The following is a 54795-nucleotide window of genomic DNA, read 5'->3' as shown; positions in this document are numbered from 1 at the left end:
CCACGATCGCGGTCACCTCGCGCTCCAGCAGCACCCGGGCGGCGCGGCGGGCGTCCTCGGCGGAGTTCACCGCGGCGGCCCGCAGCCCGGTGAGCGGCAGGCCGCGCCGCTCCAGCGCCCGGCGCCAGCCGGCGGCCCGGTCCTCGCCGGCGTCGCTGTCCTGCGGCCAGCCGAGCAGGCCGATCAGGCGGTGCCCGGCGGCCGCCAGGTGCTCGGTGGCGGCTTCGGTGCCCGCCGCGCCGTCCACGTCCACCCAGTCGCCGAAGCCCTCCTTGCCCCAGGAGCGCCCGAAGGCGACGAACGGCACGCCGCTGTCGTGCAGCCAGCGGTGCCGGGGGTCGGCGGTGCGGGTGCGGTCCAGCACGAACGCGTCCACGGCCTGCTCGCGCAGGAGTTGGTCGTAGCGCTGGATCTCCTGCTCGGCACTGGCGGCGGGGAAGACCAGCAGCCGGTGGCCCACCGCGTCGGCCGCCTCGGTCAACGCGTGCAGGAAGCGGTCGTGCACCGCGTTGGAACGGCCCGCGATGCTGGGCTCCAGCGCGTAGCCGAGGGTACGCGACTCACGGCGGCGCAGCGAGCGGGCGGCCGCGTGCGGCCGGTAGCCCAGCTCGTCGATCGCGGCCCTGACCCGGGCGAGGGTCTCGGGGCGCAACAGCTCAGGGCTGTTGATCGCGTTCGAGACGGTCTGCCGGCCGACCTGCGCGTGGGCCGCGACCTCGGCCATCGTCGCGGGACGGGACCGGGGCTGGGGAGCGGTCCGTGCTTGGGCGGCCGACGGGGACTGGGAATCCCCGTACGAGGGAACGTCTTTGTCCATCTCCTGCGCCATCCGATGTTTCGGGTACGGTGTCGGTCGGATCAATTGGATCGTTCCAACTCTCCGATCGACGCTGACTGTACACGCCGCTCCCGGGAAATCAAGAAGGTCGAAGGTCCTCAGAAGATGACGCACGACAGCTCTCGCCCCAACCCGCCGGCCACTGACCATGCCACCGGCCAATCCCCGGCCACCGCAGGGCCACAGACGGAGGGTCAGCCCTTCGTGCACGACGCCCGGCTCATCCTGTGGGCACCCTCGTTCGTGGCCTCGCGGGCGGACGGCGATCTCGCGGCGGCCGTCGACGGCTTCTACCACGGCGACCGGCGCTACCTGCGCTCGCTGCACCTCACGGTCGACGGGGTGCGGCTCGCGGCGACCAACGCGGTGACCGAGGCCGCCGACCGCGCGGTCTTCGAGGCGGTGCTGCGCCAGGTCGGGCAGAGCACGGCCGACCCCGCCGTCACGCTGCGCCGGGAGCGCTCGGTGGCGCCGGCCCGCTTCACCGAGCTGATCGAGGTCACCAACCACGGCTCCCAGCACGTGGCGTGCACCCTGCGGGTCACGGCGCGGGCGGACTTCGCCGCGATGGACGCGGTCAAGGCGGGAGCGGTGCTCGCGGCGGTCCCGGCGGCCTGCGAGGGACCGGGGCTGGTCTGGACGGCAGGCGGCGACCGGCTCACCCTGACCGCGAGCGACGCCGCCACCGACGCCGCCACCGATCCGGCCATCCTTGCGGAGGGCACCGAGGGCACCCTGCTCTTCCCCCTCTCGCTGGCCCCCGGCCAGACCTGGCGCCGGGCCCTCACCGCCCGCGCCGAGAGCGGCACACCCACCCCCTTCGACCCCGTCGCGGCCACCGACCGTCCCTGGGACACGCTCGAAGTCCGCTGCGCCGACGCGGACTTCACCCGCCTGCTGACCCAGTCCGAGCAGGACCTGAGCCGTCTGCTGCTGGCCGACCCCCAGGCCCCCGGCGACCTGTTCGCGGCGGCCGGCGCACCCTGGTTCCTCACCCTGTTCGGCCGCGACTCACTGTGGACGGCGCGGATGCTGCTCCCGCTCGGCACCGGCCTCGCGGCCGGCACCCTGCGCACCCTGGCCCGCCGCCAGGGCCGGGCCACCGTCGCCGCCACCGAGGAGCAGCCCGGCAAGATCCTGCACGAAGTCCGCGCCGAGCAGCAGGAGTTGGCGGGCGGCACCCGACTGCCCCCGCGCTACTTCGGCACCATCGACGCCACCCCGCTGTGGATCTCGCTGCTGCACGACGCCTGGCGCTGGGGCCTGCCGGACGCCGAGGTCGCCGCACTGCTGCCGCACCTCGAAGCGGCCCTCAACTGGCTGACGGAGTACGGCGATCCGGATGGCGACGGCCTGCTGGAGTACATCGACGGCACCGGCACGGGCCTGGCCAACCAGGGCTGGAAGGACTCCGGCGACTCGATCCGGTTCCGCGACGGCTCCCAGGCCAAGGCCCCGATCGCGCTCTGCGAGGTGCAGGCCTACGCCCACCAGGCGGCGATCGCCGGCGCCGACCTGCTGGACGCCTTCGGCCGCCCGGGCGCCGCCCGCTACCGCGACTGGGCCGCCCGCCTCCGGGAGGCGTTCCGCCGCCGCTTCTGGGTGGCCGACGAGCAGGGCCGCTACCCCGCCATCGCGCTCGACGCCGACAAACGCCCGGTGGACTCGGTCACTTCGGGGATGGGCCACCTGCTGGGCACCGGCCTGCTCGACGCCGCCGAGAGCCGCCTGGTCGCCGACCGACTGCTCGGCCCGGGCCTGGCGGACGGCTACGGGCTGCGCACCTACGCCACCGAGAACGGCGGCTACAACCCGCTCGGCTACCACGTCGGCAGCATCTGGCCGCACGACACCGCCATCGCCGTGCACGGCCTGGCCCGGGCCGGATTCCCGGACCACGCCCGCCGACTGGCCGAACATCTGATCGCCGCCGCGCCCGCCTTCGAGGCCCGGCTGCCCGAACTCTTCGCCGGCACCCCCCGCCACACCTCCCGCCGCCCCGCCCCCTACCCCGCCTCCTGCCGCCCCCAGGCCTGGTCGGCAGCCGCCGCCGTCGCCCTGCTCCAGGCCCTGCTCGGCCTGGAGGCAGACGTCCCCGCCGGTCACCTCACCATCCGCCCCGCTGCCAACACCGCACTGCTCCCCCTCACCGTCACAGGCCTCCAGATCGCCGGCTCCCCCCTCACCGTCCAGGTCACCGCCGACGGCACGGTCCACGCCCACACCCCGGCCCCCGTGACCCTGGACCTGCCTCACCCGGAGCCGCATCACGGTGACGCCGACCGCTAGGGGCCGGCCACCCCGCTGCGGAGTTCCTGGGCCAGTTGCTCGCTGATCCGCTCGTGGGCCTGACTCATCGACCCGAGCAGCGCGTCCAGCAGAGTGCCGGACGCGCCCCGGGCCGCCGCCTCGTCGAGGCGCACACCGAGAGCCCGCAGCTCGGCACGCGCCTGCTCCTGGACAGAGGGCGGCCTGGTCAAGGACACAGGTGAAGCGTCGCGCATGCCTGCTCCTCCGCGCGTTGTGGTGTCTTCGGATCCGCCGGCACGTAGCGGACGCTGCCGGCGGTCCACTCCGTGAGAGCCCGACGGAAGCGGTCCAGGCCGAGCGCGAAGCGGCTTGTCGCGGCGTCGAGGTCGTCCTCCCGAACGGCCGTGTACAGCCACCAGAACCGGCACTCCTCAGCGCCCAACAGCACCCGGACCTGCTCCTGGGCCTCGCTTCCGGAGAGCCCTTGACCGGCCGCCAGCGCCCTTGTCGCGGTGAAGGTGTCCGCCTTGTCCGCGGCGAGGTCATTGGTCAGGAATCCGACCGTGGAGAAACTGCGGAGGAGTGACTGCACCAGGGCGTCGTTCCAGTCGGGGGTGATGCACTGCTCGGCCAGCTCGCACCACATCGCGGCGAGCAGCATCGCACCATCCGCAGGCCGGAGCGTCAGGTACTCGCGCAGCGTCGGGGTCCGCGCCGGCTGCGCGAAATCGGTCAGCTTGGCGCAGGCCGCGTGCACCCAGCCCTCCAAGTGGGCGACGTAGCGTTGCCACCAGCCGGTCGGCATCAGCTCCCGGGTGTCCCGGACCAGGTCGGCCAGCGCGTGCACGGTTGGACGGTCGACCGGCGAGGGTCGTGCGCTCCCCCCGGCCACCAGCAGGAGCGACAGGGCGAACTCACCTACCGTCTGGGGTGGTTGACCGACCATCTCGCTGTCGAACACGTCATCCACGACCCAGGTCCACACCGCCCACCGCGTGGCCAGGTCCAGCTCCGCACCACTCGCGGTCGGCCACGCGGCGAGGCAGAGGTCCACATACCCGTGCGCCAGGTAGCCGGCGGGGTCCGGGTGCAGGCGGTACTGGGTGAGGAAGGTCGCGGCACTGACGTAGAGGTCGGTGTGCCTGCGGTCGGTGATGGTCACTGGCAGACCTCCCCGGCATGGTCGAGGCACGTGACCACGGCCCAGGTCAGCCCGGCCACCGTGCGATGGCCGGCCGAGGCCGGCGGCCCCTCCGCACCACCACAGACGATGCACGCCCGCTCGTGCAACTGGTCATAGGTCAGGGGTTCGTCTGCGCACGACAGCCCAGCGGCGGGCTGCGGCGGCGCCGCAAGTTCTGCCATGCCGACGACGGTAGGGAGTAACCAAGAAGCCACTCAACGAAGTTTCACGAAATTTCGCGCAACCACTCAGCCGAGTGAGTCCACCGCCGCCAAGATGTGCGCCCGCGCAGCCTCACCGTGAACAGCCATCGAGGAGAGTTCGGCGAACGCTCGCCCGTAGTCGGCGACTTCACGAGGCTGAGTCACATTGATCTCAGCGGTCAACGTCTCGACGACGAGGTGCTGATCGTCGTACAGATAGAACGCTTCCAACGGCCACATGGTCCGTTCAGCGCCGAACGGGATGATCCCGAGCGAGACGGAGGCCAACGGCATCACGGTGAGCAGGTGCCCTAATTGACCAGCCATAGTGGCCGCATCGCCGATGCGGTGCCGAAGCACTGTCTCCTCCATGACGACAGCGAACCGGTGACCGCCTTCGTACAAGAAGCGGCACCGGGCGAGCCGGGCGGCTACCGCGGCGGACACATCATCAGGTGTTCGCTGAAATCGGGTGATCGTCTTCAGGAGGGCAGTCGCGTAGGCCGGGGTCTGGAAGAAGCCCGGCACCACGTTTGAGACGTATACTCGACTCAACTCCGCCCGCTCGTGCAGGGCGTAGAAGTTCTCCTGGACCTTCTTCATGCCGTTGCGCTGGAGCTGTCGCCACTCCAGATACATCGACTCGACCGTGCGAGCCGTCGCGATCAGGTCGTCTGCCTGGTCGCCGGCGCCGCATGCCGAACACCACGCGCGAATGTCGGCGTCCGAGGGCAGCGTTTTGGCATTGATCAGTCGGCTTGTCTTCGCCGGCGCCCATCCACATCGGACAGCCAACTCGTTGCCCCGCAGCCCTGCATCCATCATGAGATCGCGAAGACGGGCCGCTACGGCCGCCCTGGCGGCTTGAACACTGGACGAGGGAGAGATAGGCATCGGGCGCGTGGCTGTCCGATGGCGGGCGGCGGCCGGTCAGACCCGGTACTGGTCGTGAGGGGTGGCACGCGCCCACACGGCTTCGAAGGCGTCTGCCACCATCTTCACCGTTGCCGGATCCTCGTGGAACTCATGACCAGCCCAATCCCCGTCGCCAGTGAACCAGTGGAACATCACCAGCCGATCATCGATCAGCCACAGGTCGTTCCCGGGAAGCGCGAGGTCGGAGGCGAGGCGGCGGGGCAACCAGCGGACCTCTTCGCCTGCCGCCAAGTTCACGACGGTTCCCGCATGCTCGAAGCGGATGTAGTCGGTAACCGGCTCCGAGACAACGCGGGCCCGACGCATCACCACACCACGCCCAACGGTCTCTCGAACGAGCGAGACCCAGCCGCCCCAGTCCGCCATGGCGGGGTCGGCATCGGGGTGTATTCCGGTGCGCCGAAAGTGTGCGAAGTCCTCGGCTTCCTCGCCCACACCGTAGATATCGCGCATCTCCAGATGCACCGCTGTGCGATTCGCGGCCCTCAGCAGCTCACTGAAGTCCGGTACGTCCTGCGACACTGTCGCATGCCTCCCTCAACGCCGGCACCATGCGTGCCGGCACTCGGATGACCGTCTCGTGCTCGGGGATGCCGATGTCGTGGCCGGTGACCCATTCCGTGGTGCTGATCTTGGCAGTTGTGGCCTCATCGGTCCGCCAGCCCTGGATCACGATCTCGTGCCTCTCGGCGTCCACCCATACCGTGGGCGACCCTCCGCCCTGGGTCTCAGGGTCAATTCCGACGAACTGTAGGTCCATGGCAATCTCCCGCGTCAAGACGGTTTCGCGGACTTGTATGACCCTCACTCAGATGAGCGAGATGGTCAAGGCGCACGCACCCATCGGCACCTTCGCGTAATCATGACGCGACAGAGCGTCCACAGTCCAGCGGTTCGAACCTACGCGCGATCAACTTCCCTGGCCTTCGAAAACGGCAACGCCTCCGCCCAACGCTCCACTACCTCTCCCACCCGGCCCAGCGACGCGCCCACCAACGGGTGACCGGCGCGCCTGCGTGGCCTGGGCGTTGCTAGAACGGGACGGCCATGTCCGGCGCCGAGGGGGAGGATCCCGATGACCCTGAGCACGCTGCTGCCGATCACGAGCAGAATCAGCCGCACCTCATGACCGCCCTCGCCACCGCCGTGCTGCGGCTGAACGCCAAGCCGATCGACTACGCGCTGCTCGCCGCCTACTTCGTCGTGGTGCTCGGCATCGGCGCGCTGGCTCGCCGGTCGGTCTCCTCCAGCCTCGACTTCTTCCTCTCCGGGCGTTCGCTGCCCGCCTGGGTGACGGGGCTGGCGTTCATCTCCGCCAACCTGGGCGCAGTCGAGATCTTCGGAATGACCGCCAACGGCGCGCAGTTCGGCATCCCCACCGTGCACTACTACTGGATCGGCGCGGTGCCGGCCATGGTGGCGCTCGGCCTGGTGATGATGCCGTTCTACTACGGCTCGCGGGTGCGCAGCGTGCCCGAGTTCCTGCTGCGCCGGTTCGGGCCCTTCGCCCACCTGGTGAACGGGCTCAGCTTCGCGATCGCGCAGGTGCTGATCGCCGGGGTCAACCTCTACGCGCTGGCCACCGTGGTCAACCTGCTGCTGGGCTGGCCGATCTGGGTGTCGATCATCATCGCCGCGGTGATCGTGCTGGCCTACACCACGCTGGGCGGGCTGTCCGCCGCGGTCTACAACGAGGTGATGCAGTTCTTCGTGATCGTGGCCATGCTGGTGCCGCTCACCCTGGTCGGGCTGCACAAGGCCGGCGGCTGGCACGGGCTGACCGACCGGATCAAGGCGGCGAACAGCGACTCCGCCGCCCAGTTGCACGCCTGGCCGGGCAGCAACCTGACCGGGATCTCCAACGCCACGCTCTCCGTGATCGGCATCGTCTTCGGTCTCGGCTTCGTGCTCTCCTTCGGCTACTGGACCACCAACTTCGCCGAGGTGCAGCGAGCGCTGGCCGCGCGCGACATGTCCGCCGCCCGTCGCACCCCGCTGATCGGCGCCTACCCGAAGGCGCTGATCGCCCTGGTGATCGTGATCCCCGGCATGCTGGCGGCGGTGCTCTCCCCCGAGCTGGCGCGGTACAAGGCGAGCGGCGGCACGCTGGACAACGGGGTCACCTACAACAACGCGATCGAGCTGCTGATCCGCGACCTGCTGCCGTCCGGGATGCTGGGCGTGGCGATCACCGGGCTGCTGGCCGCGTTCATGGCCGGCATGGCGGCGAACGTCAGCTCGTTCAACACGGTCTTCACGTACGACCTCTGGCAGGCGTACGTAGTGAAGGACCGGCCGGACGCGTACTACCTGCGGGTGGGGCGCACCGTGACCGTGCTGGGCTGCGCCATCGCGATCGGCACGGCCTTCATCGCCCGTGGCTACAACAACATCATGGACTACCTCCAGACGCTCTTCTCCTTCTTCAACGCCCCGCTCTTCGCCACCTTCGTGCTCGGCATGTTCTGGAAGCGGACCACTCCGATGGCCGGCGGGGTCGGCCTGATCGTGGGCACCGCCTCGGCGCTGACGATCGACCAGCTGAACCGGCACCATGTGCTGCACATGTCCGGTCAGGGGCCGAGCTTCGTGGCGGCGAGCGCCGCCTTCGTCATGGACCTCCTGGTGAGCGTGGCCGTCTCGCTGGTCACCGCACCCAGACCGGACAGTGAACTGGTCGGACTGGTCTGGGCGTTGACGCCGCGCGACGGGCTCAAGGACCGGACCGCGCGGGAGGACGCGGGCTGGTACCGCAACCCGGCCGTCCTCGGGGTCGGCGCACTGCTCCTCGCCACCGCGCTCAACATCATCTTCTGGTGACACCCGCGCTTCCACCGAGCTTCCACCAAGGGGCAGCACACGATGACCTCGCCCGACGGCCTCCCTCCGAAGGCCCCCAGCAGCGGTGGCACCGGCAAGGCCGGCCTGCTCGACCTGCGCTGGATCCTCGCGATGCTCTTCACCTGCTACGGCACGGTCCTGACCATCCTGGGCGCCGCGTTCACCTCCGCCGCGGACCGGGAGCCGGCGGGCGGGTGGAACGTCAATCTCTGGGTGGGCATCGGCATGCTGGTGCTGGCCGCGGCTTTCGCCGGCTGGGCCCGGTGGCGCCCGATCCGGCTGCCGGAACCTGCGCCGGAGCCCGGTCACGGATCAGGCCCGGAGTCCGGTCGCGGATCGGGACCGGAGCCCGGTCACGGATCAGGCCCGGACCACAGGGCAAACTGATTCGTTCAGCGAACTATCAGCCAGGTCCCAGCGATCATCCAGGATCGACCGGCCCCGAACCACCGAAACCGCTGCAGCGACCGCGCCGCCTGCCGTACGCTGGCCGCGTGGGAATGGCCGCGAGCGAGCACGTGAATGAGCGACTGGGAGTCGTCACCGCACTGGTGCGTTCCTCCTTCCTGGTGAACGCGGCGTACGCCGAGTCGAGCCGGGTCCATGGGCTGACACCGCAGCAGGGGCAGTTGCTCTGCGTGCTGATGGCGCAGCCGTACGGCATGAGCGAGCTGGGCTCGGTGCTCGGGCTGGCGAAGTCGAGCCTCACCGGCCTGGTGGACCGCACCGCCCAACGCGGCCTGGTCGAGCGGGTGCCCGACCCGCGCGACGGTCGCGCCGTCTGGGTCGTGCTCACCCCGGCGGGCAGCAGGCTCGCCGAGGAGTTCTACGCCGAGACCTGCCGCCGGGTCGACCAGCTGCCGACCGGCCTCGGCGAGGACGATCGGGGCCTGCTCGCCGAACTGCTCACCCGCGTCCTGCAGGACAACCGGGTACCGGTGGTCTTCATGGATCTGGACGAGAGCCGGACCGCCTCCACTCCCGCCACTCCCCCGCGGCAGAAATCGGCTCGTTCTTTGCAAAAACTATAATCGTCACAAGTGCATCGATAGTGCCGGAGAAGATGGCATCGACGCCGCCGGAAAGCCTGTACTACGGTACAAGAATGATCAGGATCATCGAGGAACTCGACCGCTCCGGCGCCCGACTCGCCACCAGCCTGGCCGCCCTGACCGACGATCAGGTGCGCTCATCGTCCGCTCTGCCGGGCTGGAGCCGGGGCCACGTGATCAGCCACCTGGCCCGCAGCATCGACGCCTACCGCTGGCTGCTGGCGCTGGCCCGCACCGGAGTCGAGCCCGGCCCGCGGCCCGGCAGCGCCGAACTCGCCCACGCCACCGAGGCGGGTGCCGGGCGCCCGGCCGTCGAGCTGGCCACGGAGCTGCGCGAGCAGCTCGCGCGGCTGACCGCCGACGCCGCCGCAATGCCGACCGACCGCTGGCAGGTGCTGGTCAGCGCGCTGGCCGGCTGGCGGCACCCGGCCTGGTACACCCTCAACCGCTGCTGGCGGGAGCTCGAAACCCACCACGTCGACCTGGACCTCGGCTACCGGCCCGCCGACTGGCCCGCCGCCTACGTCACCTGGGCGCTGGACGACACCGCCACCGCCCTCACCGCGTGCTCCTTCCCGCTCGCCCGGATCGAGGCCCCGGACCTGCCCCGCTCCTGGACCCTGACCCCGGCCGGCCCCACCGTGACCGGCCCGGGCCACGCCGTTCTCGCCTGGCTCAGCGGCCGCGCCACCCCTGACGCCGCAGCGCTCGGCGTCGACGGCGCCCCACTGCCCGCCCCGCCCGCCTGGCCGCTGCCCGCGGTCACCTGGAGCTGAGCCCGGCCCGTTGCGTGGGCGCCCGGCTCAGCCGAAGGTGAAGCGCAGCGAGCGCACCCGGTGGTCGAAGTTGGAGGGGATCAGCACCGGCTCCCCGACCGAGCGCACGTCCGGCAGCCGGGTGAACAGCTCCCGGTACAGCGCCTTCATCTCCTGCCGGGCCAGATGCGCGCCGAGGCAGTAGTGCGGCCCGCCGCCCCCGAAGGCGAGATGCGGGTTGGGGTCGCGGGTGATGTCGAAGGCGTCGGGGTCGGTGAAGACCGCCTCGTCGCGCCCGGCCGAACCATAGAAGAGCACCACCTTCTCGCCCCGGGCCAGCCTGGTGCCGTTCAGCAGCTGATCGCTCGCCACGGTCCGGCGGAACTGGATGATCGGCGTGGCGTGCCGCAGGATCTCGTCCACCGCGCCGTCCAGGTGCCGCTCCGGGTCGGCCAGCAGCAGGGCCCGCTGCTCGGGGTGGGTGCTGAGCAGGTGCAGTCCGTGGGCGAGCGCGTTGCGGGTGGTCTCCACGCCGGCGACCAGCAACAGCGAGAAGAACGCGCCCAGTTCACGGCCCGTCAGGCCACGGCCGTCCAGGTCGGCGCCGACCAGGGCGGAGATCAGGTCCTCGGTGGGGCGCCGACGCCGCTCCCGGCCCACCTCGGCCACCACCCGCTGCAACCGGGCCAGCGCCCGCAGCCCCTGCCCCGGGATCCGGATCCGGGCCCGCAGCGGCCGGCGCACCCCGGTGTGCTCGGTGGCCTGGTCGATCTGACGCAGGATCAGTGGCCAGCGCTCCGGCGGGATCCCCATCATGCGGCAGATGACCTGGAACGGGAGCTGGGCGGCGACGGCCGGGACGAAGTCCGTGGGCCGCTCGGCGATCACCTCGTCGACGATCCGGGTGGCGATCGCGCCGATCTCCTCCTCGACCCGGCCGAGCAGGCGCGGCGTGAAGGCGCGCGCGACGATCCGGCGCATCTGTGCGTGCTGCGGGTCGTCCAGGTTGACCATCGAGTCGCCGAAGAGCAGGCGCACCCACCGGGCCGGCTCCGGCGTGGTGACGCCGGGCGCGCTGCGGAACGCCTCCGGCCGACGGCTGGCCGCGACCACGTCGGCGTGCCGCACCAGCGCGTGGAAGCCGCGCTCGCGGCGCAGCAGGCCGCTCGGGCGCTCGACGAAGTAGCGCGGCGCGTCGAGCGAGCGCAGGTGGCGGAAGGCGGCGGCCCGCTGCTCGGCGGGCAGCCGCCAGAAGGCCGGGTCCGCGAGGTCGAAGGCCGCGTCCTCCACCGGCGGCAGTGCCTCCGTGCGCAGTTGGTCCGACACTCGACCGCTCCTCAGCCCGTTCCACCGATCTGACGCAGCGTCAAACTCCGTGGGGCGCGGCCGGGCAACTGCCGCGCCCCCGGACTCACCCGTTCGAGTGGCGGCCCGGGCCGGGTGGTCCGAGGGGCGCAGCGGCTGTCAGCCGGTGGCCAGCGCTTGCAGACGGCTGTAGGCGCCGTTGAAGGTGTCCTGGTCGCCGGGGAAGGTACCGGAGTCCGCGTACTGCCAGAAGTCGTTGTACTGCTGCGCGAAGTACGGATGGGTGTAGCCGGTGCCCTCGGTGGCCTTGACGTACGCGACGCCGGCGCCGTTGCCGGCGGCCGTGGACCAGTCGACGTTGCCCTGGTAACTGGCGACGTCCAGTCCGCCGGTCCGGGTGACCAGCGGCCGCGCGCCGCCGGTGCCCACGCCCTCGTGGGCGGCGATGGTGGAGCCGGCGTGGTCCTGGTCCGGATGGCTGGGCTGGAAGCCGCGCCCGGGCCGGAGGTCACTCCCGCAGCCCCAGCGCCGACCGCTCCCGCGGTTCCAGGGCCTGCTCACTCCCGCAGGCGGCGCGCGACCTCGCCCAGCGCCTCGGCGACCGCCACCAGCTGCTCCCGGTCCAGCACGTCGATCAGCGCCGCCCGCACCGCGGCCACGTGCCCGGGCGCCGCCGCCCGCAGCGCCTCCTGGCCCGTCTCCGTCAGATAGGCGACCACCCCGCGCACGTCACTCGCACAGGACCGCCGCCCGACCAGCCCCGCCTTCTCCAGCTGGGCGACCTGGTAGGTCAGCCCGCTCTTGGAGGTGATCAGCCGCTCGGCCAGCTCGGTCATCCGCAGCGCCCCCTCGGGCATCGCGGAGAGGTGGACCAGGATCTCGTACTGGGTGTGCGACAGCCCGGCCTCGTCCTTCAGCTGCTGTTCCAGCCGGCGCGCCACCAGGTTGCTCGCCGCGAGGAAGCCTCGCCACGCCGCCATCTCCTGCTCGTCCAGCCACCGGGTCTCTGCCATGGGGATCAGCCTAGCGCTGTTGTTCAAATTTGAAGAACGGTGTACTGTCGACCTCGCTTCAAATTTGAACAACTCTCCCGGGATTCCCGCGGAACAACCGGAGACCCCATGACCAGCGCCATCCCGCCCATCCCGCCGCAGCTGCCGCCCGCCCGGGTGCGAACCAGGGTGCGGGTGCCGCTGCACTTCGGCGACGGTTTCCAGGTCGACGCCGAGGTGGCGACCTTCCACGAGCTGGCCGACGGCCAGGAGCACCTCGCGCTCGCTCTCGGTACCCCGGGCGTCGGCGGCACTCCGCTGGTCCGGCTGCACTCCGAGTGCCTGACCGGTGACGTCTTCGGCTCGGCACGCTGCGACTGCGGCCCGCAGCTGCGCGAGTCGGTCGAGCGGATCGCCGAACACGGCGGCTACCTGCTCTATCTGCGCCAGGAGGGCCGCGGCATCGGGCTCTACAACAAGCTCGACGCCTACGCCCTGCAGCAGAACGGCGGACTCGACACCTACGCCGCCAACGCCGCCCTCGGCCTGCCGGAGGACGCCCGCGACTACACCGCCGCCGCCCAGATGCTGCACACCCTGCGGGCGCCGAGGATCGAACTGTTGAGCAACAACCCCGCCAAGGCCGCCCAGCTCGCCGCCCTCGGGATCACCATCGCCCGCCGGGTGCCGACCGGCGTCCACACCTCCCCCAGCAACCTGCGGTACCTGCGCACCAAGGCGCAGGGCACCCCGCTGACCCTCGGCCACGGCATCCTCCTCCAGCCGCAGGGCAGTTGAGCCCCACCCTCCGCCGACCCGACAGCCCCACCCCTCGAAAGGCAGGAACCACCATGCCCGTCCGCCGTCTCAACCACGCGGTGCTCTACATCCGCGACGTGGCCCGCTCCGTCGCCTTCTACACCGAGGTGCTCGGCTTCAAGGTGGACGTCGAGATCCCCGGACGCGCCGCCTTCCTCAGCGCCCGGGAGACCCTGAACGACCACGACCTCGGTCTGTTCGCCATCGGCGCCGAGGCGCCCGGCCCGCAGCCGGGCCGGGTCGGGCTCTACCACCTGGCCTGGGAGGTCGGCACGCTCGGCGAGCTGGCCGAGGTCGGGCAGCTGCTGCGCGAGCGCGGCGCCCTGGTCGGCGCCACCGACCACCTGGTCTCCAAGTCCTTCTACGCCAAGGACCCCGATGGCAACGAGTTCGAGGTGATGTGGCGGGTGCCGCGCGCGGACTGGCCGACCGGCGACGAGAACGGCATGCGGGCGCTCGACCTGCAGGCCGCCATCGACCGCTGGGGCACCGAGCTGGCCACCGGCGCGGCCGCCGGCTCGGCCACCTGAGCCGCACACCCGTCGGCCCCGGCGCGGCGGGGCCGGTAGCGGGACCGGTGGCGGGACCGGCTCACCCCGGCGGCCCCGGCCCCCGCTGGCAGCCGGGGCACCAGAACGCCACCCGCTCGTTCGGGGCCGTCCCCTGCGTCGCGCCGCGCAGCGGCGTGCCGCAGCGGCGGCAGGGCCGGCCCGCCCGGCGGTAGACCCAGTGGCTGCGGTCGGGCCGCGTCTCGCCGGTCGTCGGGTGCCCCGGGCGCAGCCGGTTGGCCCAGAGCAGCCGGTGGGCCAGCGCGACCAGCCGCTCGGGCGCGGGCAGCTCGCCGAACGGGGTCCACGGCGTGACGTGGGCCAGGAAACACAGCTCATTGGCGTAGACATTGCCGATCCCGGCCAGGTTGCGCTGGTCGAGCAGCGCCTCACCGGTGGGCCGCCCGGGCGCGGCCGACAGCCGCCGCAGCGCCTCCTCGGCCCCGCCGGCCGCCCAGTCGGGGCCCAGCAGATCGGGGCCGAGGTGGCCGACCGCCTGCGCCTCGTCGGCCGTCCGCAGCAGGTGCACCACCGGCAGCCGGTAGCCGACGGCGGTGTGCGCGGCGGTGCCGAGGACGACCCGGATCTGGTGGCCGGGCCCGCCCGTCCACCGCTCCCCCGCCCGGTAGACCTGCCAGCGGCCGTCCATCCGCAGATGGGTGTGGAGGGTGAGGCCGCCCTCCAGCCGGGCCAGCAGGTGCTTGCCGCGCGGCGCCACCTCCAGCACCTGAAGCCCCGCCAACTCGGCGGTGGCGTGCGCGGGGACCCGCAGCTCGGCGGTGGTCAGCCGCTGCCCGGCCAACGCCTGGTGCAACTGGGCGGCGGTACGGAAGATGGTGTCACCCTCGGGCATGCCTCCAGCATCCCCCATGCCGCGCCTCCCTCCCCCGCACCACCCTGCGTGACTAGGCTCGTCCGCACGTGGGTAGACGTGCCCGCGTCAACGCATCGGCGGGCGGCCGTGCCCGTGCGCCGGCGCGTCCGCAGATCCAGCCTGAGATCCCAGCCAAGGAGGCCACCGATGGCGATCGCGACCGTGAACCCGGCCAGCGGACAGACCCTGCGGACCTTCGAGCCCTACCCGGCCGCCGCCATCGAGCAGCGCCTGGCACGGGCCGAAGAGACCTTCGCCGAGTACCGGTTGACCGACTTCGCGCACCGGGCGCGGCTGATGCACCGCGCCGCCGAGCTGCTCGACGCGGATCAGGAGACCATCGCCGAGCTGATGACCACCGAGATGGGCAAGCCGCTGGCCGCCGCCCGCGCCGAGGCCGCCAAGTGCGCGAAGGCGATGCGCTGGTACGCCGACCGGGCACCCGGGCTGCTGGCCGACGAGCACCCGGCGCCCGAGGACGTGACGGACGCCGGCGCCGCCCGCGCCTGGGTGCGCTACCGCCCGCTCGGGGTGGTGCTGGCCGTGATGCCCTGGAACTTCCCACTCTGGCAGGTGATCCGGTTCGCCGCCCCCGCGCTGATGGCGGGCAACGTCGGCCTGCTCAAGCACGCCTCCAACGTCCCGCAGACCGCGCTCTACCTGGAGGACCTGTTCCGCGGCGCCGGTTTCCCCGAGGGCTGCTTCCAGACGCTGCTGATCGACTCGCGCGCGGTCGAAGGCGTGCTGCGCGACCCCCGGGTGGCCGCGGCCACGCTGACCGGCAGCGAGGGCGCCGGGCGCTCGGTGGCCTCGGTGGCGGGCGACGAGGTGAAGAAGACCGTGCTGGAACTCGGCGGCAGCGACCCGTTCGTGGTGCTGCCCTCGGCGGACGTCGCGGCCGCGGCCGCCAAGGCGGTCACCGCGCGGGTGCAGAACAACGGGCAGTCCTGTATCGCGGCCAAGCGGTTCATCGTGCACACCGCCGTCTACGAGGAGTTCACGGCCGCCTTCAGCGCGCGGATGGCGGCGCTGCGGGTCGGCGACCCGATGGCGGAGGCCACCGAGGTCGGTCCACTGGCCACCCGGCAGGGCCGCGACGAGCTGGCCGAGCTGGTCGAGGACGCCCTGGCGCAGGGGGCGCGGGTGGAGGCCCAGGCGAAGGTTCCGGCCGAGCTGGGCGAGGGCTGGTACTACCCGCCGACCGTGCTCAGCGGCATCACCGAGCAGATGCGGATCCACCACGAGGAGGCGTTCGGCCCGGTCGCCACGCTCTACCGGGCCGAGGACCTCGCGGACGCCGTGCGGCTGGCCAACGACACGCCCTTCGGGCTCAGCTCCAACGTCTGGACCACCGACCCCGCCGAGCAGGAGCGCTTCGTGCGCGACATCCAGGCGGGCGGGGTCTTCTTCAACGGCATGACCGCCTCGCACCCGGCGCTGCCGTTCGGCGGTGTGCGGCGCTCCGGCTACGGACGCGAGCTCTCCGGGCACGGGATCCGGGAGTTCTGCAACACGACCACGGTGTGGATCGCCGCCGAGGTGTAGCCGACGGCCGAGGGCGCCGGGTGGTGGTCAGTCCTCGCCGAGGACCGCGTACCACTCGACATCGCCGCGGTCGTACGGGTCGGTGGCCTCCACTTCCTCGATGACCGCCCGCTGTGTCAGCTGCTCCGCCCGGGCACTGGGGTCGGCCGGGTTGGTGGGCTCGCGTTCCATGCTGGTCCTCCGCTCGATGATCTTCGGGACATTGAGCCGAGCGGTACCCGAACTGGTCGCAAGCAAACGACACGCCGGGCCGGTTCACCCGGACGGACGCGACGGGCGGCCCACGGCGCGCGCCTACGATGGGGGCATGGTGGACCGGCCGACATCCTCGGGGCCCGAGCAGTCCGACCAGGTGCCCGCGCGGTCCGCCAGCGCCGTGCCCGAACCGGCCGGTGGCGAGAGTGCCTGCCTGCTGACGCTGGTCTGCGCGGAGTGCGGCGCCCTCGTCGAACGGCAGTGACGCGGCGGCCGGGGCGCGTGCGCCCCGGCGGATCGCCGGCGGATCGCCGGCGGGGCGCTAGCGGGCCGGTGGCGGGCTGATCAGCGAGAACCGGCCGCCCTGCGGGTCGCGCAGGTGCCCCACCCGGCCGTACGGGGTGTCCAGCACCTCGCCCAGCACGTCCGCGCCGATCCGCTCGGCCACCAGCACCCGCTCGTCCGCGTCGTCGACCGCGAAGTAGACGTTCCAACTCGGCCTGGCCTCCGGGTCGGTGGCCACCGCGAGGGCGGCCACGCTGCGCCCGGCCGTGCGCAGCACCACCCGGTCGTTCTCCCAACGGACCGCGAGCTGCTCGGGGTCGCGGCCGTCCCAGGTGAAGACCTCGCCGTAGAAGAGCGCGGAGGCGAAGGCGTCGGTGGTGCGCAGCTCGATCCAGACCGGCGCACCGGGGATCATGCTCAGCACCCGCCCCGCGTCCGGGCCGCCCTCCCAGATGCCGAACGGTGCGCCCGCCGGGTCGGCCGCGATCGCCATCCGCCCCGCGTCGAAGCCGAGCGGGCCCACCGCGACCGTGCCGCCCCGGGCCCTGATCCGCTCGGCGACCACGTCGGCGTCCTCGGTCCCGAAGAAGGTGCTCCAGGCGACGGGCAGTTGCAGGGCGCCCAGGGTGCCGAGGCCGGCCACCGCGACGCCGTCCACCATGGCGGTCACGTACGGGCCCCAGCGGTCCGGCCTGCTGCGGAACGACCAGCCGAGCAGCTCGCCGTAGAAGGCCTGCGCGGCGTCCAGGTCGGTGGCCGTCAGGCTCACCCAGCTCGGCAGCGCGGGCGCACAGCGCACCGAGGCCCCCTTTGCCGCCGTCCCGGTCGCCGCTGGCTCGGTCATCGCTGCGCCTCCTCGCTGTGCCGACCGGGCCGGCCCGGCCGGTCTGGGTCCGACCGTACCCGCACCACGCCCGCCAGGCACGGACCTTGGACGCGGCGCGGCAGCGCGCGGCACGGCCCGGCGGGCCGCCGGGCCCAGGCCCTAGGGGCGGGTCATCCGCAGCACGTCCAAGGCCTGGTCGAGCTGCTCCTCGGTGAGCAGGCCACGCTCCACATACCCCCGCTCCAGCACCACCTGACGGATCGTCTTGGACTCGGCGAGCGACTGCTTGGCCACCTTGGCGGCCTCCTCGTAGCCGATGTAGCGGTTGAGCGGGGTGACCACCGAGGGCGAGGACTCGGCGTACTCGCGGGCCCGCTCGACGTTGGCGGTGATGCCGGCCACGGTGCGGTCGGCCAGCAGCCGGGCGGCGTTGGCCAGCAGCGCGATCGACTCCAGCAGGTTGCGGGCGATCACCGGCAGCATCACATTGAGCTCGAAGTTGCCGCTCGCGCCGGCCATCGCCACCGTGGCGTCGTTGCCGACCACCTGGGCGGCGACCATCGCCACCACCTCGGGGATCACCGGGTTGACCTTGCCCGGCATGATCGAGGAACCCGGCTGGAGGTCGGGCAGGTTGATCTCGGCCAGGCCGGTGCGCGGCCCCGACGACATCCAGCGCAGATCGTTGACGATCTTGGTCAGCCCGACCGCGATGGTGCGCAGCTGGCCGCTGAGCTCCACCAGACCGTCCCGGGCGCCCTGGGCCTCGAAGTGGTTGCGGGCCTCGGTCAGCGGCAGGCCGGTCGTCCGGGCCAGCTCGGCGATCACGGCGGCGGCGAAGCCGGGCGGGGTGTTGATGCCGGTGCCCACGGCGGTGCCGCCCAGCGGCAGCTCGGCGACCCGGGGCAGGGTGGCGCGCAGCCGCTCCTGGCCGTAGCGGACCTGGGCCGCGTAACCGCCGAACTCCTGGCCCAGGGTGACCGGGGTGGCGTCCATCAGATGGGTGCGCCCGGCCTTGACCACCGTCTCGAACTCCGTGGCCTTGGCCTCCAGTGCGCCGGCCAGGTGGCCCAGGGCCGGCAGCAGGTCCTCGCTGACGGCGGCGGTGGCGGCGATGTGGATCGAGGACGGGAACACGTCGTTGGAGGACTGGCTCGCGTTCACCTGGTCGTTCGGGTGCACCGGGCTGCCCAGGCGCTCGCCGGCCAGGGTGGCCAGCACCTCGTTGGTGTTCATGTTGGAGGAGGTGCCGGAGCCGGTCTGGAAGACATCAATCGGGAACTGATCGTCCCACCGGCCCTCGGCCACCTCGGCGGCGGCCTGCGCGATCGCCTCGGCCACCGGCTGCGCCACGATCCCCAGCTCGGCGTTGACCTTGGCGGCCGCGGCCTTGATCCGGGCCAGCGCGGCGATGTGGGCCCGGCCCAGACGCCGGCCGGAGACCGGGAAGTTCTCCACCGCGCGCTGGGTCTGCGCCTGCCACTTGGCCCGCGCCGGGACCTTGACCTCGCCCATCGAGTCGTGCTCGATCCGGTACTCGGCCGGCTCGCCGCCTGGCTCGGCGACACCGCTTCCGATCCGCTGTGCGCTCATCGCACTCCCACCTCCATCGGGTTCCACGGTCCACAGCTCTCCCGGACGGCGCGGTATTTCCGCTCGGCCACGATTCACTCCTGCGAGTGGCGCGGCGCGCCCCGGTAGGTGCCGAAGGACCAGCGGTTGCCGTCCGGGTCGTTGGCCGCGAAGTCGCGCGAGCCGTAGTCGGTGACGTGCAGCGGGCCGACGATGTCCGCACCCGCGGCGACGGCCCGTGCGTGCAGGACGTCCGGGTCGTCGGTCACCACGTAGGCGCTGAACGAGCCCGGCGCCCCCTGGCAGGGCGCGCCCTCGCGGACCGAGCCGAGCATCACACCGCCGCCCAGCGGCCAGGCGAGCTCGGCGTGCTCCACCACCTCGCCCTCGCCGTAGACCACGACCGCTTCGAAGCCGAACGCCTCGGTCAGGAAGCGGATCAGTCCGCGTGCGTCCTCGGACCGCAGCGTGGGCCAGACCTGCGGCGCGGGGGCGCCGGGCGCGGGCGGCTCGATGCCGGTCCCCGCGGGACTGCCCGCGACATCCGTGCTGTCGGTGATGTCTGCGGTGTCGGTGATGTCTGCGCTGTCAGTGCGATCGGCCATGGTGACCGGACCTCCTCGGCGGTAGGGTCCCCGGTCATCCCGGGGTACCTCCAGCCTGCGCCGACCGCCCCGGCGCCGCCTTGGACGTTTCGGAACTGCGCGCCGCCCGCTCCTCGGCCGACCGCTTCGCCGGTGTCACCAGCGCCCCCGCTTCGTCGGCCACCCAGCGGCTGGGCGCGCAGCCGGCCAGCGCGCGGAACTCCCGGGCCAGATGCGCCTGGTCGAAGTAACCGCAGTGCGCCGCCAGGTCGGCCAGGCCCAGGCCGCCCGCAGCGGCGCCCCGAGCCCCGCTCCGGGCCGGACCCCCGTCCGGCTCCGCCGGACCGTAACTCGAACGCGGTTGCCCCGCACGGGCGGTGAGCAGGCGCCGGGCACGGTCGAACCGGATCACCCGGGCGGCCGCCTTGGGGGTGAGACCGATCTCGGTACGGAACCGGTCCGCCAGGTGGCGCCCGCTCCAGCCGATCCGGTCGGCCAGCTCGCCCGCCGACGGCTGCCCGCCACCCGCCAGCAGCAGCTGCCAGGCCCGCACCACCTCGGGCGCCGGCTCAGCGGCCCGCTGTCCCAGCCGCTCGCCCAGCCACCGGTCGACGGCGGCGAACCGGCCCGGCCAGTCGGTGGCGTACCGCAGGCGTTCCTGGCCCTCCACGGCCCAGCCGCCCAGCACGTCCTCCGCGGCGAAGTCCAGCTCCGCCAGCTCGCCCGCCGGCAGCCCGAGCAGCACCCGCGCGCCCAGCGGGCTGAGCGCGATCTGCACGCCCGACTGGTACCCGGCATGGGTGATCAGCGCCGGGCGGGTGTGCAGCCCGCCGAGCAGCGTGCGGTAGCTGCCGGGCGGCTGGCGCGGGTCCGGGTGGGCGGCCAGGGTGAGCGGGTCGTCCAGGGTGAGGATCAGCGTCAGGTACGGCGAGGGCAGGCCGCGGTGCACCATCGGCGCGACGCCGCACTGGCGGTAGCCCGAGTACCAGGCCACATAGGGGCGCAGCGCCGGTGCCGGGCAGCCTCGGACGGCCTCGTCCACCGGATCCGACACGTGGTTCGTGGCGCTGGTCACCCGTCCATTCTCGCGCGTGCGGGCACGCCGAGGCCTCATCGCGACGGTCGTCACGGCACTCGGCTCCGCAGACGTGCGGCGGCGCCGCGAGCGCGGGTTCCCACGGCGGCGAAGAGTCAAACTACCGCCATTCGGGCCCGGCTCGGCCGTGTTCCTGAACACACCCGGGCTGGTGCGCCGCGACATTGACAGTGCTCGAACGATCGGGCAAGAATCCGGGCACCCGGCGGCGCCCACCCAGTGGCCGACCCCGGGAGTGACAGCCAGGACCGCCTGTGCGGCCGGTGCCGTCCACTGCTCACCGCTCGCCGCTGCGGCCATGCGTTGAGCGCCCTCGCCGACCCGCTCCCGCGGCTCCGCCGCACCGTGGTCAACCCTGCCTTGCCCTGTCCTGCCCTGCCTTACCCCGCTCTGCCCTGCTCTGCCCTGCCTTGCCCTGCCGACCCGCTCTGCCGACCCGCTCTGCCGACCTTGCTAGGGAGCCCCTGATGCCCGGCCACAGACGCCCCTCGCGGCCCGCCAAGCCCGCTCTGCGCCGTCGTACGACCGTCCTCACCGCGGTGGGTGCACTGGCCGTACTGGCCGTGGTCGGCGGGTGCGGCGGCTCCGCGAAGCACTCCGCCGCCGCCCCGGCGGCCGGGCAGGCGGCCGCCGCACCACCGGCCGGCGCCGGTGCGGTGGTCCCCGCGGTGAGCACCCGGCTCTCCGCGGACCAGCTCCCCGCCGACGCGGCCGAGCACTGGCAGCCGTTGGCCGCACCGCGCACCCAGCGGGTGACCAGTGCGATCCAGCTGAACGAGTGCGCCTCGATCAGCGGTGCCCTTGCCTGGCAGCAGCAGGCCTATGTGAGCAGCTACCGGACGCCGGCCGAGCAGGACCTGTTCAGCTTCCAGAACAGCGCGGCCGCCGGCTCCGCCTATCAGAACCTGCTGACCCAGATGGGCAGTTGCCAGTCCCAGTCGCGTGCCCTGCAGACCAAGGAGCTCGGCTCCAGCGACGCGCTGGTGACCCGGACCGCCACCACCGGCCAGGACACCACCGGCCAGAGCACGACCGGCCAGGACACGACCGGCCAGAGCACCGCCGGCCAGGGCACCGCCTGGTCGCGCCAGTGGACCGGCGTGGAGGGTCTCTCCGCCGCCGGCCCGCAAACCGACCACCTCTACGCCGTCCAGCAGGGCAGCACCCTGGCCGTCGTCCACTTCGACGAATGGGCCGGCGCCCACGCCGCCCCCTACAGCACCCGAGCCGACGGCGACCTGCTCACCTCGGTCGCCCTCAAGCTCGGCTGATCCGCCCCCGTCCTCTCCCCCCTTCCCAGTCCTCTCCCCCTCCCCCTCCCCCTCCCCCTGGAGACAGCCATGCTTTCTCGCCGCCTCTCCCGCTGGTCCGCCGGCCTCCTCGGCGCCGGCGCCGCCTCGCTCCTGCTCGTCACCCCCGCGCACGCCGCCTCCTCGGTCGACGGCAGCATCTCGCGCGACGAGGTCGTCCAGCGGGCCCAGAGCTGGGTGAGTGAGGGCGTGCCCTACGACCAGGGCTCCAACTACACGGACAGCAACGGCAGTTACCGCGAGGACTGCTCCGGTTACGTGTCGATGGCCTGGCACCTGTCGGACAGCCTGGTCACCCAGACCCTGCCCAGCGTGTCCACCCAGATCAGCACCTCCCAGCTCCAGCCCGGCGACGCGCTCGACTACACCGACGAGCACGTCGTCCTCTTCGGCAACTGGATCGACCAGTCCGCGGGGACCTTCAACTACTACTCGGAGCAGAACTCGCGGGTCCTCACCAACGAGTACCAGGGCGACCTCAACGCCAGCTCGCTGGCCGGCTGGCCGACCAGCTACTACACGCCGCTGCGCTACAACCAGATCACGGGAACCGCCACCGCCACGCCCACCCCGGCTCCCGCGCCCACCCCCGCCCCGACCCCCGCGCCGACGCCGGCCCCCGCGCCGTCCTCCGGCGGCAGCGGCCAGCACCCCACCCACAACGGCCACGGCTGGTCCTGGTCGCGCTGGTGGTGAACTCCCCCGGGACAGTGAGCTGATCAGAAAGCCCCCGGACGCTCGGCGTCCGGGGGCCACGGCCGATTTCCGCTGCCTGATGCTTCGTCAGATCAGGTTCATTGCAGGATGTTGACGGCGCGGGCCACCACCAGCAGCACGGTCAGCAGCGAGACCGCCGACTGCAGCATCATCAGCAGCTTGGCCCAGAGCGAGAGCGGCATGGTGTCGGTCGGGCTGAACGCGGTGGCGTTGGTGTAGGCCACGTAGAGGTAGTCCAGGAAGCCCGGCTCCCAGTTCTCCGGTGCCAGGCCCTGCTGCTGCATCTGCGGGAAGAGGAAGTCCGGGTAGTCGGCGGTGCCTTGGGCGCGGGCGGCCGGGCCGCCGCGGTCCCACTCCCAGTACCAGAGGGCGAAGGCGATCACGTTGGTCGCCCAGACCGCCCCGCCGGTCCCGAGCAGCGGCAGCGCGCTGGAGGCGCCGCTGCCGTGCACCAGGTCGCGCACCAGCTTCACCGCCGACCACCCGTTGGCCAGGCTGATCGCCGCGACCAGGGCCAGGCTCAGCGAACGCAGCGCCCGACTGCTGCGCTCCAGCCGCGGATGCGGGTTGAGCACCACCAGCGCGACCAGCAGGCCGAGTTCCAGGGCCGGCAACATCCACCGCGGGTGGATGCTGAGCCGGTCGGGCATCAGCAGTTGGAGCACGACCGCGACGAGGATCACCACGGTCACCGTCCAGCGCTGCTCGGCCTCGGTCTCGGTGCGCCAGACCGGCTTGGCCCCGGCCGACGGCCCCGCCGCGGCGGCGCCCCCGCCGCTCTCGGCGCTCTCGGCGCTCTCGCCGCCCCCACTGCCCCCACCGCTCGCGGCAGGGGCGGTGAGCAACTGCTCGATCCGGTCGAGCCGGCGGTGCAGCAGCTCGGTCAGCTCATGCGGTACGGCACCCGCCTTCGGGGCATCGGACTTCGGGGCATCGGACTTCGAGGCGTCCGGGCGGCGGCCGGCGGGCGGGGCGCCCTCGTTCGGCGGCGGGTCGCTGGGGTGCTGGTCTGCGCTCATGGCGGACATTCTGCTGGGTGCGCCGCGGCGGGCGCTCAGCGCAGTAGCCGGTCCAGGAACGGATTGCCGAAGACCCGGTTGGGGTCGTACCGGTCGAGCACCGCCACCGCCGCGTCCCAGCCCGGGCCGCCGCCGGCCCGGTAGCTGTCCGGGATCACCCGGCCCAGCACGTCGGGGTCGACCCAGGCGGCATCGGCGGTGTAGGCCCAGCCCTTGGACCACTCGACGCGCAGCGCCGCCCGCGTGCCGTCGAAGGTGGCCAGCAGGAGCTGTTCGAGGTCGCGGCCGAACTGGAACATGCCGGGGGTGCCAGGCAGGGTCAGCACGTCGAACCAGACCGCGACATCCCATTCGGGGCGGTCGGGGCGGGCCCGGATCGCGGAGAACAGCGGCGGCTGGGCGCCGGGGACACCGCTGGCCGCGGGGTCCTCCAGGCCGGTGACCCGGATCTCCACGGCGCCGTTGACCGGGAACTGGCCGCGCCCCTGGTACTCCGTCAGCAATCGCTGGTAGCCGCTGGTGACCTGGTTGACCACCCACTGCACGTCCGACCGGCGGGCCAGTACCGCGTAACCGTTGGCGGCCATCCGCAGGGTGGTGGGGCGCACGTACTGGAGCAGCGCCCGGGAGGGGCCCCACAGGTCGGAGCGCAGGCCGCCGGCCAGCAGGTGGGTGACCACGTCCAGGCTGAGCAGGTCCTCCAGCAGGGTGCCGGAGAGCAGCACGTCGGTGAGGTCGCCGGTCAGGCCGAGTGCGGCGATCAGGTACTGCAGTTGGCCGAAGGTCGGGGCCAGCGCCCAGGAGCCGCTGACCAGTTTGCCGACCAGGTCGGCCACCGGCGCCGGGATGTTGTCGGAGAAGGGGTAGTTGTAGGGCTCGCTGACGGCGCGGGCCGAGAAGGGGCGCTCGGGCGCGACGCTCCAGGACTTGAGCCAGGGGAACTCGGTGAAGGCGAACCAGATGGCCTCCACCCGGCCGCTCTGCTCCAGGAAGTCGGCCAGGCTGCGGCCGCTGCCGCCGCCCGGCGCGGCGAAGAGTTCGCTCGCGGGGATGTCGATCCGGCTGAGGCAGCGCAGGTTCTGGTCGGCGCCGGCCCGCAGCACGGCCTCGGTGACGAAGGAGCGGCCGAGGTTGACCAGGAAGGCGGCGGTGTCGGCCTCGGCGCGGTCGAAGGTGCGCAGCACGTACCGGCCGGTGCCCTGGTCCCAGACCACGGCGGTGAGTTGGGTGACCAGGTTGCTGATCGAGCCGAACCCGTGGCCTGGTCGGCTGCTCTCGCCCGCGACCGGGATCGCGGTGCCGTGGCCGCCGATCGCGAGCACCCCGCCCAGCGTGATGTCCCCCGGGGCGGGGCAGTGGGTGACCCCGAGGCCGCGCCCGGCCAGGTGGGCCAGGAGCGTCTCCATGTCCGTGCCCGCCTGGGCCCGCACGGCGGGCGCGGTGGCGGTGCCGGCCGGGCTGATCGCGGTGAGGTGACCGGTGGTGTCCACCAGCAGCACCGCGGTGGCGGCGGGGGTGCCGTTGGCCACGGTGAGCGGGGCCCAGGTGTGCCGGTGGCCCTGGGCGCGCAGCCGCCAGCCCTGGGCGTGCGCCCAGTTGGCGAGGGTGACCACGTCCTCGGGGGTGTGCGGGGTGCAGGTCCACAGCTGGTCGGCGTGGATCTCACCGGCCCAGTTCTCGTAGGTCTGCCGGTAGAGCTCGATACCGGCGGGGAACGCGGGTGGCACCGGCGGCGCGGGTGTCGCGGTGGCGGCCTCGGCGTCGTCGGGGGTGATGATGCCGCGCAGCAGCCAGGCGGCGCCGCCCAGCGCGGCGGAGCCGGCCAGCAGCCGGCGCCGGGTCAGACCGCCGCGTGCGGCGGCCGGGTGCGCGTCGGGAACGTGGTCATCGGGTGCGTCGGTTGCCATGGGAGCCCTCCCCTGTTGGTTCGATGAGCAGGGCTGACCCTAGGAGAAAACGGAGCGGACCCATCCGAACGCGCATGGTCAATCACTAGTTCGAGTGAACCCATCGCCCCCGGGAACTTTCCGGGCACCCGCCCGGCGTCGTTCAGGACGCCGGCGCGGGCGCGCTCGGCAGCGCGATCTCGAAGCAGCAGCCGCCGTGCACGTTGCGCACCGAGGCCCGCCCCGCGTGCGCCTCCACGATGCCGCGCACGATCGCCAGCCCCAGCCCCGCGCCGGTGTCCCCGTGGTGCCGCACCGCACCGCCGTCGGCCACAGCTCCACGCACCGGGCGCGGGGTACGGGCGCTGCCGCCGCGCCAGCCGGTCTCGAAGACCCGGGCCAGGTCGGCCTCCGGGATGCCGCCGCACCCGTCGGTCACCGAGAGCACCACCTCGCCCGCCCGCTGCCGGGCGGCCACCGCCACCACGCCCTCGGCGGGGGTGGAGCGGATCGCGTTGACCAGCAGGTTGCCGAGCACCCGGGTGATCTCCCGCCCGTCCACCTGCACCGGGGCCGGCTCGATCCGCTCCCCGCGCAGCTGCACGCCGCGCTCGCGGGCCAGCGGGTAGGCGCCCGCTATCGCATCGCCGACCAGGTCGTAGACCGAGACCCGGGCCAGGGTCAGGGTCAGCGCACCGGCCTGGATCCGGGACAGCTCGAAGAGGTCGTCCACCATGCCGGTGAGCCGGTCCACCTCGGTGCGGATCTGCCGGTGGTAGCGGCTCGGGTCCTCGGCGACACCGTCCTCCAGCGCCTCGGCCATCGCCCGCAGGCCCGCCAGCGGGGTGCGCAGGTCGTGCGAGATCCAGGCGATCAGCTCGCGGCGGGAGGCCTCCAGCGCCTGCTCACGCTGCCGGGACTCGGCCAGCCGTGCACTGGTGGCGGCCAGTTCGGCGCTCAGCTCGGCCAGTTCGGAGCCGAGCGGCTCGGCGGGGGCGGTGAATCCGGCGGCACTGCCCACCGTGCGGGCGGCCAGGGTCAGGGCACGGCTGCCGGCCACCACCTGGCGTCCCAGCAGCGCGGCGGTGCCCAGCGAGACCACCGCGGCCATGCAGGTCACGGTGATGACCACCCCCAGGTCGTGGTGCGAGAGGAACATCGCCTGGGCCACCGCCAGGGTGCCGGCGGTCATCGCCAGCACGGTGACCACGGCGACGGCGAAGAGCGAGAGCGCCACCGAGCGGCGGCGCAGCAGCCGCACCGCCGGCCAGCCCAGCAGGCCGGCCACGCCCGCTCCCAGCGCGGCGAACAGGGCGATCAGCAGCAGACTCGTCACGCCGCCCCACCCTCGGCCGAAGCGACCGCGGCGGGCCCGGCGGGCCCGGCGGTTCCAGCAGGCCCGGCGTCCACGGCGGGCCCGGCCACCGGGTCGAACCGGTAGCCGACGCCCCACACGGTGCTGATCAGCGCCGGTGCCGCCGGGTCGTCCTCGACCTTCTCGCGCAGCCGGCGCACATGCACCGTGACGGTGGACAGGTCGCCGAACTCCCACCCCCAGACCCGGTGCATCAGCTCCTCGCGCCCGAACGCCGCTCCCGGGTGCCGGACGAAGAAGGTCAGCAGGTCGAACTCGCGCTGGGTGAGTGCCAGTTCGCGCTCGCCCCGGAAGGCCCGGCGGGCCAGCTGGTCCAGCCGCAGATCCCCGGCCCGCAGCGGTTCCGGGCTGGCCCCCGCGGGCGCCGCGGCCTGGCGGCGCAGCACGGCCTGCACCCGCAGCACCAGTTCGCGCGGGCTGAACGGCTTGGTGACGTAGTCGTCCGCCCCCAGCTCCAGGCCCAGGATCCGCTCCGACTCCTCGCCCCGGGCGGTGAGCATCACCACTGCCGGGTGGCCGCTGCCGTCCGCCCGCAGCCGGCGGCAGACCTCCAGGCCGTCCAGTTCGGGCAGCATCAGGTCGAGCACCACCAGCTCGGGACGGAACAGCGCGGCCTGGGCCAGCGCGGCGCGCCCGTCGGCGGCCCGCACGACCGTGCAGCCGGCCCGCCGCAGGTAGCCGGTGACCACCTCGGCGACGGTCGGGTCGTCGTCGACCACCAGGATCCGCGGCGACGGGGTCGGCCCTGCGGGCACGGCGGTGTCGGGCAGGGCGGTCGCGGACGGGGCGGTCGCGGGCACGGCGGTCGCGGGCGGGGGCGTCACTGTCACCCCACCGAGGATAGGGACCGCGGTGCGGTGACGGTGACGCCCGCGGCGGCCGTACGACTTCTGTAAGATCCGCCGCCGATCCCGCCGCCGATCACCCCGTGGGCGGCCCACCGCGCGCGCCGGCGGCGGATGCGCCACGGTGGAAGGACAGCCCCGCCCAAGCCCCAGCTCGCCGCCGGGCCCGACCACACCCCTGGAGGCCGTGATGTCCGAGCACATCTACCGCGTGACCGAGATCGTCGGCTCCTCGCACGAGGGGACCGACGCGGCGATCCGCAACGCGCTGACCCGTGCGTCACAGACCCTGCGCAACATCGACTGGTTCGAGGTGGTGCAGGTGCGCGGTCACGTCGCGGAGAACCAGATCCAGCACTACCAGGTCACCGTCAAGATCGGCTTCCGACTGGAGGAGCCCACCGCCTGACCCGAGCACCCCGGCCCCGATGGCCCGGCCGCTGACCCGCGGCCCGGGCCATCGGCCTGCTCAGCCTCCGACGCCGGGCAGGCCGGGCAAGCCGGTGGCCCGGCCGTCCAGCGCGTGCGAGCAGAGGCGGCTGCGCACCGTCGAACCAGGGCCTGTCCGAACCTTCGCGTCGGATCAGCGCGCGGCTCCCCCAGCCTTCGGCCGGGAGGGATGCCCGGCGTCGCACGCCCGGCGGGAATTGTCAGGCCGTAGGCGGTGTCGACGGTGACCTCGGTGACGTCGTCCAGCAGGGCGTAGCGGCCCGAACCACCGGTCACCCCGATCTCCGCCCGTGCCCAGCCTGCGTGCTCGGTCATGACGAAACCCCCTTCGTACGGTGCCGGCGGGCGATCCGCCCACCGGCACCGTACGAAGGGGGTTCTGGTCGGTCAGTGGTGCACGGTGGGCCGCAGCACCTGCTTGAAGGCGGGCACGTGCCAGCGGCCGGCGATCTCCTCCTCGGCGCCGCGCTCACCGCCGTGGCGCTGCTGCCAGTAGGGGTTGTCGTGTGGCAGGTGGCCGCTGACTCTGCCGTACATGCCGAAGGTCGCGATCACGAAGCCGAAGACGAAGCTGAACAGCACGTTGGCCATCCGGAAGGCCAGGTGGTTCCAGCTGCTGTCGAGCGCGATCAGCCCGACGAAGCCGGCCAGCACGAAGATCGCGCCGACCACCATGTTGAGCCAGGAGGCGAAGTTGCCGCCGATCACGGCGCCGATCATCAGAATCGCGCCGAACACGATGGAGAGCACCCCGAGCGCGCCGTTGCTGGACATGCCGGCGACGTTCTTGCCGTGGGTGGAGAGGTAACCGGGATCACCGGCCACCCCGAAGCAGCCCCAGATCAACAGGAGCAGACCGCAGAGGCCGGCACCGTACCGGTAGACCTGGGCGAGCCGGTGGTCGGTGGGAAGTTCGTCCTTCAGTCTCATGGCAACCTCCACGTGAGAGCGGAGCGGACGACAGTGCCCGTTGTGCACTACCGATCCACGGTACGCCCAGTGGGGCCACCCGCGCCCGTCCGCCGGCGGCGCCCGGCCTGCCCCAACACCCGACGCGGCACCGGCCCTTCTGGACAAGCTTCGGCCAATTCCGTTCCGCACCACCGCCGTCGGCGCCAGGTAGGCGTAGCGTCACCAGTTGCACACGGAACGACGCGGCGCACCACCCTGCCCTCGTACCCGCAGAGCGCCGCTGGCTCCCCCCGGCCGCCGCAACCCGGCCGCCGGGCCCGATGACTGGGAGGCACTGCGTATGTGCGGCATAACCGGCTGGGTGGCATTCGACCAGGACCTGACCGAGCGGCGCGAGGTGCTGGCCGCGATGACCGAGACGATGGCCTGCCGCGGCCCGGACGCGGGCGGCGTGCAGCTGACCGCGCACGCCGCGCTCGGTCACCGCCGGCTCGCGGTGATCGACATCGAGGGCGGCGCCCAGCCGATGACGGTGGAACGCGACGGGCGGCTGCTGGCCTCCCTCACCTACAGCGGCGAGGTCTACAACCACCTGGAACTGCGCGCCGAGTTGGAGTCGCACGGCCACCGGTTCCGCACCCGCAGCGACACCGAGGTGGTACTGCAGGCCTACCTGCGCTGGGGTCCCGGCTTCGTCGAGCACCTCAACGGCATGTTCGCCTTCGCGCTCTGGGACGCCCGCACCGAGGAACTGCTGCTGGTCCGCGACCGGATGGGCGTCAAGCCGCTCTACTACTACCGCACCGACGACGGCGTGCTGTTCGGCTCCGAGCCGAAGGCGATCCTGGCCCACCCGCGGGTGGAGCCGGTGGTCGGCCCGGACGGGCTGCGCGAGGTGCTGGCCATGGTCAAGACGCCGGGCCACGCGGTCTACCAGGGCATGGCCGAGGTACGCCCCGGCCACTTCCTGCGGATCCGGCGCGAAGGCCTGACGGATCGTCAGTACTGGTCGCTGGAGGCCCAGGAGCACACCGACGACCTGCCCACCACCATCGCCACCGTGCGCGACCTGCTGGACGACATCGTGCGCCGCCAGCTGATCTCGGACGTGCCGCTGTGCTCGCTGCTCTCCGGCGGCCTGGACTCCAGCGCCATCACGGCGCTGGCCGCGCGCGGCCTGGCGGCCACCGGCGCGGGGCCGGTGCGCTCGTTCTCGGTGGACTTCACCGGGCAGGCGGAGAACTTCCTGCCGGACGAACTGCGGGCCACCCCCGACAGCCCCTTCGCGCACCTGCTGGCCCGGCACGTGCAGGCCGACCACAGTGACATCGTGCTGGACGCCGCCGCGCTGATCGACCCGGAGCACCGGGGCGCGGTGCTGCGCGCGAGCGACCTGCCGACCGGCTTCGGCGACATGGACACCTCGCTCTACCTGCTCTTCCGGGCGATCCGCCGGCACTCCACGGTGGCGCTGTCCGGAGAATCGGCGGACGAGGTGTTCGGCGGCTACCCGTGGTTCCACGAGCGGGAGGCGGTGTACGGCGGAACCTTCCCCTGGCACGCGGCCGGGATGGCCCGCCGGCTCGGCGGCCGCGGCACGGCCCCGCGCGAGAGCCTGCTCGACCCGGACCTGATCGCCCGGCTGGACCTGCCCGGCTATGTGGCCGACAGCTACGCGACCGCGCTCGCCGAGGTCCCGCACCTGCCGGCGGCCGATCCGCACGAGCGGCGGATGCGCGAGGTCTGCTACCTGCACCTGACCCGGTTCGTGCGGATCCTGCTGGACCGCAAGGACCGGATGAGCATGGCCAGCGGCCTGGAGGTCCGGGTGCCGTTCTGCGACCACCGCCTGGTGAGCTACGTCTTCAACACGCCATGGGCGATGAAAACCTTCGACGGGCGGGAGAAGAGCCTGCTGCGGGCGGCCGCCCGGGACGTGCTGCCGCGGGAGATCGTGGAGCGGGTGAAGAGCCCCTACCCGACCACCCAGGACCCGAACTACCCGCTGGCGCTGCGGGCGGCGCTGACCGAGCTGGCCGGGGACCCCAAGGCGCCGGGACAGACGCTGGCCGACCCGGCGGCGGTGGCGGCGGCGCTCTCCCCGGAGCGCGATCCGCAGGAGGCCCGGCCGAGCACGGAGGTACTGCTGGCCCTGGACGGGTGGCTGCGCGCCTACCCGATCTCCCTACGGCTGTGAGCGGTACCGCTGTGAGCAGTACCGCTGTGAGCGACCCGGCTGTGAGCGGTACACAGCTGCGAGGTACGACGGTGAGCGATACGACGGTGCGAGCTGCGGCTGCCGGTCAGCGCGGGTACTCGTCCTCGTCGACCGGGACGGGGCGGCGCTGCTCGACGGCGTCGCCCTCGTCGGCGGCGGCGTTCAGTGGCAGGTCGGCGGGCGAGGGCAGCTCCTCGTCGGCGTCGGAGTCCGGGTCCTCCGGGTCGAGCGACTCGACGGCGAATTCGGCGGCGTTGTCGGTCATGACCTCACCCCTTACTGCTGCGGGGCGCCGGCGGCCCCTGTTGTCTCCAACACTTACCCGACCGGCGGCCTCCCACTCGGCACCCGCCACCTGCGTCGGCGTGTTGCGGGACCAGCCCCCCGAGCCGGTCCCGCAACTGCCTCGACCCGGCCACGGTGTGGCCGGCCGAAGCGCCGAGTACCGGGAGCGGCGCCGGTCCCCCCGGCACCGATCCCGGCCGTGGCTACCGGATCCAGGTGGTGTCGCGACCGTGCGAGGCGAGCCCCGCGGCGGTGAGACGGTCGGTGGACAGCGTGGCGGAGGACGGCTGGGTGGCCATCGGCGGTTCCTTCCCTGGTACGGCGGGCGCACGCCCGCGCAGACCGGCTGGGCTGGTGCCCTCCCCTGTCAGGCACCAGCCCTGCCGGGCTCGGTTGTCCTGAGCCTGCCGGAGGCCGCTCACGGCCGGGTAATATCCGGATAATGGACCATCAACAAGGGACCCCTGACGGCCGTGCGCCCGTTCCGGCACAGCCGGGATCCCGCCTGCGGTTCGGCCTGCTGGGGCCGCTCATGGTCCAGGACGCGGCGGGCAGCGCGCTGCCGCTCAGCTCCCCCAAGGCCCGGGCGCTGCTGGCGATGCTGCTGCTGGAGCCGAACCAGGCCGTCTCCCGCGACCGGCTGACGGCCGCGCTGTGGGGCGAGCGCCCGCCGGCCACCGCGCCCACCTCGCTCAACAACCACGTGGTCCAGCTGCGCCGGCTGCTCGGCACCGGCGGCCAGGGCCGGCTGCGCACCGTGCCCCCCGGCTACCTGCTCCAGGTCGACCCCGAGGAGCTGGACAGCGAGCTGTTCACCACCCACCTGGAGGCGGCCCGGACCGCCCACCGGCAGGGCGACTGGCAGAGCGTCAGCTACCGCGCCGGGGCCGCGCTCGCGCTGTGGCGCGGCACTCCGCTGACCGACCTGCCGAACCTGGCCGAGGAGGTCCTCCCCTATACCCAGCGGCTCCAGGAGCTACGGCTCCAGGGCCTGGAGTGGTTCATGGACGCCGAGTTGGAACTCGGCCACCCGCACGGGCTGATCCCGGAGCTGAACCGGCTGACCGCCGGCCACCCGCTGCGCGAGTCCTTCCACCGCCAGCTGATGCTGGCGCTGCACCGCACCGACCAGCGGGCCGAGGCGCTGTCGGTGTACCGGCGGCTGCGGTGCACCCTGATCGAGGAGCTGGGCATCGAGCCGGGGCCCAGCGTGCGGGCCGCGCACCAGGAGGTGCTGCGGGCCGAGACCGGCTCGCCGCACCGCGCCCAGCGGCCGCCGGCCCCGGTGACGTCGGCCGGCACGCCGCCGACCGGCGAGGACGCCGCCGCGGGCACTCCCGACGCGCCGCCGACGGTGGCCGCCGGCGCGGGCCTGCCGCGCGACGTGGCCGGCTTCACCGGGCGCGCGGAGGAGCTGGAGCGGCTGCTCACCGCCTGCCGGGCGGGCAACGCGGACGGCCAGGTGGTCGGCATCCACGCGGTGGACGGGATGCCGGGAGTGGGCAAGAGCGCGCTGGCGATCCACGCCGCGCACCGGCTGGCCGCCGACTTCCCCGACGGGCAGATCTTCCTGCCGCTGCACGCCCACACCCCCGGCACCCCCGCCGTGGAGCCCGCCGACGCGCTCACCGCGCTGCTGCTGACCATCGGCGTCGCGCCCCAGCAGATCCCGCCGGCCCTGGACGCCCGGGCCAACCTGTGGCGCAGCCGGCTGGCCGGGCGGCGGATGCTCCTGCTGCTGGACGACGCCCGCAGCAGCGAGCAGATCCGCCCGCTGATGCCCGGCACCCCCGGCAGCCTGGTGCTGGTCACCAGCCGGCGCCGGCTGCCGGCGCTGGGCGACGCGGTGCCGGTCACCCTCAATGTGCTCTCCCCGCGGGAGGCGGCCGCGCTCTTCACCGCCACCGCGGGCCGGGCCGATCTGGCCCCCGACCAGCCGGCGGTGATCGAGCTGGTCCGGCTCTGCGGCTACCTGCCGCTGGCCATCCACCTGACCGCCGCCCGGCTGCGCCACCGTCCCGCCTGGTCGGTGGACGACCTGGTGCCGGACCTGGCCGCGGCGGCCGGGCGACTGGGCGCGCTGAGCGCCGAGGACGTCTCGGTGGCCGCCGCCTTCGACCTCTCCTACCGGGACCTGACGCCCTGCCAGCGCCGGCTCTTCCGCCGGCTCGGCCTCTACCCGGGCGACGACTTCGACGCCCGGGCGGCCGCCGCACTGGACGACAGCGACCTGCCCGCCACCCGCCGCCTGCTGGAGGAGCTGGAGGACCACCACCTGGTGGACGAGCCGGTGCGCGGCCGCTACCGGATGCACGACCTGATCCGCGAGCACGCCAGGGCGCTGAGCACCGAGGACGACGCGGCGGTGCGGCACGCCGCGGTGACCCGGCTGCTGGACTCCTACCTGGAGATCGCCACCGCGGCCGCGCGGCACCCCGCGGTCCGTCACCTGGCCGGCTCCGGCGGCGTCGAGCCGGCCACCGAGGAGCAGGCCCGGGCCTGGCTGCGCAACGAGCGCGGCAACCTGGGGGCCGCGGTCGAGTATGCGGCCGCCCACGGCCACCCGCAGCACGCGGTGCGGCTGCCGGCCGCGCTGCACGACTTCCTGCGCTCGCAGGGCCAGTGGAGTCAGGCCCGCGTGCTGCACCGGATCGCGCTGGAGGCCGCGCGGCGCACCGGCGACCGGCTCGGCGAGGCCGCGGCGCTCACCCACCTGGGCACCTTCCAGCGGCTGACCGGCGAGCACGAGGCGGGCGCCGAGCACCTGCGCCAGGCGCTGGAGCTGTACCAAGCGCTCGGCGCGCCGAGCGGGCAGGCCGCCGCCCTGATCCAGCTGGGCGCGATGGAGCGCACCTTCGGCGACAACCTCAGGGCCCGGGAGTACTTCGCCCAGGCGCTGGCCCTGGCCCAGGGGGTGGGCGACCGGCCGGGCGAGGCCGAGGCGCTCAGCCAGCTGGGCATTCTGGGCCGGATCACCGGCGAGTACGCCGAGGCCACCGAGCAGGCGACCCGGGCGCTGGCACTCTTCCGCGAGCTGGGCAACCGCACCGGGCAGACCGCCGCGCTCAGCGAGCTCAGCCTGATCCAGCAGCTGACCGGCGACCTGCCCGCCGCCGAGGACAGCCTGCGCGAGGCGCTGGAGCTGTGCCGGGCCCGCGACGACCGGCCCGGCGAGGCCTACGCGCTGGCCAGCCTGGGCTCGCTGCAACAGCTGACCGGCCGGTTCCAGGAGGCCGAGCGCACCCACCGGCAGGCGATGACCCTCTACCAGGGCCTGGGCAACCGGATCGGGCACGCCAACGCGCTGATGGCGCTGGGCGCGGTGCGGCTGGTGACCGGCCAGTACCCGGCGGCCGAGCAGGACCTCCAGCGGGCCAGCCTGATGTACCACGAGCTGGACGAGGCGCGCGGGCGGATGAACACCATCGCCTACCTCGGCGTCCTGCAGCAGGCCACCGGCCGGCACGAGGCGGCCGCCGTGAACCTGCGCCGGGCGCTCGGGCTCTACCAGGAGCAGGGCGACCTGCTGGGCGAGTCCCGGGTGCTCGCCTACCTGGGCGATGCGCTGCTCTCCACCGGCGACCCGGTGGCGGCGGCCCAGCACCTGCGCCGGGCACTGGCGCTGTGCGGGGAGCGCGGCGACCAGGCCGGCCTGGCGGAGGTGCGCAACCTGCTCGGCCGCCTGCTCACCTGGACCGGCGAGCACGAGCAGGCACAGAGCGAGTTCGCCACCGCGCTGCCCCTGGCGCGGACCGCCGGCTCCCCGCTGGAGGAGACCCGCGCGCTGATGGGTCTGGGCACCGGCGATCTGCGGGCCGGGCGGACCACCGAGGGGCTGGCCCGGCTCTGCCAGGCGCTGGCACTGGCCCGCCGCCTCGGCGTGCCGGAGGCGGCCGAGATCGAGGCGACCCTGGCGGACGGCCAACCGGCCGGCGCGGCGGCCGGCTGACCGGCGCCGGACGGCGCTGACCTGCCGTCATCGGGCCGCGACGCCCCCTCAGCCCGCTGGCGCAGCAGCGCTTGCGGGCCCTGCGGTGGCTGTCAGGCTGGAGGTCGGTCGGCGGCGAGGAGAACGCGGTGAGCTATGCCCACTGGTCGATGCGAGTGGTGGCCTATCTGATCGACGTCCTGGCCTGCGGGGCGCCGAACATCATCGCCGGGGTGTTCGACCCCGGCCACCCCGGCATCCAGGCCGGGCTCGGTGTGCTCTCCCTGCTGCTGTTCGCCTACAACCGCTGGTACCTGGCCGGGCGCACCGGCCAGAGCTGGGGCAAGCGTCTGATGGACCTGCGGCTGATCCGGCTGGACGGCACCGAGCCGGTCGGCGTGCTGCGCGCCTTCCTGCGCGATCTGGCCCATCTGCTGGACTCGATCCCCTGCTACATCGGCTGGTTCTGGCCGCTCTGGGACCGCCGGCGCCAGACCTTCGCCGACAAGGTCGCCTCCACCGGGGTCCTCGCCGCGGAGGAGTAGTACGGCCGTCAGGGCAGGCCGTCTAAGCCGCGCCGTGGGCCGGCCCGAGCACCTTGGCGGTGATCTCGGGCGTCCACTCGACGTACTCCACCTCGCTGCCGTCCGCGTGCCGGGCGAACAGGTAGCGGCCGGTGACGCCGGTCAGCTCCTCGGTGAGTTCGACGGCGCCGTGGCTCGCCAGGGTGGCCCGCGCCGCGTCCAGGTCGTCCACCACCACGGTCGCGCTCTGGCCGCGGAACGGGAGCTGCGCCTGCGGCGGGCCGGCGATCAGCAGGAAGTCGCCGACGGTGGCGAGTTCGAGGTCGCCGAAGGCGAAGCGCAGGTCGACCGGGCGGCCGGTCAGCTCGGTGAACAGCGGCAGCGCCAGGTCCAGCTCGGTCGGCCAGAGTCGGGCGTAGGTCTTCAGGACGGCCATCGGGGCTCCCGGGGGTGCGAAGGAGAATGGGCGGGTGAACGCGGCCGACGCTAGGACGGGCGGGCCGGTCCGCGGAAGATCGCACTTTCCGGAAAGAGAGGCACCCGACGGTGACCGAGCAGCTCAGCCCCGGTTCGACGGACCGTTCGAGCCACGAGGAGAACGAGGCAGCCGAGCAGGAGCAGGCGGCCGAGCAGGACGAGGCGGCCGAGCAGGAGCAGGCGCTCGCCCGGGAGGTCTTCGTCGCGCTGGCCACCCGCTGGGCGCCGCTGGTGCTGGAGGCGCTGAACGGCCGCACCCTGCGCTTCACCGAGCTGCTCGGCGAGGTGGCCGGGGTGAGCCACAAGATGCTCACCCAGACGCTGCGGGCGCTGGAGCGCGACGGCATCGTGCGGCGGGTGGTGCACCCCACCGTGCCGCCCCGGGTCGACTACAGCCTCACCCCGACCGGGGCGGAGCTGCTGGCCACAGTGCACGGACTGTGCGGGTGGAGCCGGGTGCACGGTCCGGCCGTCCGGCAGGCCCGGGCACGGTTCGACGCGGCCGCAGCCGCCGCCACGACGTCCGCGACCGGGTCCGGCCCGGGCCGACGGTGACCCGTCGGCGAACTCTCGGCGAACATCCGACAACACCGCACTTGGGCCGCCTGGGCGACCACCGGGAGCGGGTGCGGGGGGCTCGGGGAGGGCGCATAGGGTGCGGGCTAGTTTCGCGCTGATCGAACTTCGCGCTGATCGAACGGAGTCCCCCACGTGTCCAGCCTCTGGCCCGCCGGCCCGCGCCGCGTCCTGGTCGTCGGCATCGACGGCGTCCGCCTCGACCTGCTGCCGGAGCTGCACACTCCGCATCTGGACGCGGTCGCGGCGGCCGGTTTCCTGGCCCCCGTCGAGGTCGACGAGGCCACGCCCACGATGTCCGGACCGTGCTGGGCGACCATCGCCACCGGCGTCACGGTGGCCAAGCACGGCGTCTTCGGCAACCACCTCGGCGGCAACCGGCTGGACGTCTTCCCGGACTTCACCACCCGGCTGGCCGCCGTGCACCGGCGCCGGACCTTCGCGGTCGGCGGCTGGGAGCCGCTCTTCCTGGCCCGCCAGGGCGGTCCGCTGTTCGCCGCCCCCGGCCGGCTCGCCTACATAGCCCCGCTGGCCGACACCCCCGAGGACTGGGAGGTCTGCGACGAGCGGGCCACCGCCGAGGCGGTCACCGTGCTGACCGGCGACGACGACCCGCAGGCGAGCTTCGTCTACCTGGGCGCGGTGGACGAGACCGCGCACTTCCTGGGCTGCGGCCAGGAGTACCGGCGCTCGATCGAGACCGCCGACGCCCGGCTCGGCCGGCTGCTGGCCGCACTGCGGGCCCGGCCCGGCTACGCCGAGGAGGCCTGGACCGTGATCGTGGTCACCGACCACGGCCACGTCGAGCAGGGCGGCCACGGCGGGCGCAGCGCGCTGGAGCGCACCGCCTGGGTGGCCGCCTGCGGTCCGGGCCTGGAGCCCGGCGGCGAGGTGCTGCCGGTGCGCCACGTGGACGTGGCCGCGCACGTCTACGCGGCGCTGGAGATCGTCCCCGACCCGCACTGGACGCTGGACGGCCGGCCGTTCACGCCGGCCGGCACGGCCGAGCCGGTCGCTCCGACTGCCCCGACTGCTCCGGCCGATGCGACCGCTCCGGCCGAGATCACGCCCGTGGCCTCCTGACGGCCTGCCTCAGAGCGCCTTGACCAGCCGCTCGAAGGCGAGGTCGGGGCGCTTGGGCACGCCGAAGCGCTGGTCGCCGTAGGGGAACGGCGAGAGCTCGCCGGTGCGGATGAAGCCCCGCCGCTCGTACCAGGCGATCAGGTCGGCGCGCTGCACGATCACCGTCATCTCCAGCTCGCCCGCACCCCACTCCTCGCGCGCGAACCGCTCGGCCTCGGCCAGCACCGCCCGGCCCACCCCGCCGCCCTGCTGGGCCGGGCGGACCGAGAACATGCCGAAGTAGGCGCCGGCCGGGCGGCGCTCCACCGTGCAGCAGGCGAGCAGCTCGCCGTCGCCGTCCCGCTCGGCCAGCAGCACCCGGGTGTCCGGGCGGGCCAGCGTCTCGGCGATCGCCTCCTCGTCGGTGCGCCGCCCGTCCAGCAGGTCCGCCTCGGTGGTCCAGCCGGCCCGGCTGGCCTCACCCCGGTAGGCGGACTCCACCAGCTCGACCAGGGCGGCTATGTCGCGCTCGGTCGCGGTGCGGAAGACCAGGTCAGCGGCGGTGGACATGCATGTACTCCAAACGGCAGAGGGGCGTCCTGGCATGGTGCCATGACGACACCCCGGACGGGCCATCGGAGCACCGGGTTCGGCCGGCCAGGGGTGAGGATGAGACGGTCCGTGTCCCTCCGGTCACCTGGAGCGCTGAACGTATGCACCCACGCGTCTTCGCCATCGTCACCGCGTTCCTGCTCGGGGCGCTCGGCCTCGGCGCCCTGGCCGTGACCGACTGGGTGCCGACCGCCGGCCCGGGCGGCGGCCGGGTCGCGCCCGCGGTGGCCGGCGCGGTGGTGGCCGCCTCCGCCTCCCCCACCGGGGACCCGGCCGTGTGGACCCGCAGCACGCTGCGCAACAAGCTGATGACCGAGATGGCCGCCACCGACCCCGGCGTGGCGCTGGCCGACCTGGACAAGATCACCAAGGCCAAGCCGTACACCGTCCGGTTCTGCCATCCGATCGCGCACGAGCTGGGCCACACGGCCGTCAAGCGGTACAACTACGACTTCGCCAAGGTGCTCTCGTTCCCGCACGACACCTGCGCCTCCGGGTACCTGCACGGCGCGGTCGAGGAGATGCTGGCGGCCTCCACCGATCCGGCGGCCGACCTGCTCAAGCTCTGCCAGCCGCAGATGACCGGACCGTGCGTGCACGGCACCGGCCACGGCACGATGTTCGTGACCAAGCAGAACGTGGCGGCCGCCCGCGACCTGTGCAGCAAGTACGCCTCGCAGAGCCGGATCATCACCTGCTCCGAGGGCCTGTTCATGCAGCTCTTCGGCCCCGACGAGGAGGACGAGAACGCCAAGGCCAACCTGCCCGCCGACAAGCTGGCGAGCGAGCCGCTCTACCCCTGCCCCGAGCAGCCGGCGCTGTTCCAGTCCGCCTGCTACTTCTACGCGCCGACCTTCTACCTCTCCTCGCACGACTACCCCGACCACCCCGAGGTCTACGCCCAGGCCCTCAAGTGGTGCCTGAACGCCCAGGCCACCGGCGGGGCCGGCGACTGCAGCCGGGGCGTCGGCTCGCGGACCATGAAGTACAACCTGGACCGCGAGGACTGGGTGGGCCAGCAGTGCGCGAGCGCGGCCGACGCCTGGCAGCGCAAGTCCTGCGTGGACGGCATGGTCAGCTACTACACGGTCAACTACACCGACTCCGGTGCGGCGGGCCGGCTCTGCGCCAAGCTGACCACCGAGGAGATCGCCCGGGACTGCCGCTCCTCGGCCCGGCTCTCCGGCTCGCTGGACTGAGCCCGGCCCCCTGCTGGCGGACCCGCTGAGCCGGCCCCTCCCTCTGGCGGCCCCCCGAGCCGAGCGCTCGGGGGGCCGCCGTAGCATCGGCACCATGTCCGAGCTGCCCTTTCGCGAAGCCGCCCGTGCCACCGCCGACCTGGTCGCCGACTACCTGGCGGCGGTGCCGCGGGGCCCGGTCTGGCAGCCGATGGACCCTGCCGCCCGGGCCCGCCTGCTGGACGCCCCGCTGCCGCGCACCGGGCGTCCGCTGACCGAACTGCTGGCGGCCGTGGCCACCGAGGTGATGCCGGCGCCGATGGGCAACGGGCATCCGCGCTTCTTCGGCTGGGTCAACTCCGCACCGGCCCCGGCCGGGGTGCTGGCCACCCTGGCGGCCGCCGCGATGAACCCGAGCTCGGCCGGCGGCGACCATGCGGACGTGCACCTGGAGCGGGCCGTGGTGCGCTGGATAGCCGAGCTGGTGGGCTTCCCGCACGCCCCCGGCGCCGGTCTGCTCACCTCCGGGACCTCGATGGCCACCATCGTCTGCCTGGCCGCCGCGCGCGGCCGGGCCGCCGCCGGGCTCGGCCACGACGTGCGGGCCGAGGGCCTGTCCGGGCTGCCGCCGCTGGTCGGCTACGTCAGCGGCGAGACCCACTCCTGCGTGCGCAAGGCCGCCGAGCTGCTGGGGCTGGGCAGCCGGCAGCTGCGGGTGGTGGCCGCCGATGCCCAGGGGCGGCTGGACGTGGCGGCGCTGCGCGCGGCCGTCGAGGAGGACCGGGCCGCCGGGCGGCTGCCGTTCCTGGTGGCGGCCTCCTGCGGGACGGTCAACACCGGCGCGGTCGACCGCTTCGAGCCGATCGCCGACCTCTGCGCGGAGCAGGACCTGTGGCTGCACATCGACGGCGCGTACGGGGCCTTCGGGGTGCTCGACCCGCAGATCGCGCACCGCTTCGCCGGCCTGGAGCGGGCCGACTCGCTCGCCCTGGACCCGCACAAGTGGCTGGGTGTGCCGGTGGACTGCGGCTGCGCGCTGGTGCGCGACGCCGGGCAGCTGCGCGAGACCTTCAGCCTGGTGCCCTCCTATCTGCGCGACGAGGAGGCCGGCGGGCTCGGCTGGTTCTCCGAGTACGGCACCGAACAGACCCGGCCGTTCCGCTCGCTCAAGGTCTGGGCCACCATCGCGCACCGCGGCCGGGACGGCCTGGCCGCCGACATCGCGCACTGCACCCGGCTGGCCCGCCGGCTGGGCGAGCTGGTCGAGGCGGATCCGGAGCTGGAGCTGCTCGCGCCGGTGGAGACCTCGATCGTGGCCTTCCGGGCCCGCCCGGCCGGCCTGTCGCCGAGCGGGCTGAACACGCTCAACCAGGCGCTGCCGCTCGCGGTGCAGCGGCGCGGCCAGGCCTTCGTCACCGGCACCGTGCTGGCCGGCCGGGAGGCGCTGCGCGCCTGCCTGCTGAACGCCACGACGACGGAGGCGGACCTGGTGGTGCTGCTGGACGAAGTCCGCGCGGCAGTGGTCGAGCTGACGGATCAACAGCTGTCGGATTCGGCGACGAGCTGACGATATGACATCCGGATATGGCGGAAACTCGCGCGGAAACGTCCCGCTACCCAGCGGTAACGGCGCGATTGTCAGAGCGACCCGGTAGACATTTACCGCGCGGTCATAACAGATTCGTGATCGCGAAACACCAGCCCGTCATGGTGGGGAACATGACTCAATCGCCGATTCCTGTCCAGTCCGGCCGACCCGCCGCGAGCTCCACGGTCGAGCGGCCCTCACGACGCAGGCGCCGCCAGGCCGGCGCCGAGCGCTGGCGCCGCTCGACCGTGGAGCTCGCGGCGGTCTTCATCGCGGTGGCCACCGCCGACCTGGTCGCCAACGTGGTGGTGCACGGCCACGACGGCCCGGTGCTGCTGGCCGCCTCGGCCGCGGCGCTGCTCGCCACGGCCGTGTTCCACAGCTGGTGGGCACACCGCCATCCGCACGGACCCCCGGGCCCGGAGCCGCTGGCCGCCGATCCGTCCCCGGGCGAGGCCTCGGCCCGGGGCACCGCCTCACCGGGGGGCACCGCCTCGCTGCCCGACGAGCGGGCGGCCGGGGCGACCACGCTGTGGCGGCTGCGCGCCACCGTCTCGGAGGCGCCCGGCACCCTGGCCACCCTCTGCGCGGCGCTGGCCGAGCTGCGGATCAGCATCATCTCGCTGCAGACCCACCCGCTGCCGGACGCGACCGTGGACGAGTTCCTGCTGCGCGCCCCGCGCTCGCTGCCGCGCTCGGTCCTCACCGAGGCGGTGGCCCGCGCCGGCGGCCGGGAGATCTGGACCGAGCCGGCCGACGCCCACGATCTCGTCGATCTGCCGACCCAGATGCTGGCCCTGGCGACCAGGACGGCGCTGGACGCCGCCGAGCTGCCGGTCGCGCTGCGCCAGCTGTTCGGGCAGATCACCATCCGGCAGACCCCGGCCAAGGGCGGCCAGCCGGCCGCGCCGAGCGTGGCGGGCCCGCTGATGCGGCTGGCCGCGCCGGCCGGCGGGCTGATCGAGCTCTCCCGCCCGCACCTGCCGTTCACGCCCACCGAGTTCGCCAGGGCCAAGGCGCTGGTCGAGCTGGACGCACGGCTCGGGGCCCGGGTGCCCAAGGTCGAGGACCACCTCAGCATGTCGGCCGGCACCGACCTGACGGTGCGTCGCGCCACCCCGGACGACAAGGCCGCCGCGCTCGCCATGCACCGGCGCTGCTCACCGGCGACCCTGCGCCGGCGCTACCACGGACCGGTCACCGACGCCGACCGCTACCTGAACCACCTGCTCGACCCGCGGCACGGCCAGATGCTGACCGTGCAGGCCCCGGACGGCAGCCTGGTGGCGCTGGCCCACCTGATGTGGGACGACGACAGCGCGGAGCTGGCGGTGCTGGTCGAGGACCAGTGGCAGCGCCAGGGCCTGGGCCTGGACCTGCTGCGCCGGATGGCGGCGCTGGCCGCCGAGGCGGGGGTCGCCACCGTCTACGCGGTCACCCAGGCCGGCAACACCGCGCTGATCGGCGCGATGCAGCGGCTCGCGCTCCCGCTGGACTACCAGGTCTCGGACGGCACCCTGGTGATCACCGCCCACCTGGCGGGGGCGGCGCAGCAGCTGCCGAGCCCGTGGCCCGCGGCGCCCGGGCACTGACCGGCCGGGCACTGACCAGCCAGGCACTGACCAGCCGGGCACCGACCGACCGGGCGCGGGCCCGAGGAGGCTGGAAAGCAGGCGGCGGACGGCGTTTGCGCCGGTCGAAGGCCCGTCAGGAGCCGGACCTCGCAGGTCTTGATAGGCCCCGTGGCTGGGTCCGCTCCCGAGGAGCCGTTAGGCTGACTCCGTCCCCACCGCCCTGGGGCCCGTACAAGGTCAGAGGGGGGTCGTCAGCCAAGAGGAGGAACCCCTGAGCATGTCAGGCACCGGATCGGAGGCCGCGACCACCGGCGCGCGCGACTCCTCACTGCCCGCCCGCTCCAAGCTCGCCGTGACCGCGGGCAAGATGGCTGGCGCCGTCTCCCGCGCGGCCGGCCGCGGCAGCGGTTCGGTGATCGGCGGCAAGGTCGCCCTCAAGCTGGACCCTGACCTGCTGGCCCGCCTCGCGGACCACCTGGACGTGGTACTGGTCTCCGCCACCAACGGCAAGACCACCACCACCCGACTGATCGCCGAGGCGCTGCGCGCCGCGGGCCCGGTCGTCTCCAACGCGCTGGGCGCCAACATGCCCGCCGGCATCACCGCCGCCCTGGCCGGCGGCTCGGACGCCCGCTACGGCGTGATCGAGGTCGACGAGAAGTACCTGGCGGGCGTCGCCAGGGACACCAGCCCCAAGGCCATAGCGCTGCTGAACCTCTCGCGCGACCAGCTGGACCGCGCCGCGGAGACCCGGATGCTGGCCGAGAAGTGGCGCGAGGGCCTGCAGGGCACCGAGGCCGTGATCATCGCCAACGCGGACGACCCGCTGGTGACCTGGGCCGCCTCCTCCTGCCAGCGGGTGGTCTGGGTGGCCGCCGGGCAGGCCTGGAAGGAGGACGCCTGGTCCTGCCCGTCCTGCGGTGGCGTGATGCAGCGCCCCGGCGACGACTGGTACTGCCAGGAGTGCGGCTTCCGCCGCCCGCAGCCGCACTGGGCGCTGCAGGGCAGCCACGTGATCGACCCGAACGGTGCCGCCTGGCCGATCCAGCTCCAGCTGCCCGGACGCGCCAACCTGGCCAACGCCACCAGTTCGGCGGCCGTGGCCGCGGTCTTCGGCGTGCCGCCGCAGACCGCGCTGGAGCGGATGCAGTCGGTGGCCGCCGTGGCCGGCCGCTACGACGTGGTCAACTACCAGGGCCGCGACGTACGCCTGCTGCTCGCCAAGAACCCCGCGGGCTGGCTGGAGACCTTCTCGCTGATCGACGGCCCGCCGGCGCCGGTGATCCTCTCGGTGAACGCGATGGACGCGGACGGCACCGACACCTCCTGGCTGTGGGACGTGGACTACGAGCGGCTGCACGGCCACCCGGTCTTCGTGATGGGCCAGCGCCGGCTCGACCTCGCCGTCCGCCTGGAGGTGGCCGGCCTGCAGTTCCACGTGGTCGAGTCGCTGGAGGAGGCGGTCCGGATGGCGCCGCCCGGGCGGATCGAGGCGATCGCCAACTACACGGCGTTCCAGCAGCTGCGCAAGGCGGTGGCCGGCTCGTGAGCACCCCGCCGCAGTACCCCGGCCAGCAGCAGCCCGGGCACCAGCCGCAGCACCCCGGCCAGCAGCCGCAGCAGCAGCCCGGGTACCCGCAGCACCCCGGGCAGCCGCAGCACCCCGGATACCCGGGGCAGCCGGGTCCGGGGCAGCATCCGGGTCAGCCGGGGCAGCACGGGCAGGGGCAGCAGCCCGGTTACCCGCCGGTCCAGCCGCAGCACCCCGGGCAGCCGCAGCAGCCCCAGCACCCGGGATATCCGGGTCAGCCGGGGCAGCCGCACCCCGGGCAGGCACCGCAGCCGGGCTACCCGGGGCAGGGGCAGCAGCCCGCGCCCGGTTACCCGCCGGCCGGGCAGCCCCCGCACCCCGGGCAGCCGCAGCAGCCGGGGTACCCGCAGCCCGGTGGGCAGCAGCAGGCCGGCCACCAGCCGCAGCCCGGGTATCCCGCCCAGCAGCAGCCGGGCCACCCCGCGCCGCAGGCCGGGCAGCCGCAGCCCGCCCAGCAACACTATGGAAGGCCTTCGAGGATGAGCGACAGCAGCCTGCGGCTGGTCTGGGTCTACCCGGACCTGCTCAGCACCTACGGCGACCGCGGCAACGCGCTGGTCGTCGAGCGCCGGGCCCGCCAGCGCGGGCTGAACGTCGAGCGCATCGACGTCCGCTCCGACCAGCCGATCCCGACCAGCGGGGACATCTACCTGCTGGGCGGCGGCGAGGACCGCCCGCAGCGGCTGGCGTCCGAGCGGCTGCGCCAGGACCCCGGGCTGCCGCGCGCGGTGGACAACGGCGCGATCGTCTTCGCGGTCTGCGCGGGCTACCAGATCCTGGGCCACGAGTTCATCAACGACCTGGGCCAGCGTGACGCGGGCCTGGGCCTGCTGGACGTCTGGTCCACCCGGGGCGAGGGCGCCCGCAGCGTCGGCGACGTGCTGGCCGAGCCGGACCAGCGGCTGGGCCTGCCCACCCTGACCGGCTTCGAGAACCACCAGGGCGTCACGCACCTGGGCCAGGGCGTCAGCCCGCTGGCGCAGGTCACCGCCGGCGGTGGCAACGGCGACGGGAACGGCACCGAGGGCGCCTGGCGGGACACCGTCTTCGGCACCTACCTGCACGGTCCCGTGATGGCCCGCAACCCCGCGGTCGCGGACCTGCTGATCAAGCTGGCACTGGACGTCAACGCGCTCCCGCCGGCCGACACCACCTGGTACGACGCGCTGCGGGCCGAGCGGATCGCCGCCACCCGCCAGCCGGCCTGAGTACCGCTCCGCTGTACCGTCCCTCGCCCCGCCGACCGCCCGTCGGCTGGGCGAGGTGAACGTTTCCGGGCCGCCGGGTGTCCAGCATCCGGCGAACCGAGCTTCCGCGTCGCGAAATTGCGACAATGAGCATGGTCGGATGCAACCCTCCTCGGCAACCGGCTGCACACCTGCACGAGCGCGCCGACGACGCCGCCCCCGTGCCTGCTCCCGCCCGGCCGGAGGTGGGGGCCGCTATGATCAGTTTCGGGGCACTATGTCCGATTCTGACCCCGCCCTTCCCACAAGGTGGTAGTCCGGCCGCCCGGTTCTTCCCCCCAGCCTCACGGCTGGGAGGTGCCCCCAGGAGTTGCGAGAGACATGCGTATTGGTGTGCTGACCAGCGGCGGCGACTGCCCCGGCCTGAACGCGGTGATCCGCTCCGTGGTCCACCGGGGGGTGGTCGACCACGGCGACGAGATCATCGGTTTCCAGGACGGGTGGCGTGGCCTCCTCGAAGGCGTCCACCGCCCGCTGACCCTGGACTCGGTCAGCGGCATCCTCGCCCAGGGCGGCACGATCCTGGGCTCCTCCCGCGTCCAGCCCAGCCACCTGCGCGACGGCGTGGAGCGGGCCAAGCGCTACTGCGCGGACCTCGGGATCGACGCGGTGATCCCGATCGGCGGCGAGGGCACGCTGAAGGCGGCCAAGCTGATGAGCGACGCCGGCCTGCCGGTGATCGGCGTCCCCAAGACCATCGACAACGACATCGCCTGCACCGATGTCACCTTCGGCTTCGACACCGCCGTCTCGGTGGCCACCGAGGCGCTGGACCGCCTCAAGACCACCGCCGAGTCGCACCAGCGCGTGATGGTGGTCGAGGTGATGGGCCGGCACACCGGCTGGATCGCGCTCAACGCGGGCATGGCGGCCGGCGCGCACGCCATCGTGGTGCCGGAACGCCCGTTCCACATCGACAAGTTGACCGAGGTCGTGCGCGAACGCTTCGAGCGGGGCAAGAAGTTCGCCATCGTGGTCTGCGCCGAGGGCGCCAAGCCCGAGCCCGGCACCATGCACTGGGAAGAGGGCAGCAAGGACATCTACGGCCACGAGCGGTTCACCGGCATCGCCACCCAGCTCTCCGGCGAGCTGGAGCACCGGCTGGGCAAGGAGGCCCGCCCGGTGATCCTCGGCCACACCCAGCGCGGCGGCACCCCCACAGCGTACGACCGGGTGCTCGCCACCCGGTTCGGCTGGCACGCGGTGGAGGCCGCGCACAAGGGCGCCTTCGGCCACATCACCGCGCTGCACGGCACCCAGATCAACCTGGTGCCGCTGGCCGAGGCGGTCGCGGACCTGAAGACCGTACCGGCGGAGCGCTACGTCGAGGCCGAGATGGTCATCTGACGATCCATCGGCTTTGTGGAAGGCCCCCGTTGATGCCCCGCCGCCCCGGCGGGGCATCAACGTTTTGCGGCTTTCCCCCGATTACGGTGGCCGGACCAACGAGAACAGGCTCGTCCCCCGGCGTTCAGAGAGGAGGATCTCCGTTGTCGGCGAGCGATGGCCACCCGCACGAGGCCCCACCGTCCGAGTTGCGGGTCGACGCACGGCGCAACCAGCAGCGGATCCTGCTCGCGGCCGCGCGGCTGCTGGCCGACGACCCGGCGGTGAGCATCCAGCGGATCGCCGACGAGGCCCAGGTGGCCCGCCCCACGGTGTACCGGCGCTATCCGACCCGCGAGGCGCTGGTCGAGGCGATCCGGGGCGAGGCCGTCGGCGAGTTCAGCCGCTCGCTGGAGCAGGCGAACTCGGCGATCGGCGGCGCCGCCGAGGCCATCGGCCTGCTGGTCCGCTCGCTCGCGGAGCTCGGCGCCAAGTACCCGATCCTGTTCCAGGGCACCGACACCGCGCACCGGGCGGCCACGGCGACGCCCGGGGAGCAGGAGGAGCAGGAGGAGCAAGCGGAGCAGGAGGAGCAGGAGGAGCAGGAGGAGCGGCGGCGGACCGACACCACCGCCGTCGTCGAGCGGTTCAACGCCCTGATCCTGCGCGGCCAGCGCGAGGGCACGGTGCGCACCGACCTCGCCCCGGAGATCCTGCGGCACTCCGTCCTGGGGGCTCTCTCCGCCTCACTGAGGCTGACCCGCACCGACCCTCCCGGTACCGGGCTGACCGCCCCGGAAGTCGGCGCCCAGATCGCCACCCTGCTCGTGGAGGGCCTGCGGCCACCGAGGTAGCGGGGGTACACGGGAACGCCCGCCGGTGCACCGGCCAGGGGGTGCCCGCAGGGCGCAGGTGGGGCGCCCGTAGTCTGGATCCCGACAAAAATACGGACGAACCGGACCTGAGGCGGCGCCAGCCGGCCGCGGGGCACGAAGGAAAGCGGGACCGCCGATGGACGGTATGACAGGGATGCACCACCACATGGAGCTCGGGCCGTTCTCGCTCCACGCGGTGCTCACCTGGTCGCCCGACTGGCCGTTCCTGCTCGGCAGCCTGGTGGCGTTCGGCCTGTACCTGACCGGGGTGGTCCGGCTGGTCCGGCGCGGCGACAAGTGGCCGATCGGGCGGCTGGTGGCCTTCACCTTCGGTGTGCTGACCATCGTCGCGATCACCTGCTCGGGGCTGAACGACTACGGCATGGCGCTGTTCAGCGCGCACATGATCCAGCACATGGTGCTCAGCATGCTGTCGCCGATCCTGCTGCTGCTCGGCGCGCCGATCACGCTCGCGCTGCGCGCGCTGCGCCCGGCGGGCAAGGGGCGGCCGCGCGGGGCGCGTGAGCTGCTGGTGGCGCTGCTGCACAGCCGGTACGTCCGGGTGATCTCGCACCCGGCCTTCACCATCCCGCTCTTCATCGCGAGCCTGTACGGGCTCTACTTCACCCCGCTCTTCGACACCCTGATGCAGTCGCGGATCGGGCACCTGGGGATGATGCTCCACTTCCTCGGGGTCGGCCTGCTCTTCTTCTGGCCGATCATGGGCGTGGACCCGGGCCCGCACCGGCCCGGCCATGTGATGCGGATCATCGAGCTGTTCATGGGCATGCCGTTCCACGCCTTCTTCGGTGTCGCTGTGATGATGGCCACCACCCCGCTGGTGACCACCTTCAACTCGGCCATGGCGCCGCCCGGCACCGACCTGATGGCGGACCAGAAGCTGGCCGGCGGGATCACCTGGGCCTTCGGCGAGATCCCGACCGCCGTGGTGCTGATCGCGCTGGTGTTCCAGTGGGCCAAGTCCGAGCAGCGCCAGGCCACCCGCAAGGACCGGGCGGCCGAGCGGGACGGTGACGCCGAGTTGGTGGCCTACAACGCCTACCTGGCCTCGCTCGACAAGCGCGGCAACCGGCCGGCCCAGGCGGGCTGACCGCGGCAGAAGAACCTCGGAACCCCGTGCGCCCCGGTGGCGGACGGGGTTCCGTGCTGTCCGGCCGGCAGCGGGCCGCTGCCCTTGGTGGCAGGCTGGAAGGGGCTGGCAGGTGGTGATCGCAGATGACGGTCTTCTACGGCGGCAGGCAGCACGGGCGGACCTTCCGGGACCGGGCCGAGGCCGGACGGCTGCTCGCCGAGCGGGTGCGGGCCTGGGGCGCGGACGACCCGATCGTGGTCGGGCTGCCCAGGGGCGGGGTGCCGGTGGCCTACCAGGTGGCCACAGCGCTCGGCGCGCCGCTCGACATCCTGGTGGTCCGCAAGATCGGCGCGCCCGGACAGCCGGAGCTGGCCCTGGGCGCGGTCGGTGAGGGCGGCATCCGGCTCTTCAACCACGACATCATCGCGGCCCTGGGGATCGGCCCCGCCCGCCTGGAGCACCTGGCCGAGGCGACCGCCGCCGAGGTCGCCGAGCGCACCGAGTCGCTGCGCGGGCCGCTGCCGCCGCTGGACCCGGCCGGGCGGGCGGTCGTGGTGGTGGACGACGGGATCGCCACCGGCGCCACGGTCCGCGCGGCGCTCGCGGTGCTGCGCCGCCGGGAGGTGAGCGAGTTGCTGCTCGCGGTGCCGGTGACCGCGCCCGAGGCCTTGCGGCTGCTCGGGCCGCTGGTGGACGACCTGGTCTGCCTGACCGCGCCGCCCTCGTTCCAGGCGGTCGGCCAGTTCTACCAGGACTTCGACCAGACCAGTGACGATGAGGTCCGCCGACTGCTGGAGCTGGCGTCCGGTAACGCCGCGTAGCGACACGGGTGAGGCCTGCGGTTGTGGAGCGCGCACACCGGTGTTTGAGTCTAAGACGGTCGCAGTCGGCGGCCCTGCACGCGGGCCACGGGCCGCGCGCGGTCCGCGCTGGTACCGCGGAGCACCGGTACCGCGCACGGCAAGGAGGTCTTTCCCCATGTCCGAGTCAGCGGTCCCACACACCACGAACAACGCGGGCGTCCCGGTCGAGAGCGACGCCGACTCCCTCACCGCGGGCCCGGTGGGCCCGATCCTGCTCCACGACCATTACCTGATCGAGAAGATGGCCCAGTTCAACCGCGAACGGGTCCCCGAGCGAGTGGTGCACGCCAAGGGCGGCGGCGCCTACGGCGTCTTCCAGGTGACCAACGACGTCAGCCGGTACACCAAGGCCGACCTGTTCCAGCCCGGCAAGAAGACCGAGCTGCTGATCCGGTTCTCGACGGTCGCCGGCGAACTGGGCACCCCGGACTCCTGGCGCGACCCGCGCGGCTTCGCGGTGAAGTTCTACACCGAACAGGGGAACTACGACCTGGTCGGGAACAACACGCCGATCTTCTTCGTCCGCGACCCGATGAAGTTCCAGGACTTCATCCGCTCGCAGAAGCGCCGTCCGGACACCCACCTGCGCGACAACGACATGCAGTGGGACTTCTGGACGCTCAGCCCCGAGTCCGCGCACATGGTCACCTGGCTGATGGGCGACCGGGGCATCCCGAAGACCTGGCGGCACATGAACGGCTACGGCTCGCACACCTTCCTGTGGGCCAACGCGGGCGGCGAGAGGTTCTGGATCAAGTACCACTTCAAGACCGACCAGGGCATCGACTTCCTCACCCAGGAGGAGGCCGACCTGCTGGCCGGGCGGGACCCGGACGCGCACCTGCGCGACCTGTACGACGCGATCGAGCGCGGCGAGCACCCGTCCTGGACGCTGCACGTGCAGGTGATGCCGTTCGACGAGGCGTGGAACTACCGCTTCAACCCCTTCGACCTGACCAAGGTGTGGCCGCACAGCGACTACCCGCTGATCGAGGTCGGGCGGATGACGCTCAACCGCAACCCGGAGAACTACCACGTCCACATCGAGCAGGCCGCCTTCGAGCCGTCCAACCTGGTGCCGGGCATCGGCGTCTCGCCGGACAAGATGCTGCTCGGGCGGATCTTCTCCTACCCCGACACCCACCGGTACCGGATCGGTCCCAACTACGCGCAGCTGCCGCCGAACCGGGCGCACGTGCCGGTGCACTCCTACGCCAAGGACGGGCAGATGCGCTTCGACGCCTCGCGCGCCGAGACGCCGTACGCACCGAACTCCTACGGCGGGCCGGCCGCGGACCCCTCGATCTGGGGCGAGCCGCTGGGCTGGGAGGTGGCCGGGAAGATGTTGCGGGAGGCGTACCCGCCGCACGCCGAGGACGACGACTGGGGCCAGGCGGGCACCATGGTGCGCCAGGTGCTGGACGACGCGGCGCGTGAGCGGCTGGTGTCGAACGTGGCCGGGCACCTGCTGAAGGGGGTGTCGGAGCCGGTGCTGGAGCGGGCGTTGCAGTACTGGCGTCATATCGACAAGTCGCTCGGTGACCGGATCACGGCGGCGGTGCGCAAGTAGCGGCCCTCCGGCAGGCGGCGCCCGTTCCGGCCGGCCGGGACGGGCGCTGCGCCGTGCTGCGCCGTGCCGTGCCGTGCCGTGCTGTGCTGTGCTGTGCTGTGCTGCGATCCTCGGGCAACCGCCGGACGTTCCGGGGCGAAAGCGGGTACGGTCTGACGCACAGTCATATGGTCCTTCCGGGGGGGTGCGGTGACCGGTATAGAGATCGCGGTCGGGTACGTGTTCGCGTGGGTGATCCGCAAGAGCAAGCGGGTGGCCGGCCGGGCCGACGGCGAGGTTGACCGCACGCTCGACACCGCGATGGACCGGCTCCACGACCTGGTCAGCGCCCGGCTGGGCGAGGACCCCGCGCTCAGGAGGCTGACCGAGGAAGCCGAGGCCGGAGCGGACGAGCCCAGTGACCGTACCCGGCGACGGGTCCACGACGCGCTGGAGGAGGCCGCCGAGCAGGATCCCGGCTTCGCCGAGGCCCTGAACCACGCGGTGAAGGAGCTGCAAGGCCTGTCCCGCCAGGCCGGCGGCACCTCGGCCGGGGACGCCGGTGTGGCCGTCGGCGGCAATGTGGAGATCCGCGCCGACCGCGGGTCCGTGGCCGGCTGGAACGTGGACCTGCGGGACGTGACCCTGGGAAACCCTCCGCCGCCGGGTCCGCACCGAGGCTGAGCGGATCCGGCGCACCCCCGGCCCCGCCGCCCGTCGACGGGCACACCACCTTGGCCGACGGGCACACCACCCTCGTCGCCGACCACGGCAGCATCGCCGTCAACCACGCCGGACAGGTCCATTTCCAGGCTGCTGCCCGCTCCCGGGCCGCGTGGCCGCACCAGGTCGGCCGGATCCCGCGCCCCGCCCAGTCCTTCCAGCGCCGGGACCTCGTCGACCAGCTGCTGACCGCGGTCGAGGAGGACGGCAGCGCGGTGCCGGGCCACGTGCTGACCGGGACCGGCGGGGTGGGCAAGACCCAGCTGGCCGCCGACTGCGCCCGCGCCATGTCGCGCAGCGGCGCGGTGGACGTGCTGGTGTGGATCGGCGCGAGCACCCGACCGGCCATCGTCTCCCGCTACGCCCAGGCCGCCGAGGAGGTGCTGGCCGCCGACCCCGGTGACCCGGAGCGGGCCGCCGAGACGTTCCTGAGCTGGCTGGAACCCAAAGCCGGTCAGGAGCGGTGCCGGTGGCTGGTGGTCCTCGACGACGTGGCCGATCCGGCCGACCTGCGCGGGCTGTGGCCGCCCGAGAGCCCGGACGGACGCGTCCTGGTCACCACCCGCAGCCGCGAGGCCGCCCTGGTCGGACCGGGCCGACGCCTGGTGAACGTGGGCCTGTTCAGCTCGGACGAGGCGGTCGCCTACCTCGGCTCCGCGCTGGCCGTGCACGGACTGCACGAACCCGCCGACCAACTCAGGGGCCTCGCCGCGGAGCTGGGACAGCTGCCCCTCGCGCTGGCCCAGGCCGCCGCCCACCTCGTCAACGCCGGACTCGGCTGCGCCGACTACCGCCGGCTGCTGGCCGACCAGGTCAGGAAGCTGGCCGAGCTGCTGCCCGAGCCCGGCTCACTGCCCGACGACCATGCGGCCACCGTGGCCGCCGCCTGGTCGCTGTCCATCGAGCGCGCCGACCGGCTCGGCCCAGTGGGCCTGGCCCGTCCGATGCTCCAGCTCACCTCGCTGCTGGACCCCAACGGCATCCCCGGCGGCGCCCTGACCGGTGGACCCGCGCTGTCCTTCCTCACCGCCCACCGCACCGCCGGCGCAGGGGATCAGGCCCCGGTGACGATCGACGAGGCGACCGGCGCGCTGCGGATTCTCCACCGGCTCAGCCTGATCGACCACACCCCCGGCGTCCCCCACCAGGCCGTGCGCGTCCACCAGCTCATCCAGCGCGCCACCCGCGACGCCCTCCCCGCCGACCGACGCGAGCACCTCGCGCGCACGGGCGCCGACGCCCTGGCCGCCGCATGGCCCGAGGTCGAACGCGACACCGACCTCGCCCAGGCCCTGCGCGCCAACACCGCCGCGCTCGGCGCCGCCCTCACCGGCCACGCCGAAGACGCCCTGTACCGGCCCGACACCCATGCCGTGCTCTACCGAGCCGGTCGAAGCCTCGGCGAATCCGGCCAGGCCGCCACCGCACGCGAGCATTTCCGGCACCTCGCAGCCGAAACCGGGCGCCGCCTCGGCCCGGACCACCCCGACACCCTCAGCAGCCGGCACCACCTCGCCTGGTGGCGGGGCCACGCGGGGGACGCGGCCGGCGCCGCCACCGCCGCCGAGGAACTGCTCGCCGACCGGCGGCGGGTGCTCGGACCGGACGCCCCCGACACCCTCACCACCCGGAGCGTCCTCGCCTGGTGGCGGGGGCACTCGGGGGATGCGGCAGGCGCCGCCACCGCGACGGAGGAGCTCCTGGCCGACCGGCGGCGGGTGCTCGGAGCGGACCACCCCGACACCCTCACCGCCCGGGACAGCCTGGCCTTCTGGCGGGGCCAGGCGGGAGACGTGGCCGGCGCCGCCACGGCCGCCGAACAGCTGCTCACCGACCGGCTACGGGTCCAGGGGCCCGAACACCCCGCCACCCTGATCACCCGGCACAACCTCGCCTGGTGGCGCGGCCAGGCGGGGGACGCGGCCGGCGCCGCCACCGCCGCCGAACAGCTGCTCACCGACCGCCTGCGGATCCTCGGACCGGACCACCCCGCCACCCTCACCACCCGGGAGAACCTCGCCAGGTGGCGAGGACAGGCCGGGGACGTGGCCGGCGCCATCACCGCCGCCGAGGAACTGCTCGTCGACCAACGACGGGTACTCGGACCGGACCACCCCGCCACCCTCACCACCCGGCACAACCTCGCCTTCTGGCGGGGCCAGGCGGGAGACGTGGCCGGCGCCGCCACCGCCACCGAGGAGTTGCTGCCCGACCGCCTGCGGATCCAGGGCCCGGACCACCCCGAGACCCTCAGCACCCGGGACAACCTCGCCCGCTGGCGAGGGCAGGCCGG

General features: G+C 73.3%; 54 protein-coding genes and 1 pseudogene (1 of these 55 cut by a window edge). 29 read left to right on the top strand and 26 right to left on the bottom strand.

Translation table 11 applies throughout. From position 1 onward, the window contains the following. Window positions 1–724: the 5' portion of a LacI family DNA-binding transcriptional regulator gene (locus ACFZB9_RS11245; RefSeq protein ID WP_391445863.1), read on the bottom strand. It extends 284 nt beyond the left edge of the window; only the first 724 of its 1008 coding nucleotides appear in the window; it begins with the start codon at window positions 722–724; the stop codon falls past the left edge of the window. 318 nt (window positions 725–1042) lie between these two features. On the opposite strand from ACFZB9_RS11245, the gene ACFZB9_RS11240 reads away from it, so the two are divergent. Beyond that, entirely contained in the window at window positions 1043–3127 is a 2085-nt protein-coding gene (locus ACFZB9_RS11240; protein ID WP_391445861.1) for a glycogen debranching N-terminal domain-containing protein, read from the top strand. On the opposite strand, the gene ACFZB9_RS11235 is transcribed toward ACFZB9_RS11240, so the two are convergent. The 6 genes from ACFZB9_RS11235 to ACFZB9_RS11210 all read right to left on the bottom strand — a co-directional run bounded on the left by ACFZB9_RS11235 (window position 3124) and on the right by ACFZB9_RS11210 (window position 6170). Further along, entirely contained in the window at window positions 3124–3324 is a 201-nt protein-coding gene (locus tag ACFZB9_RS11235; RefSeq protein WP_391445859.1) for a hypothetical protein, read from the bottom strand. The two genes, ACFZB9_RS11240 and ACFZB9_RS11235, sit on opposite strands and share 4 nt — an antisense overlap. Beyond that, on the bottom strand, window positions 3315–4250 hold the full coding sequence (locus ACFZB9_RS11230) for a hypothetical protein (protein ID WP_391445857.1): 936 nt from the start codon (window positions 4248–4250) through the stop codon (window positions 3315–3317). Before ACFZB9_RS11230 ends, ACFZB9_RS11235 begins: the two co-directional genes overlap by 10 nt. Next, window positions 4247–4453 (bottom strand): hypothetical protein, encoded by a 207-nt coding sequence (locus tag ACFZB9_RS11225; RefSeq protein WP_391445856.1) that lies wholly within the window; start codon window positions 4451–4453, stop codon window positions 4247–4249. The genes ACFZB9_RS11230 and ACFZB9_RS11225 overlap by 4 nt, the downstream gene beginning before the upstream one ends. Before the next feature lie 66 nt (window positions 4454–4519). Next, on the bottom strand, window positions 4520–5368 hold the full coding sequence (locus ACFZB9_RS11220; protein ID WP_391445854.1) for a helix-turn-helix domain-containing protein: 849 nt from the start codon (window positions 5366–5368) through the stop codon (window positions 4520–4522). A gap of 36 nt (window positions 5369–5404) precedes the next feature. Beyond that, window positions 5405–5932: a DUF6879 family protein gene (locus tag ACFZB9_RS11215; protein WP_391445852.1), complete on the bottom strand. Its 528-nt coding sequence runs from the start codon at window positions 5930–5932 to the stop codon at window positions 5405–5407. Beyond that, on the bottom strand, window positions 5904–6170 hold the full coding sequence (locus ACFZB9_RS11210) for a hypothetical protein (RefSeq protein ID WP_391445851.1): 267 nt from the start codon (window positions 6168–6170) through the stop codon (window positions 5904–5906). Before ACFZB9_RS11210 ends, ACFZB9_RS11215 begins: the two co-directional genes overlap by 29 nt. A gap of 365 nt (window positions 6171–6535) precedes the next feature. Between ACFZB9_RS11210 and ACFZB9_RS11205 the strand changes: the two genes are divergently transcribed. From ACFZB9_RS11205 to ACFZB9_RS11190, 4 genes are all read left to right on the top strand, one after another. Beyond that, entirely contained in the window at window positions 6536–8230 is a 1695-nt protein-coding gene (locus ACFZB9_RS11205; RefSeq protein WP_391445849.1) for a sodium:solute symporter family protein, read from the top strand. A gap of 42 nt (window positions 8231–8272) precedes the next feature. Next, window positions 8273–8638 (top strand): hypothetical protein, encoded by a 366-nt coding sequence (locus ACFZB9_RS11200; RefSeq protein ID WP_391445848.1) that lies wholly within the window; start codon window positions 8273–8275, stop codon window positions 8636–8638. Between the two features lie 113 nt (window positions 8639–8751). Next, window positions 8752–9282: a MarR family winged helix-turn-helix transcriptional regulator gene (locus ACFZB9_RS11195; protein ID WP_391445934.1), complete on the top strand. Its 531-nt coding sequence runs from the start codon at window positions 8752–8754 to the stop codon at window positions 9280–9282. 74 nt (window positions 9283–9356) lie between these two features. Next, on the top strand, window positions 9357–10079 hold the full coding sequence (locus tag ACFZB9_RS11190; RefSeq protein ID WP_391445846.1) for a maleylpyruvate isomerase family mycothiol-dependent enzyme: 723 nt from the start codon (window positions 9357–9359) through the stop codon (window positions 10077–10079). A 27-nt stretch (window positions 10080–10106) separates the two neighbouring features. Here the strand turns inward: ACFZB9_RS11190 and ACFZB9_RS11185 are convergent, their stop codons facing one another. From ACFZB9_RS11185 to ACFZB9_RS11175, 3 genes are all read right to left on the bottom strand, one after another. Beyond that, window positions 10107–11384 carry a cytochrome P450 gene (locus tag ACFZB9_RS11185; protein ID WP_391445845.1) on the bottom strand — a complete coding sequence of 426 codons (1278 nt, stop codon included), beginning with the start codon at window positions 11382–11384 and terminating at the stop codon, window positions 10107–10109. A 138-nt stretch (window positions 11385–11522) separates the two neighbouring features. Further along, window positions 11523–11924 (bottom strand): GH25 family lysozyme, encoded by a 402-nt coding sequence (locus tag ACFZB9_RS11180; protein ID WP_391445843.1) that lies wholly within the window; start codon window positions 11922–11924, stop codon window positions 11523–11525. After that, the gene (locus ACFZB9_RS11175; RefSeq protein ID WP_391445841.1) at window positions 11921–12376 is read right to left on the bottom strand and encodes a MarR family winged helix-turn-helix transcriptional regulator; all 456 of its coding nucleotides are present in this window, start codon (window positions 12374–12376) and stop codon (window positions 11921–11923) included. Before ACFZB9_RS11175 ends, ACFZB9_RS11180 begins: the two co-directional genes overlap by 4 nt. Window positions 12377–12484: 108 nt before the next feature. Here ACFZB9_RS11175 and ribA point away from each other — a divergent pair, with 108 nt between their 5' ends. Further along, window positions 12485–13153 carry a GTP cyclohydrolase II gene (gene ribA / locus ACFZB9_RS11170; RefSeq protein WP_391445840.1) on the top strand — a complete coding sequence of 223 codons (669 nt, stop codon included), beginning with the start codon at window positions 12485–12487 and terminating at the stop codon, window positions 13151–13153. 53 nt (window positions 13154–13206) lie between these two features. Continuing rightward, a complete protein-coding gene (locus ACFZB9_RS11165) occupies window positions 13207–13704 on the top strand; it encodes a VOC family protein (protein WP_391445838.1) in 498 nt (165 codons plus the stop codon). Window positions 13705–13765: 61 nt separating this feature from the next. Here the strand turns inward: ACFZB9_RS11165 and ACFZB9_RS11160 are convergent, their stop codons facing one another. Continuing rightward, window positions 13766–14575, bottom strand: a complete 810-nt coding sequence (locus ACFZB9_RS11160; RefSeq protein WP_391445836.1) for a DNA-formamidopyrimidine glycosylase family protein — start codon at window positions 14573–14575, stop codon at window positions 13766–13768. Between the two features lie 168 nt (window positions 14576–14743). On the opposite strand from ACFZB9_RS11160, the gene ACFZB9_RS11155 reads away from it, so the two are divergent. Beyond that, window positions 14744–16141 (top strand): NADP-dependent succinic semialdehyde dehydrogenase, encoded by a 1398-nt coding sequence (locus ACFZB9_RS11155; RefSeq protein WP_391445835.1) that lies wholly within the window; start codon window positions 14744–14746, stop codon window positions 16139–16141. 27 nt (window positions 16142–16168) lie between these two features. On the opposite strand, the gene ACFZB9_RS11150 is transcribed toward ACFZB9_RS11155, so the two are convergent. Continuing rightward, entirely contained in the window at window positions 16169–16312 is a 144-nt protein-coding gene (locus ACFZB9_RS11150; RefSeq protein WP_391445834.1) for a hypothetical protein, read from the bottom strand. 136 nt (window positions 16313–16448) lie between these two features. Here ACFZB9_RS11150 and ACFZB9_RS11145 point away from each other — a divergent pair, with 136 nt between their 5' ends. Continuing rightward, a complete protein-coding gene (locus ACFZB9_RS11145) occupies window positions 16449–16601 on the top strand; it encodes a hypothetical protein (protein ID WP_391445832.1) in 153 nt (50 codons plus the stop codon). 57 nt (window positions 16602–16658) lie between these two features. On the opposite strand, the gene ACFZB9_RS11140 is transcribed toward ACFZB9_RS11145, so the two are convergent. The 4 genes from ACFZB9_RS11140 to ACFZB9_RS11125 all read right to left on the bottom strand — a co-directional run bounded on the left by ACFZB9_RS11140 (window position 16659) and on the right by ACFZB9_RS11125 (window position 20678). Then, window positions 16659–17465, bottom strand: coding sequence for a VOC family protein (locus ACFZB9_RS11140; protein ID WP_391445831.1), 807 nt, complete (start codon window positions 17463–17465; stop codon window positions 16659–16661). Window positions 17466–17606: 141 nt separating this feature from the next. Next, the gene (locus tag ACFZB9_RS11135) at window positions 17607–19040 is read right to left on the bottom strand and encodes a class II fumarate hydratase (RefSeq protein WP_391445829.1); all 1434 of its coding nucleotides are present in this window, start codon (window positions 19038–19040) and stop codon (window positions 17607–17609) included. A 74-nt stretch (window positions 19041–19114) separates the two neighbouring features. Beyond that, complete coding sequence (locus tag ACFZB9_RS11130) at window positions 19115–19624, bottom strand: VOC family protein (RefSeq protein ID WP_391445827.1); 510 nt, start codon at window positions 19622–19624, stop codon at window positions 19115–19117. A gap of 34 nt (window positions 19625–19658) precedes the next feature. Further along, the gene (locus ACFZB9_RS11125) at window positions 19659–20678 is read right to left on the bottom strand and encodes a DUF6597 domain-containing transcriptional factor (protein ID WP_391445826.1); all 1020 of its coding nucleotides are present in this window, start codon (window positions 20676–20678) and stop codon (window positions 19659–19661) included. 488 nt (window positions 20679–21166) lie between these two features. Between ACFZB9_RS11125 and ACFZB9_RS11120 the strand changes: the two genes are divergently transcribed. Continuing rightward, on the top strand, window positions 21167–21970 hold the full coding sequence (locus ACFZB9_RS11120; RefSeq protein ID WP_391445824.1) for a hypothetical protein: 804 nt from the start codon (window positions 21167–21169) through the stop codon (window positions 21968–21970). A 69-nt stretch (window positions 21971–22039) separates the two neighbouring features. Beyond that, the gene (locus ACFZB9_RS11115) at window positions 22040–22705 is read left to right on the top strand and encodes a hypothetical protein (protein ID WP_391445823.1); all 666 of its coding nucleotides are present in this window, start codon (window positions 22040–22042) and stop codon (window positions 22703–22705) included. A 98-nt stretch (window positions 22706–22803) separates the two neighbouring features. On the opposite strand, the gene ACFZB9_RS11110 is transcribed toward ACFZB9_RS11115, so the two are convergent. The 4 genes from ACFZB9_RS11110 to ACFZB9_RS11095 all read right to left on the bottom strand — a co-directional run bounded on the left by ACFZB9_RS11110 (window position 22804) and on the right by ACFZB9_RS11095 (window position 27776). After that, complete coding sequence (locus tag ACFZB9_RS11110) at window positions 22804–23745, bottom strand: hypothetical protein (protein ID WP_391445821.1); 942 nt, start codon at window positions 23743–23745, stop codon at window positions 22804–22806. 35 nt (window positions 23746–23780) lie between these two features. After that, window positions 23781–25652 carry a cholesterol oxidase substrate-binding domain-containing protein gene (locus ACFZB9_RS11105; protein WP_391445819.1) on the bottom strand — a complete coding sequence of 624 codons (1872 nt, stop codon included), beginning with the start codon at window positions 25650–25652 and terminating at the stop codon, window positions 23781–23783. Between the two features lie 142 nt (window positions 25653–25794). Continuing rightward, on the bottom strand, window positions 25795–26967 hold the full coding sequence (locus tag ACFZB9_RS11100; RefSeq protein ID WP_391445817.1) for a sensor histidine kinase: 1173 nt from the start codon (window positions 26965–26967) through the stop codon (window positions 25795–25797). Further along, entirely contained in the window at window positions 26964–27776 is an 813-nt protein-coding gene (locus tag ACFZB9_RS11095; RefSeq protein ID WP_391445932.1) for a response regulator transcription factor, read from the bottom strand. Before ACFZB9_RS11095 ends, ACFZB9_RS11100 begins: the two co-directional genes overlap by 4 nt. A 265-nt stretch (window positions 27777–28041) precedes the next feature. Between ACFZB9_RS11095 and ACFZB9_RS11090 the strand changes: the two genes are divergently transcribed. Then, on the top strand, window positions 28042–28260 hold the full coding sequence (locus tag ACFZB9_RS11090; protein ID WP_391445815.1) for a dodecin: 219 nt from the start codon (window positions 28042–28044) through the stop codon (window positions 28258–28260). 245 nt (window positions 28261–28505) lie between these two features. On the opposite strand, the pseudogene ACFZB9_RS11085 reads toward ACFZB9_RS11090, so the two are convergent. Beyond that, window positions 28506–28616 (bottom strand): annotated as a pseudogene (locus tag ACFZB9_RS11085) (5'-methylthioadenosine phosphorylase); the annotation flags it as partial. Between the two features lie 72 nt (window positions 28617–28688). Continuing rightward, the gene (locus ACFZB9_RS11080) at window positions 28689–29231 is read right to left on the bottom strand and encodes a DUF4383 domain-containing protein (RefSeq protein ID WP_391445813.1); all 543 of its coding nucleotides are present in this window, start codon (window positions 29229–29231) and stop codon (window positions 28689–28691) included. 322 nt (window positions 29232–29553) lie between these two features. On the opposite strand from ACFZB9_RS11080, the gene asnB reads away from it, so the two are divergent. After that, complete coding sequence (asnB, locus tag ACFZB9_RS11075) at window positions 29554–31410, top strand: asparagine synthase (glutamine-hydrolyzing) (protein ID WP_391445811.1); 1857 nt, start codon at window positions 29554–29556, stop codon at window positions 31408–31410. Window positions 31411–31516: 106 nt separating this feature from the next. Here the strand turns inward: asnB and ACFZB9_RS11070 are convergent, their stop codons facing one another. Beyond that, a complete protein-coding gene (locus ACFZB9_RS11070) occupies window positions 31517–31696 on the bottom strand; it encodes a hypothetical protein (RefSeq protein ID WP_391445809.1) in 180 nt (59 codons plus the stop codon). Window positions 31697–32248: 552 nt separating this feature from the next. Between ACFZB9_RS11070 and ACFZB9_RS11065 the strand changes: the two genes are divergently transcribed. Both ACFZB9_RS11065 and ACFZB9_RS11060 read left to right on the top strand, forming a co-directional pair. Then, window positions 32249–35665, top strand: a complete 3417-nt coding sequence (locus tag ACFZB9_RS11065) for a tetratricopeptide repeat protein (protein ID WP_391445808.1) — start codon at window positions 32249–32251, stop codon at window positions 35663–35665. Between the two features lie 128 nt (window positions 35666–35793). Next, window positions 35794–36189, top strand: coding sequence for an RDD family protein (locus ACFZB9_RS11060; protein ID WP_391445806.1), 396 nt, complete (start codon window positions 35794–35796; stop codon window positions 36187–36189). Window positions 36190–36211: 22 nt separating this feature from the next. Here the strand turns inward: ACFZB9_RS11060 and ACFZB9_RS11055 are convergent, their stop codons facing one another. Beyond that, window positions 36212–36604 carry a VOC family protein gene (locus ACFZB9_RS11055; RefSeq protein ID WP_391445804.1) on the bottom strand — a complete coding sequence of 131 codons (393 nt, stop codon included), beginning with the start codon at window positions 36602–36604 and terminating at the stop codon, window positions 36212–36214. A gap of 110 nt (window positions 36605–36714) precedes the next feature. Here ACFZB9_RS11055 and ACFZB9_RS11050 point away from each other — a divergent pair, with 110 nt between their 5' ends. Both ACFZB9_RS11050 and ACFZB9_RS11045 read left to right on the top strand, forming a co-directional pair. Beyond that, window positions 36715–37200, top strand: coding sequence for a winged helix-turn-helix transcriptional regulator (locus tag ACFZB9_RS11050; protein ID WP_391445802.1), 486 nt, complete (start codon window positions 36715–36717; stop codon window positions 37198–37200). A gap of 156 nt (window positions 37201–37356) precedes the next feature. Beyond that, window positions 37357–38304 (top strand): alkaline phosphatase family protein, encoded by a 948-nt coding sequence (locus tag ACFZB9_RS11045; RefSeq protein ID WP_391445801.1) that lies wholly within the window; start codon window positions 37357–37359, stop codon window positions 38302–38304. A gap of 9 nt (window positions 38305–38313) precedes the next feature. On the opposite strand, the gene ACFZB9_RS11040 is transcribed toward ACFZB9_RS11045, so the two are convergent. Then, a complete protein-coding gene (locus ACFZB9_RS11040; RefSeq protein ID WP_391445799.1) occupies window positions 38314–38853 on the bottom strand; it encodes a GNAT family N-acetyltransferase in 540 nt (179 codons plus the stop codon). A 143-nt stretch (window positions 38854–38996) separates the two neighbouring features. Here ACFZB9_RS11040 and ACFZB9_RS11035 point away from each other — a divergent pair, with 143 nt between their 5' ends. From ACFZB9_RS11035 to ACFZB9_RS11020, 4 genes are all read left to right on the top strand, one after another. Next, window positions 38997–40094 carry a hypothetical protein gene (locus tag ACFZB9_RS11035; RefSeq protein ID WP_391445797.1) on the top strand — a complete coding sequence of 366 codons (1098 nt, stop codon included), beginning with the start codon at window positions 38997–38999 and terminating at the stop codon, window positions 40092–40094. Between the two features lie 94 nt (window positions 40095–40188). Then, entirely contained in the window at window positions 40189–41640 is a 1452-nt protein-coding gene (locus tag ACFZB9_RS11030; RefSeq protein WP_391445795.1) for a pyridoxal phosphate-dependent decarboxylase family protein, read from the top strand. A 152-nt stretch (window positions 41641–41792) separates the two neighbouring features. Further along, window positions 41793–43253 (top strand): GNAT family N-acetyltransferase, encoded by a 1461-nt coding sequence (locus ACFZB9_RS11025; protein ID WP_391445793.1) that lies wholly within the window; start codon window positions 41793–41795, stop codon window positions 43251–43253. Between the two features lie 259 nt (window positions 43254–43512). Next, window positions 43513–44784: a MurT ligase domain-containing protein gene (locus ACFZB9_RS11020; protein WP_391445791.1), complete on the top strand. Its 1272-nt coding sequence runs from the start codon at window positions 43513–43515 to the stop codon at window positions 44782–44784. Here the strand turns inward: ACFZB9_RS11020 and ACFZB9_RS11015 are convergent. Next, window positions 44739–45287, bottom strand: coding sequence for a hypothetical protein (locus tag ACFZB9_RS11015; RefSeq protein ID WP_391445789.1), 549 nt, complete (start codon window positions 45285–45287; stop codon window positions 44739–44741). The two genes, ACFZB9_RS11020 and ACFZB9_RS11015, sit on opposite strands and share 46 nt — an antisense overlap. 18 nt (window positions 45288–45305) lie before the next feature. Here ACFZB9_RS11015 and ACFZB9_RS11010 point away from each other — a divergent pair, with 18 nt between their 5' ends. The 8 genes from ACFZB9_RS11010 to ACFZB9_RS10975 all read left to right on the top strand — a co-directional run. After that, on the top strand, window positions 45306–46034 hold the full coding sequence (locus tag ACFZB9_RS11010) for a type 1 glutamine amidotransferase (protein WP_391445787.1): 729 nt from the start codon (window positions 45306–45308) through the stop codon (window positions 46032–46034). A gap of 360 nt (window positions 46035–46394) precedes the next feature. Next, on the top strand, window positions 46395–47420 hold the full coding sequence (locus ACFZB9_RS11005; RefSeq protein WP_391445785.1) for a 6-phosphofructokinase: 1026 nt from the start codon (window positions 46395–46397) through the stop codon (window positions 47418–47420). Between the two features lie 143 nt (window positions 47421–47563). Then, on the top strand, window positions 47564–48253 hold the full coding sequence (locus ACFZB9_RS11000) for a TetR/AcrR family transcriptional regulator (protein WP_391445783.1): 690 nt from the start codon (window positions 47564–47566) through the stop codon (window positions 48251–48253). Between the two features lie 166 nt (window positions 48254–48419). Next, window positions 48420–49385, top strand: coding sequence for a cytochrome c oxidase assembly protein (locus tag ACFZB9_RS10995; protein WP_391445931.1), 966 nt, complete (start codon window positions 48420–48422; stop codon window positions 49383–49385). Window positions 49386–49510: 125 nt separating this feature from the next. Then, window positions 49511–50188 (top strand): phosphoribosyltransferase, encoded by a 678-nt coding sequence (locus tag ACFZB9_RS10990; protein WP_391445781.1) that lies wholly within the window; start codon window positions 49511–49513, stop codon window positions 50186–50188. A gap of 157 nt (window positions 50189–50345) precedes the next feature. Continuing rightward, complete coding sequence (locus ACFZB9_RS10985; protein ID WP_391445780.1) at window positions 50346–51800, top strand: catalase; 1455 nt, start codon at window positions 50346–50348, stop codon at window positions 51798–51800. Between the two features lie 189 nt (window positions 51801–51989). Beyond that, window positions 51990–52463 carry a hypothetical protein gene (locus tag ACFZB9_RS10980; RefSeq protein ID WP_391445778.1) on the top strand — a complete coding sequence of 158 codons (474 nt, stop codon included), beginning with the start codon at window positions 51990–51992 and terminating at the stop codon, window positions 52461–52463. 50 nt (window positions 52464–52513) lie between these two features. Further along, window positions 52514–54795, top strand: a 2282-nt coding sequence (locus ACFZB9_RS10975) for a tetratricopeptide repeat protein (RefSeq protein WP_391445776.1), incomplete at its 3' end; no start/stop codon positions are given.

Origin of the sequence: Kitasatospora sp. NPDC008050, from assembly GCF_042957465.1 — a bacterium.
Lineage (GTDB): Bacteria > Actinomycetota > Actinomycetes > Streptomycetales > Streptomycetaceae > Kitasatospora.
This window is presented reverse-complemented; position numbering and strand designations above follow the sequence as displayed.

Excerpts from the sequence above, each read along its gene's own strand:
- ACFZB9_RS11225 (WP_391445856.1), bottom strand. The coding sequence starts at position 4,453 with ATGGCAGAACTTGCGGCGCCGCCGCAGCCCGCCGCTGGGCTGTCGTGC.
- ACFZB9_RS11220 (WP_391445854.1), bottom strand. The coding sequence starts at position 5,368 with ATGCCTATCTCTCCCTCGTCCAGTGTTCAAGCCGCCAGGGCGGCCGTA.
- ACFZB9_RS11210 (WP_391445851.1), bottom strand. The coding sequence starts at position 6,170 with ATGGACCTACAGTTCGTCGGAATTGACCCTGAGACCCAGGGCGGAGGG.
- ACFZB9_RS11205 (WP_391445849.1), top strand. The coding sequence starts at position 6,536 with ATGACCGCCCTCGCCACCGCCGTGCTGCGGCTGAACGCCAAGCCGATC.
- ACFZB9_RS11200 (WP_391445848.1), top strand. The coding sequence starts at position 8,273 with ATGACCTCGCCCGACGGCCTCCCTCCGAAGGCCCCCAGCAGCGGTGGC.
- ACFZB9_RS11195 (WP_391445934.1), top strand. The coding sequence starts at position 8,752 with ATGGCCGCGAGCGAGCACGTGAATGAGCGACTGGGAGTCGTCACCGCA.
- ACFZB9_RS11190 (WP_391445846.1), top strand. The coding sequence starts at position 9,357 with ATGATCAGGATCATCGAGGAACTCGACCGCTCCGGCGCCCGACTCGCC.
- ACFZB9_RS11175 (WP_391445841.1), bottom strand. The coding sequence starts at position 12,376 with ATGGCAGAGACCCGGTGGCTGGACGAGCAGGAGATGGCGGCGTGGCGA.
- ribA (WP_391445840.1), top strand. The coding sequence starts at position 12,485 with ATGACCAGCGCCATCCCGCCCATCCCGCCGCAGCTGCCGCCCGCCCGG.
- ACFZB9_RS11165 (WP_391445838.1), top strand. The coding sequence starts at position 13,207 with ATGCCCGTCCGCCGTCTCAACCACGCGGTGCTCTACATCCGCGACGTG.
- ACFZB9_RS11160 (WP_391445836.1), bottom strand. The coding sequence starts at position 14,575 with ATGCCCGAGGGTGACACCATCTTCCGTACCGCCGCCCAGTTGCACCAG.
- ACFZB9_RS11155 (WP_391445835.1), top strand. The coding sequence starts at position 14,744 with ATGGCGATCGCGACCGTGAACCCGGCCAGCGGACAGACCCTGCGGACC.
- ACFZB9_RS11150 (WP_391445834.1), bottom strand. The coding sequence starts at position 16,312 with ATGGAACGCGAGCCCACCAACCCGGCCGACCCCAGTGCCCGGGCGGAG.
- ACFZB9_RS11145 (WP_391445832.1), top strand. The coding sequence starts at position 16,449 with ATGGTGGACCGGCCGACATCCTCGGGGCCCGAGCAGTCCGACCAGGTG.
- ACFZB9_RS11140 (WP_391445831.1), bottom strand. The coding sequence starts at position 17,465 with ATGACCGAGCCAGCGGCGACCGGGACGGCGGCAAAGGGGGCCTCGGTG.
- ACFZB9_RS11135 (WP_391445829.1), bottom strand. The coding sequence starts at position 19,040 with ATGAGCGCACAGCGGATCGGAAGCGGTGTCGCCGAGCCAGGCGGCGAG.
- ACFZB9_RS11130 (WP_391445827.1), bottom strand. The coding sequence starts at position 19,624 with ATGGCCGATCGCACTGACAGCGCAGACATCACCGACACCGCAGACATC.
- ACFZB9_RS11120 (WP_391445824.1), top strand. The coding sequence starts at position 21,167 with ATGCCCGGCCACAGACGCCCCTCGCGGCCCGCCAAGCCCGCTCTGCGC.
- ACFZB9_RS11115 (WP_391445823.1), top strand. The coding sequence starts at position 22,040 with ATGCTTTCTCGCCGCCTCTCCCGCTGGTCCGCCGGCCTCCTCGGCGCC.
- ACFZB9_RS11110 (WP_391445821.1), bottom strand. The coding sequence starts at position 23,745 with ATGAGCGCAGACCAGCACCCCAGCGACCCGCCGCCGAACGAGGGCGCC.
- ACFZB9_RS11105 (WP_391445819.1), bottom strand. The coding sequence starts at position 25,652 with ATGGCAACCGACGCACCCGATGACCACGTTCCCGACGCGCACCCGGCC.
- ACFZB9_RS11090 (WP_391445815.1), top strand. The coding sequence starts at position 28,042 with ATGTCCGAGCACATCTACCGCGTGACCGAGATCGTCGGCTCCTCGCAC.
- ACFZB9_RS11080 (WP_391445813.1), bottom strand. The coding sequence starts at position 29,231 with ATGAGACTGAAGGACGAACTTCCCACCGACCACCGGCTCGCCCAGGTC.
- asnB (WP_391445811.1), top strand. The coding sequence starts at position 29,554 with ATGTGCGGCATAACCGGCTGGGTGGCATTCGACCAGGACCTGACCGAG.
- ACFZB9_RS11070 (WP_391445809.1), bottom strand. The coding sequence starts at position 31,696 with ATGACCGACAACGCCGCCGAATTCGCCGTCGAGTCGCTCGACCCGGAG.
- ACFZB9_RS11065 (WP_391445808.1), top strand. The coding sequence starts at position 32,249 with ATGGTCCAGGACGCGGCGGGCAGCGCGCTGCCGCTCAGCTCCCCCAAG.
- ACFZB9_RS11055 (WP_391445804.1), bottom strand. The coding sequence starts at position 36,604 with ATGGCCGTCCTGAAGACCTACGCCCGACTCTGGCCGACCGAGCTGGAC.
- ACFZB9_RS11040 (WP_391445799.1), bottom strand. The coding sequence starts at position 38,853 with ATGTCCACCGCCGCTGACCTGGTCTTCCGCACCGCGACCGAGCGCGAC.
- ACFZB9_RS11035 (WP_391445797.1), top strand. The coding sequence starts at position 38,997 with ATGCACCCACGCGTCTTCGCCATCGTCACCGCGTTCCTGCTCGGGGCG.
- ACFZB9_RS11030 (WP_391445795.1), top strand. The coding sequence starts at position 40,189 with ATGTCCGAGCTGCCCTTTCGCGAAGCCGCCCGTGCCACCGCCGACCTG.
- ACFZB9_RS11025 (WP_391445793.1), top strand. The coding sequence starts at position 41,793 with ATGACTCAATCGCCGATTCCTGTCCAGTCCGGCCGACCCGCCGCGAGC.
- ACFZB9_RS11020 (WP_391445791.1), top strand. The coding sequence starts at position 43,513 with ATGTCAGGCACCGGATCGGAGGCCGCGACCACCGGCGCGCGCGACTCC.
- ACFZB9_RS11010 (WP_391445787.1), top strand. The coding sequence starts at position 45,306 with ATGAGCGACAGCAGCCTGCGGCTGGTCTGGGTCTACCCGGACCTGCTC.
- ACFZB9_RS11005 (WP_391445785.1), top strand. The coding sequence starts at position 46,395 with ATGCGTATTGGTGTGCTGACCAGCGGCGGCGACTGCCCCGGCCTGAAC.
- ACFZB9_RS10995 (WP_391445931.1), top strand. The coding sequence starts at position 48,420 with ATGACAGGGATGCACCACCACATGGAGCTCGGGCCGTTCTCGCTCCAC.
- ACFZB9_RS10990 (WP_391445781.1), top strand. The coding sequence starts at position 49,511 with ATGACGGTCTTCTACGGCGGCAGGCAGCACGGGCGGACCTTCCGGGAC.
- ACFZB9_RS10985 (WP_391445780.1), top strand. The coding sequence starts at position 50,346 with ATGTCCGAGTCAGCGGTCCCACACACCACGAACAACGCGGGCGTCCCG.